Source organism: Bradyrhizobium sp. Kon56 (genome assembly GCF_055807635.1).
The window spans coordinates 56108-112273 of the sequence record NZ_JBVVOU010000002.1; the positions used below are offsets into that span (position 1 = coordinate 56108).

A 56166-nucleotide genomic window follows, 5' to 3' on the forward strand; every position below is an offset into this window, starting at 1 on the left:
TCCGCTGTAATCACGCTGGCGGATTCACATCCGCGTCCCTGCGTCCGAGATCGCGCTCACGCAGATAAATATAGAACCCGGCGGCGATGATGATGGCGGCGCCGACGATGGTGGCGATTTCGGGCACGTCGCCGAACACGACGAAGCCGAAGATCACCGCCCAGACGATCATCGAATATTGATAGGGCACGACGACGCTGGCCGGCGCGAGCTTGAGCGAGCGGTTGACGCAGAACAGCGCGGTGACCGAGACGCATCCCGCCAGCGCGAAGATCACGAGGCTGCCCGGTGTCGGCGGCACCCAGTGGAACGCCGACAGCACCGCACCCAGCAGGAACGTGCCGACGAATTGCGACGACGCCATCACGATATCGGGCGTCTTGCGCAGGCTGCGCGTGATCAACATCAGCGTTGCAAAGGAAAGACTGCCGCCAAGCGCGATCAGCGCCGGCAGGCTCACCGTCTGTGCCGAGGGCCGCAGCGCGATCAGCACGCCGCAGAAGCCGATCAGGATCGCCGTCCAGCGCCGCCAGCCGACGTTCTCGCCGAGAAAGATCGCCGACATCGCGGTGACGAAAATGGGCCCGGCGAGATAATAGGTGATGACGTCGGCGAGCGGCAGGTAGACCGTCGCAAGGAAGAAGGCCGCCACTTCCAGCGTCGACAGCACCACACGAAAGAGCTGGAGGCCCGGCCGCTCCAGCTGCAGGAACTGGTGACGCTGCCGCCAGACCAGCGGCGACAGCAGCAGCAGCGCCGCGCAGGCGCGCAGGAACAGCAGCTGCCCCACAGAATAAGTCCCGACCAGGAACTTGCCCATGGCATCGCCGAACGAGAACATGAAGATCGACAGCACCATGAGCGCAATCCCGGCGAGGCGCGCCGAGCGTTCGTCATAGGCCGAGAGATTTTTGAAAAGGGGCATTGAGCGCCGTTGTAATGACGCAGGCTGTCGGGACAAGCCCGCGTTGGACGAATTGAACGGATTGTCGCACTCTCCGCATCGCGGTAGCGATGGGCGACATCGAACGAAAGAGCCAGGAAAGAGCTTAGCCATGACCGACTTCGACCCGGCCCGGCATCGCATGATCCCCGCGCAACGCTGGTTTGAGGATTTCGTGGTCGGCGAGCGTTTCGTGCTGCCGAGCCGCACGCAGACGACGGCCGTGTTCGCGGCGTTCCAGACCGCGAGCGGCGACACTCATCCGGTGCATTACGATGTGGAGTATTGCCGCAGCCGCGGCATGCCGCATCTGCTCGCCCACGGTTTCCAGACGCTGATCCACACCGCACCCGGCGCGGGCCTGTTTCCGTTCATGGTCGAGGACTCCCTGGTCGGCTTCCTCGAGCAATCCAGCCGGTTCCTCAAGCCGGTGTTCGCCGACGACACAATCTATCCCGCGCTCGAGGTCATTGAGCTGGTGCCGGGACGCTCGACCGGCGCGGTGACGCTCAAAAGCACCGTGTTCAACCAGCGCAAGGAGCTGGTGCTGGAGGGCACGCAGAAATTCCTGATCCGGCGCCGGCCCAACTAACGTCGTCCCCGGGGTTAAGCACGCCCCAAAATCGCGGAAATTCGGCCGATTTGCGGGTCTATCCGGGTTGCCGCGCGGGACCGGCTGGCCTACCTATGGCCCATGAAATTCCTAGACGAAGCAAAGGTCTATATCCGCTCCGGCGACGGCGGAAACGGCTGCGTGGCGTTCCGCCGCGAAAAATTCATTGAATTCGGCGGCCCCTCCGGCGGCAATGGCGGCCGCGGCGGCAATGTCATCATCGAGGTCGCCGACGGCCTGAACACGCTGATCGACTATCGCTACCAGCAGCACTTCAAGGCCCAGAAGGGCGAGAACGGCTCGGGCTCGGACCGCCATGGCGCCAACGGCAAGTCGATCGTGCTGAAGGTCCCCCTGGGCACGCAGATCTTCGATGAAGATCGCGAGACCATGATCCACGATTTCACCACTGTCGGCGAAAAATTCGTGCTGGCCGAAGGCGGCAATGGCGGCTTCGGCAACGCGCATTTCAAAACCTCGACCAACCGCGCGCCGCGCAATGCCAATCCCGGCCAGCCCGGCGAGGAGCGCTGGATCTGGCTGCGGTTGAAGTTGATCGCGGATGCCGGCCTCGTCGGCCTGCCGAATGCCGGCAAGTCGACCTTCCTTGCCAAGGTCAGCGCGGCCAAGCCGAAGATCGCCGACTATCCCTTCACCACGCTGCATCCGCAGCTCGGCGTCGTGAATGCCGACGGCCGCGAATTCGTGCTGGCGGACATTCCGGGCCTGATCGAAGGCGCGCATGAAGGCGTCGGTCTCGGCGACCGCTTCCTCGCCCATGTCGAGCGCTGCCGCGTGCTGCTGCATCTGATCGATGCGACCTGCGAGCACGCCGGCAAGGCCTACAAGACGGTGCGAACCGAGCTGGACGCCTATGCCGGACAGCTCACCGACAAGATCGAGATCGTCGCGCTGAACAAGATCGACGCGGTCGAGCCGGACGAGTTGAAGAAGCAGAAGGAGCGGCTGAAGCGCGCCGCCAAGAAGACGCCGCTGCTGCTCTCCGCCGTCACCGGCGACGGCGTGCAGGAAGCGTTGCGCGCTCTTGCGGATGTGATCGGCGAGAGCCCGGTCTCTGCAAAAGCGAAGAGCGCGGCCGAAGCGGAGCCGTGGTCGGTTTGATTTTTCGTCGTCCCGGCGAAGGCCGGGACGACGCTGGAATGTACGGCCGCAGACGCGTGCATCGCTGATAGCTTGTCTTCGCGCCCTCGATAGCGCAGCATCCCACAATCAAGAAACGGCAGGGATCACGCATGGCGCGCGCGAAGAACGTTCTCTGGATCATGTGCGACCAGCTTCGCTATGACTATCTCGGCTGCACCGGCCATCCCACGCTGAAGACACCGAACATCGACGCCATGGCGAAGCGCGGCGTGCTCTTCAGCAAGGCCTATGTGCAGTCGCCGATCTGCGGCCCCTCGCGGATGTCGTTCTACACCGGGCGCTACATGCGCTCGCACGGCTCGCACTGGAACGGCTGGCCGTTGCGGGTCGGCGAGCCCACCCTCGGCGATCACCTCAAGAAGCTCGGCGTGCGCAACGTGCTGGTCGGCAAGACCCACATGGCGCCCGATCTCGAAGGCATGAAGGCGCTCGGCATCCCGCCGGAATCGATGATCGGCGTGCACGTCGCCGAATGCGGGTTCGAGCCCTATGAGCGTGACGACGGCCTGCATCCCACCGGGCGGCCGCGTCCGAAATACGACGAATATCTGCGCCAGCAGGGTTTTGATGCGCCCAATCCCTGGGAGCATTGGGCCAATTCAGGCGCGGCCGAGGACGGCTCGCTCCAGAACGGCTGGCTGCTCGTGCATGCCGACAAGGCCGCGCGCGTGCCGGACGAGCATTCCGAGACGCCCTACATGACGCGACGCGCCATGGATTTCATCGGCGAGGCCGAGACCGACGGCAGGCCGTGGTGCCTGCATCTGTCCTACATCAAGCCGCACTGGCCCTACATCGCGCCCGAACCCTACGCCAGCATGTATTCGACATCGGACATGATCCCGGTGATCCGCTCCGAGCGCGAGCGGCAGAACCCGCATCCGGTGTTCGGCGCCTATATGGACATGCGCTACTCCCGCAACATGGCGCGCGACGATGCCCGCGAGAAGGTGATCCCGACCTATATGGGCCTGATCACCCAGATCGACGACCAAATGGGCGTGCTGATGAAGTTCCTGGAGGAGCGCGACCTGCTGGACACCACCATGATCGTGTTCACCTCCGATCACGGCGACTATCTCGGCGATCACTGGATGGGCGAGAAGGATCTGTTCCACGAGCAGTCGGCGAAGATCCCGCTCATCATCATCGATCCCTCGAAGGAGGCGGATGCGACGCGTGGCACGCGCAACGATGCGCTGGTCGAAGCCATCGATCTCGCGCCGACCTTCGTCGACTATTTCGGCGGCAAGGTGCCGGGCCATATCCTCGAGGGACGCTCGCTGCTGCCGCTGCTGCGCGGCGAGAGTCGGCCGGATTGGCGCAAGGTGGCGTTCTCCGAATACGACTATGTCATGCAGGACGTGCGGCTGAAGCTGAATCAGCCGATCGAACGCTGTCGCCTGTTCATGGTGTTCGACGGCCGCTGGAAATACATCCACGCCTCAGGCTTCCGCCCGATGCTGTACGACCTCGAAACCGATCCGGAAGAGTTTCTGGATCGCGGCGACGATCCCGAGTGCGCCGGCGTCATCGCTCGACTGCAGGCCGAGCTGTTCGACTGGGCGCTGCATCCCAACGACCACATCACGACGCCGCGCGAGAAAATCGCCGCCTATGCCGACAACCAGCTCCAGGTGAAGGGCGGGATTTTGATCGGTGTTTGGGACGAAGCGGAGCTGGCGTCGATCAAGGACGGGATCGCGCAGCGCGCGAAGCTGTGAGTGAGCGGAAAGAGCCTCTCTCAGCTCGTCATGCCCGGGCTTGACCCGGGCATCCACGTCTTGCGTTAGGTGGCGGTGCACGTGGATGGCCGGGACAAGCCCGGCCATGACGGCGGAGAGCGGAGCGCAAACAGAAACTAATTCTCGATCTTGTACCCCGTCGCCTTCACGACCGGCTGCCAGAACGCGGTGTTGGCGGCGAGCTCCTTGGTCAGACCTTCCGCGCTGCTGCCCACCGGGATCAGACCGATCGCGGTGAGCTTCTCCTTCACCTCGGGCTTGGCGAGCGCGGCGCTTGCGGCCGCGCCGAGCTTGCTTGCGAATTCCGGCGAGCTGCCGGCGGGAAGCCACATGCCGTACCAGGCGTCGGCGACGAGATCGATGCCGCTCTCTTTCAAGGTCGGCACCTCTGAGGCAAAGGGCGAACGTTCCGCGCTGCTCACCGCGATGATCTTCACGCCCTTGGCGCGATGCTGCGCAAGCGCGTCGGCCAGCGTGGTGATCCCGAACGGAACATGGCCGCCGACGAGGTCGTTGAGGATAGCTGCGCTGCCGCGATAGGGCACGCGGCTCAAGGGAATGCCGAGGTCCTTCTCCAGCTTCGAGCCCATGAAATGCGGAATGGTGCCGCTGCTGGGTACGCCGAACGAGGTCCTGTCCGGATGTGCCTTCAGCCAGGCCGCGAACGACTTGAAATCCACAGCGTCGACCGCCGGGCTGATCACCAGCGCAAATTCAAAGCGCGCCAGCAGCGAGACCGGGACGAAATCCTTTGCAGCATCGAAGCTCGGAATCGTCTCGACCATCGGCAGCAGGTACATCGTGGGTCCGGTCGTCACCAGCACCATGCTGCCGTCGGGGCTGCCGCCCTTCACCGCCTTGATGCCGATCAGGCCGTCACCGCCGGTGCGGTTCTCGACCACCATGGTCCGCTGCAGCGCCGGCGCCATCTCCTGCGCGATCAGCCGGCACAGCGTGTCGCCGCCCGCGCCGGCCGCGAACGGGAAGATGATCTTGGTGAGCCCAGCCTGTGCGCGCGTCGCTCCCACCTGCGCCAGCAGCGGCAGGCTCAGACACCGGACCATGAATTTGCGGCGATCCATGGGTTTCCTCCACCGTTATGGTTGGCAGCATGAGAGCCGGACGGCCGCCCGGGGCAACCCGGCGTTCATCCTTTAGCATGCCGGCGCCTTGCGCGGGCCATCGTCCTGCTGCAAAAGCAGGGCCTTAGCGGCGCCGCTTGTTTGCTCCGCCGTTCCATAGCTTGAGCAATCCGCCACACGCGCCAGCACATAAAACACATGACCAGCCCCGAACTCAGTCAATTCCGCCGCATCGTCGTCAAGGTCGGCTCCGCGCTGCTGGTCGATTCCGACAAGGGCGAGGTGCGTGCGTCCTGGCTTGCCGCTCTCGCCGACGACATGGCCAAGCTGCATCGCGGGGGACGTGACGTGCTCGTCGTTTCCTCCGGCTCGATCGCCCTCGGCCGCAGCCGCCTGAAATTGCCGCGCGGCCCGCTGAAGCTGGAGGAGAGTCAGGCAGCCGCCGCCGTCGGTCAGATCGCGCTCGCCCGCATCTGGTCGGAGGTGCTTGGCGCCCACGGCATCGGCGCCGGCCAGATTCTGGTGACGCTGCAGGACACCGAGGAGCGCCGCCGCTATCTCAACGCGCGCTCCACTATCGGCAAGCTGCTGGAGTGGCGCGCGATCCCCGTGATCAACGAGAACGACACGGTCGCCACCAACGAGATCCGCTACGGCGACAACGACCGCCTCGCCGCGCGCGTCGCCACGATGGCGAGCGCCGACCTGCTGGTGCTGCTGTCCGACATCGACGGGCTCTACGACGCCCCGCCGAAGAACAACCCGAACGCCAAGCTCATTCCCGTCGTCGACAGCATCTCCTCCGAGATCGAGGCTGTGGCAGGCGACGCCGAGTCCGAGCTGTCGCGCGGCGGCATGCGCACCAAGGTCGAAGCCGCCAAGATCGCGACCACCGGCGGCACGCATATGCTGATCGCCTCGGGCAAGATCGAGCATCCGTTGCAGGCGATCGCCGATGGCGGCCGCTGCACCTGGTTCCTGACGCCGGCCAATCCCATCACCTCGCGAAAACGCTGGATCGCGGGCTCGCTTGAGCCGAAGGGTACGCTGACGATCGACGCCGGCGCGGTCGCGGCCCTGCGCGCCGGCGCCAGCCTGCTGCCGGCCGGCGTGATCAAGGTCGAGGGCCAGTTCGCCCGCGGCGACGCCGTGATCGTGCGCGGCCCCGACACCAGCGAGGTCGGCCGCGGCCTGATCGCCTACGACGCCGACGATGCCGAGCGGATCAAGGGCCGCTCCTCCCCGGATGTCATGGCCATCCTCGGCATCAGCGGGCGGTCCGAGATGATCCACCGGGATGATCTGGTGGTGGGCGGGTAAGGGCCGACAGACGCCCAAACCGTCATGCCCGGGCTTATCGCGGGCATCCACGTTCTTTCTTGCTGGCGGCAAGGTGTGGATGGCCGGGACAAGCCCGGCCACGACGTCGGAGCTGGGCCAGTGGCCGAGGTGGCACAACACCGGGAGACCAGCCATACCCGCCCCGCCCTTCGCAAAAGCGGGATTTCCGTGCTAGGACACTGCCTTAGCAGAAGGTTGAAACTCCCATGGCCGCCCCCCTCAAAGCCGTCGACGGCAATGCCGATCTTCAGGCGCTGATGACCGATCTCGGTACCCGTGCCCGCGCTGCCGCGCGCGTGCTGGCGCTGGCGCCGCCGGAGCAGAAGAACCGGGCGCTCGAGGCCATGGCGCGGGCGATCCGCAACAATTCAGCTGCGATCCTCGCCGCCAATGCCGAGGACGTCACCGAGGCCCGCGCCTCCGGCAACGCCACCTCGTCCTTCATCGACCGCCTGACGCTGACGCCGGCGCGGGTGGAGGGCATGGCCGAGGGCATCGGCATCGTGCGCGGCATTGCCGATCCCGTCGGCATCGTCACCGAGAGCTGGCAACGGCCGAACGGCATGACCATCGAGCGCGTGCGCGTGCCGCTCGGCGTCGTCGGCGTGATCTTCGAGAGCCGGCCGAACGTTGCGGCGGACGCCGGCGTGCTGTGCCTGAAGTCGGGCAATGCCGTGATCCTCCGCGGCGGCTCCGACAGTTTCCGCTCCTGCCGCGCGATCCATGACTGCCTGGTGCAGGGCCTGCGCGAAGCGGGCCTTCCCGAGGCTGCCATCACGCTGGTGCCGACGCGCGACCGCGCGGCGGTAGGCCAGATGCTGTCGGGATTGAATGGCGCCATCGACGTGATCGTGCCGCGCGGAGGCAAGAGCCTCGTCGCGCGCGTCGAGCAGGAAGCGCGCGTGCCGGTGTTCGCGCATCTCGAAGGCGTCAACCACATTTACGTCGACGGCAGCGCCGACCTCGCCATGGCGAAATCGATCGTGCTCAACGCCAAGATGCGCCGCACCGGCGTCTGCGGCGCCGCCGAGACGCTGCTGGTCGATCGCGCCGCAGCCGGTAAAAACCTCAAGCCGCTGGTTGAGATGCTAATCGAGGCCGGCTGCGAAGTGCGTGGCGACGACGCCGTGCAAAAGATCGATGCGCGCGTCAAACCCGCGAGCGCGGACGATTGGGACACCGAATATCTCGATGCGATCATCGCAGCGAAGGTGGTGGACGGCGTCGACGGCGCGATCGCGCATATCCAGAACCACGGCTCGCACCATACCGATGCGATCGTGAGCGCCGATGAGACCGCTGCGAAAAAATTCCTGAGCGAGGTCGATTCCGCGATCGTGCTGCACAACGCCTCGACGCAGTTCGCCGACGGCGGCGAGTTCGGCTTCGGCGCCGAGATCGGCATCGCCACCGGCAGATTCCATGCCCGCGGCCCGGTTGGCGCCGAGCAGCTGACGAGCTTCAAATATCGCGTTCACGGCACCGGGCAGACGCGGCCGTAGACGACGCAGGGCGCGGGGCATTGAGCAACAATTTCGTCGCGCCACGTTTCTTCGCGCAGGCCATACCGACCCATACCTCGGGCATGCGCATCGGCCTGCTCGGCGGCTCGTTCAACCCGCCGCACCAGGCCCATCGCGCGATCAGCCAGTTCGCGCTGAAACGACTCCAGCTCGATCGCGTGTGGTGGCTGGTGACGCCAGGCAATCCGCTGAAGGAGAACGGCGCACTGCATGAGCTCGGCGCGCGCATGCAGGCGGCGCGCGAAATGGCCGACGATCCCAGGATCGAGGTGAGCTGTCTCGAATCCGTCATTCGCACGCGCTATACCATCGATACGATCAACACCTTGCGCCGCCGCCTCTCGGGCTTGCGCTTTGTCTGGATCATGGGCGCCGACAACCTCGCTCAATTCCATCGTTGGCAGCACTGGCGGCGCATCGCCGACCAGGTGCCGATCGCGGTCATCGACCGTCCGCCGCAGAGTTTTCGCGCCCTCGCCTCTCCCGCCGCCCAGGCGCTCAGGCGCTATCGGATGCCGGAGAATGAGGCGCCATTGCTTGCGGATCGGGCCGCCCCGGCCTGGGTATTCCTGACCGGAATGAAGCTGAATCTCTCGTCGACCGGCTTACGGAACCCGGACGGAAGCTGGAAAGGTACGAAGTGAGTCAGATTGTGCGAACGCCATGCGGTCTTCGGGCTCTCTGGCATATTGAAACCCTTAACCCCACATGATGTAGTGTAACCAGTGGGCGCCGGATTCGGCGTTCGCGATACAGTGAAAGGAATGGTCCCTGACCACATCTGTATTGTCCAAGACAGCCTCACCCAAGACGGCTTCACCGAAGTCTGTTTTACCCAAGGTTGCCAAGCCGACGCGTAAAACATCGACCAAAGCTGCGGCCTTGAAGGCGCAACCCGACGCCGACAAGACGCTGAGCCTGATCCTCTCCCGCCTCGACGACATGAAGGCGGAAGAGACTGTGACCATCGACCTTCGCGGCAAATCGGCCTACTCCGACTACATGATCGTCACCACCGGCCGGGTGAACCGGCATGTCGGCGCGATCGCGGAGAACGTCGCCAAAGGCCTCAAGGAAAACGGCATCAAGAACATCCACGTCGAGGGCTTGCCCAATTGCGACTGGGTGCTGATCGATTCCGGCGATGTGATCGTGCACGTGTTCAGACCCGAGGTCCGCGAGTTCTACAGTCTCGAGAGATTGTACACGCAGGGCCCAGGGGCGGCGAAGGCGATCTGAGAGGCTGCTGGCCGATTTCGAATCGGCTGACGCGCATGCTAGCGTCGTGCGCGCGCAGATCGCGCGCGGTCCAGAAAACGCGACCCTGAACATATCATGCGCATAGCCGTCATTGCGGTGGGCCGGCTGAAGCAGGGCCCCGAACGGGAGCTTGCCGAGCGCTATTTCGAGCGGTTCGACGAGGCCGGCCGCAAGCTCGGATTCCGCGAGCTCGCCATCCACGAATTGCCCGAAAGCCGCGCGCGCGATACGGCGACGCGGATGGCCGAAGAGGCCGCGGCGATCTCCGCCCATATTCCCGAAAAGTCGGTCCTGGTGGCGCTGGACGAGCGCGGCCAGAATCTGGATTCGACCGTATTCGCACGGCATCTCGGGCGCTGGCGCGACGAGGGTGCCGGTCATACTATCTTCATGATCGGAGGGGCGGACGGACTTTCGCCCGAATTGCGCCGTAAGGCCAAGCTCGCGATCGCGTTCGGCTCTGCGACCTGGCCGCATCAAATGGTCCGCGTCATGCTTCTGGAACAGCTTTATCGGGCCGCCACCATTCTGGCGGGCCACCCCTATCACCGCGCGTGATCCGCGCCACAACGAGCACCTTTGCTTAAAGCGATGCGAGCGCCGATTTTCAACCTGCTGCTGATCGCCGGCGTTGCCGGCGCAAGCCTCGCGCAAGCTCAGACGCCTGCACCGCAGACTGCGGCCGTAGCGCCCGATGCGATCAAGCAGCGCGAGCAGGAGCTCGAAGCCGCGCGCGCCAGCAAGAAGAGCGCTGAGGAAGCGCAGGCCAAGCTCAAGGCGGAGATCACCTCGCTCGGCCAGGACCGCACCCAGCTCAATCAACAGTTGATCGACACCGCCGCCAATGTGCGCACCGTCGAGACCAAGATTGACGAGGCCGAAGCGCGGCTGCGATCGCTGAACGGCCGCGAACAGGCGATGCGCAGCTCGCTCGATTCACGCCGCGCCGACATCGTCGAGGTGCTGGCGGCCTTGCAGCGCGCCGGAAGGCGGACGCCGCCGGCACTTCTGGTACGGCCCGAGGATGCCCTGCAATCGCTGCGCACGGCGATGCTGCTCGGTGCCGTGGTGCCGGAGTTGCGCGGCCGTGCCGAGAAGATCGCGGGCGAGCTCGGCGAGCTCGTGGCCTTGCGCAAGACCATCGCGACCGAGCGCGACCAGCTTGCCTCCGACCGCGACAAGGTGCGCAACGACCAGACCCGGCTCGCGGCTCTGGTCGACGAACGGCAGCGTCAGCAGGCGTCGCGCGAAAAGGACCTCGACGCCGAGAACGCGCGCGCCGTCGCGCTCTCAAGGCAAGTCGGCGATCTCCAGGGGCTGATCGCCAAGATGGAGCAGGATCTGCAAAGCGCCGCCAAGGCGGCCGAGAAGGCAGCTGAGGCCGCCAAGCAGGCCGAGGCCAAGGCGGCTGCAAACGCGGCCGCCAGCGCCAAGACCGGCCCCGGCGCATTCAAGGATCGTTCCCGCACCACCCCTGCGATGGCCTTCGCCGCGGCCAAGGGCCTCCTGCCTCTTCCGGTTAACGGTAACAAGATCAGGGATTTCGGCGGTTCGGACGGGCTCGGCGGGGTCCAGAAGGGCATTTCGCTGGCGACGCGGCCCGGCTCCCAGGTCACGACGCCGTGTGATGGCTGGGTGGTCTATGCCGGCCCGTTCCGCAGCTATGGACAACTCTTGATCCTCAATGCCGGGGGCGGGTATCATGTGCTGATCGCCGGGATGGAGCGCATTTCGGTCAACATCGGACAATTCGTGCTCACGGGGGAGCCTGTCGCGACCATGGGGTCGACCTCTCAAGTCGCCTCCATTCTCGCCACGAACGCGAGTCAACCTGTGCTCTATGTCGAGTTCCGCAAAGACGGCACTCCAATCGATCCAGGCCCATGGTGGGCCGCAAATGAAGGCGAGAAGGTTCGCGGATGATGCGCAAGACTTCAGTTATCCTCCTCAGCGCGGCCACCGGTGCGGCGCTGACGCTGTTCGTGACGCAACCGCGCGCGGTCTTCATGGGCTCCAGCGCGCGAGCCGCCACTGCGGACACCTATCGCCAGCTCAATTTGTTCGGCGACGTGTTCGAGCGCGTGCGCTCGGACTATGTCGAGAAGCCCGACGACACCAAGCTGATCGAATCCGCGATCAGCGGCATGCTTACCGGTCTCGATCCGCATTCGAGCTACATGGACGCCAAGAGCTTCCGCGACATGCAGGTGCAGACCCGCGGTGAGTTCGGCGGCCTCGGCATCGAAGTCACGATGGAAGACGGCCTGATCAAGGTGGTCTCGCCGATCGACGACACCCCGGCCTCGCGCGCCGGTGTCATGGCCAACGACATCATCACCAATCTCGACGACGAGGCGGTGCAGGGCCTGACCCTGAACCAGGCGGTCGAGAAGATGCGCGGCCCGGTCAACACAAAGATCAAGCTGAAGATCATCCGCAAGGGCCAGGACAATCCGATCGACGTCACGCTGGTGCGCGACAACATCCGCGTCCGTTCGGTGCGCGCCCGCGTCGAGGCCGACGACATCGCCTATATCCGCATCACCACCTTCAACGAGCAAACCACCGAAGGCCTGAAGCGCGAGGTCGCCAACCTCTCGAATCAGATCGGCGACAAGCTGAAGGGCTACGTCATCGACCTCCGCAACAACCCGGGCGGCCTGCTCGAGGAAGCGGTCACCGTCTCCGACTCCTTCCTGGAGAAGGGCGAGATCGTCTCGACCCGCGGCCGCAATGCCGAGGAGACCCAGCGCCGTACCGCGCATACGGGCGACCTCACCAAGGGCAAGCCGGTCATCGTGCTGGTCAACGGCGGCTCGGCTTCGGCGTCGGAGATCGTCGCCGGCGCGCTGCAGGACCACAAGCGTGCGACCATCGTCGGCACACGCTCGTTCGGCAAGGGCTCGGTGCAGACCATCATTCCGCTCGGCTCCGGCAACGGCGCGCTGCGTCTGACCACGGCGCGCTATTACACGCCGTCGGGCAAGTCGATCCAGGCCAAGGGCATCGTGCCCGACATCGAAGTGCTGCAGGACGTGCCGGACGAGCTGAAGTCGCGTACCGACACCAAGGGCGAAGCTTCGCTGCGCGGCCATCTCAAGAACGACGGCGACGAGAAGACCGGCTCGCAGTCCTACGTTCCGCCGGACGCCAAGGACGACAAGGCGCTCAAGCTCGCCGACGATCTGCTCCACGGCATCAAGAACAGCGCGTCCGCGGCGCCCACGCCGGGCGGCGACAAGGCCACGACCGACAAGCCCAAAGCGGCGAACTAGGTCGGCGCATCGCGATCTGACGAAAAGGGCGGCTCCCGGAGCCGCCCTTTTTGCTTGAAACTCCTGATATCCCCGGCCTATCCCGGCCTGCCGCCGCTTGACCCCGGCGTGGTATCGTCATTGCTGAGTGATTCGGGATCGCGCATGACTGAAACGGCCGATGATCTGAGCGCCCCGCTCGGACGGGACAAGCCGCGTCGGAAACGCCTGCTGCGGCTGCCGTTCACGGCCATGCAGCTGCTCGCGGTCCTGCTCGGACTGTTCCTGGTCACCTTTGCCGGCTTCGCCATCTTCAACAAGGATCCGCTCGGCGGCGAGCCAATGACGCGGCTCGCGATCCGCGAACCCAATGCCGCAGACAAGGCTGGCGACGACAAGCCGGCCGCGGCCGGCCATGGCCAGGACAGCAAGCAGGAAAGCAAGCAAGAGACCAAGGACGCACCGAAGCAGGCGGGCGAGCAGAAGACCGTCACCATGATCGACGGTTCCACCGGCATGCGCCACGACGTGGTGATCGGCGGCGATGCCGCCGGCAAAAGCGAGACGGCGGCGGCCTCCGCACCGCCGCCCGTCATGGCCGGGATCGACCCAAAACTTCTTGAGAAATCGCGCTATGGCATGATCCCCGCGGTTTCCGGGGATATGAAGCCGTTCAACGTCTATGCGGCGGATGCCGACCGCGCCAAGGCCGCCAAGATGCCGGTGGTCGCGATCCTGATCGGCGGCCTCGGCGTCGGCGCCGCCAAGACCACCGATGCCATCATGCGGTTGCCAGCGGCGGTGACGCTGGCCTTCACGCCCTATGGGTCCGATCCAGGAAAACTCGCCGAGCGCGCCCGCGCCCAGCGCCACGAGATCTTCCTCCAGATCCCGATGGAGCCCTATGACTTCCCCGACAACGATCCGGGACCGCAGACGCTGCTGACCTCGCTGAGTGCCGACCAGAACATGGACCGCCTGTACTGGCATCTGAGCCGGATGCAGGGCTATGCCGGCCTCACCAATTTCATGGGCGCCCGCTTCATCGCAACGGAGCCGGCGATGCAGCCGATCATCCGCGAGGCGGCCAAGCGCGGCCTCGGCTTCTTCGACGACGGCTCCTCGCCCCGCAGCATCGCGCCGCAAGCGGCCGGCAGCCAGGCGATGCCGTTCGGCAAGGGCGATATCGCGATTGACGCGGTGCCGACCCCGGCCGAGATCGACCGCGCCCTGACCAAGCTCGAAGCGGCGGCGCGCGAGCGCGGCGTGGCCGTGGGCACCGCCTCCGCCCTCCCGGTCTCGATCGAGCGCATCGGCGCCTGGACCAAGACATTGGGCGACCGAGGTATCCTTTTGGTGCCATTGACAACCGCGATGCTGAAATCAAAATCCAGCTAAATCAACGGATTGGTATGGTACAGGCCCGCGGGGCCTGCTTAAGCCTTACCGACAGCATGCGAGAGGTCTGGCGGAATGGCGCGTTACGAGGATCTGCCCTACCGGACCTGCGTCGGCGTGATGTTGCTCAACAAGGACGGACTGGTGTTCATCGGCCGCCGCGCCGGCGGCATCGAGCATGTCGACGACACCCATGTCTGGCAGATGCCGCAGGGCGGCGTCGATCCCGGCGAGGACAATTGGGAGGCCGCCAAGCGCGAGCTCTATGAGGAGACCAGCGTGCGTTCGGTTGAGCGGCTCGGCGAAGTTCCGGACTGGCTCACTTACGACATTCCGCGCACGGTCGCCGGGCGCACCTGGAAGGGCCGCTACCGCGGTCAGCGCCAGAAATGGTTCGCGGTCCGCTTCACCGGCAAGGATAGCGAGATCAACGTCGAAAAGCCCGGCGGCGGTCACAAGGCCGAGTTCGTGAGCTGGCGCTGGGAGCCGATGAAGAACCTGACCGGGCTGATCGTCCCGTTCAAGCGCCCGGTCTACGAGCGCGTGGTGAAGGAATTTTCCGCGCTGGCGCAGGATTAGTTCAAGTCGCCATTCCAGGTTGATGCTAGAGCCAGTTCCGTTCCGATAGAATCGGGACGGGGCTCTAGTTTTTTATTTTGACGCGTTTTCTTGACGCGAACCGGTATCCACTTCGCTCGAAAACGCTCTAATGCACAGCCTGAAATGACGACGAGAGATCCACGCGTGAGCACTGAAAAACCCTACCGTCCCAATGTCGGAATCGCGCTGTTCAATGCCGATGGCCGCGTGCTGATCGGGCACCGCTTCAAGGGCGACGGACCCGAGATCATCCTGCCGGGTCTGGACTGGCAGATGCCGCAGGGCGGCGTCGACGAGGGCGAGGATTTGCGCGATGCCGCGCTGCGCGAGCTCTGGGAAGAGACCAGCGTCAAGAGCGCAACTTATCTCGGCGAAACCGACTGGCTGACTTACGAATTCCCGCCTTATGACGGGCCGCAGACGCATCGGCTGGCGAAATTCCGCGGCCAGCGCCAGAAATGGTTCGCGTTACGCTTCACCGGCAAGGATGACGAGATCGATCCGCTGACGCCGCGCAACGGGCAGCCCGCCGAGTTCGACGCCTGGCGCTGGGAGCGGCTCGACCGCGTCCCCGATGTCGTGGTGCCGTTCCGCCGCCACGTCTACAGCGCAGTGGCGCAGCAGTTTGCGCCGTTCGCGACCTAAAACGCGAAAACAACCCCATGCACAGTAGAACTGGGTTGAAATCATTAGAGAACTTTGCCCGGAAATTTGCGTGAACCTAATTGATCGGTCCCACCGTGAACGGGCCGATTGCGATGATGTGGCAATCGCTGTCGCGCTTGGCGCAGTCGGCGAGCGCGGAATTGACGGCGGTCTGCTCGTCCGCGGCCTTGAGGCCGAGGCCCGGCCGGCCCGCGGTGCCGACCGCGACGGCGTTCCAGCCCATGCCGTCGGCGAGCTTGCGCACGACCTCGTCGCGCGCATCTGCGACGATCGAGGCGTTCGACGCCGCATGGAAGAATCCGGTGATCCTCAGCAGGGTTGGGATCGGCACGACGAAATTCTCGTCGACGGCAACGACCAGGCAGGCGACGCCGGCGATCGCGCCGCACGATTCCAGTGAACGCCGCGCGGCATCGTCGGCGGACGATGCGCCCATCACCATGAAATATTGGCCGCCGGGGCCGAGCGCGACCGCGCGGGATTTTGCCGCGGGCACGAACATGTTCTCGAGCCGGACCTTGGCGGGATCGCGCACCATCGGAAAGTCTTTCGAGGCGAAGGCGCGCTCGGTCATGGCATCATGCCGGACGAACGGTTGCGGCGGCATCGGCGGTTTGCCGTGCGTGTAGACCACATTGTTGCCGACTGCATAGAGCTCGCAACGCCGCGGCGACTGCGCGGCATCGGCGCGCTTCTGGCACTGATCGAGTGCGGCGTTGCGCGCGGCTTCCTCGTTCGGCTGATTCAACGACGCGCCGGTGAACCCGCCGACATTGAGTGCGAACGCCTTGTAGTCGCCGGCAGCGGAATAGTCGCCGGCCAGGTAGTTGCGGATGCGCTCGTTGATGAAGGGGACGCTGTCGGCAGGAAACTTGCCGGCCATCGGTGAAGCCGATGGTGCCGGCATGGGCATCGGCGCTTTCGCCGCCATGGTGGATGACGGGCTTGGCGCTGCTGCCGCAGCCGCGTTGGGCATCGGACTTGATGCTGGGCTTGGCGCGGCCACTGCAACCGCCGGCGCCCTGGTCGTCTCGAGCTTGGTGAAATAGAGGAAGCCGCCGACGCCGATGGCGACGACGGAGACGACACCGACCACCAGCGGCCACATCCAGTTCGGCGCGGCCTCAGCCTTCGTCACCTTCTTGATCTGCGGCGTCGCGTAGCTACCGTCCCCGCGCCGCATCGCCACCATATAGGCGTGCACCGGCGTCGGGATGTTCTTGACCTCCTGCGCGCCGATATCGGCGAACTGCACCGACAGCTTGTTGGCGACCTGCTCGTGCACGGCGCGGGAGACGCAGATGCCCCCGACCTCGGCGAGGCCCTCGAGCCGGGCGGCGATATTGACGCCGTCACCGAGCAGATCGCCGTCGCGCTCGACCACGTCGCCGATGGTGATGCCGATGCGGAACGACATCTGCCGGCTCGGCGGATAGGCCATGTTGCGGGTTCGCAGGGATTCCTGAATGTCGATCGCGCAGCGCACCGCATCGACCGCGCTTGGAAATTCCGCAAGCACGGCATCGCCCGCGGTGTTGAAGATGCGTCCGCCCGCCCTGGCAATGAAATCATCGACGACCTCGCGATAGGCGGCGAGACGCCGCAGCGTCTCCTCTTCGTCTTCCGCAACCAGTCGCGAGTAACCGGCAATATCGGCCGCGAAAATCGCTGCGATCTTGCGTTTCATCTGCGGTCGGCCCCCGGAACAAAGTTCGCGGGCGCAGAATGGCGCTATCGGCGGCGCCGTGCAACAAAGTTTCAGCGCCCGCCACTCCCGTGACGAGCGCTGAACTTATTCAGGAATTTTCAGTTCGGGCCCCGGCGCAGTGCACCGGGGCTTAGTGCATCGCCGTGCTGCTGAGCTGCTGCTGGATGCTCTTGAAGTGGTCGAGCCGGGCGATGGCTTGATCGAGCTCGTTGCCTTCGTGCTCCTTCAAGCCCTCTTCCATCTCCGAGATGGTCGCGGCGAACTGCGCGCGGTCGAGCTCGGCCAGCGAGGTCGCGACGTCGGCGAGTACGGTCAGGCCCTTCTCGGAGACTTCGGCGATACCGCCGAGCACGATGATCTTCTCGTGCTTGCCGCCGGTGGTCACGGTGAGAATGCCGGGCCGGATCGCGGCCACGACCGGCGCGTGTCCCGCCAGCACGCCGAAGTCACCTTCGACGCCGGGGATATCGACCTGGTCGACCTCGCCCGAGAAGGCGAGCTTTTCCGGCGAGACGAGATCGAAGTGGAAGGTGGCCATTGGAAACCTGCGAATGGTGAGTAGCGAATTGCGAATGGAGCGGGAGCGGCGCGACTATTCGCTACTCCCTGCTCGCCCTTCGCAGCTTAGGCCGCCTCGGCCGCCAGCTTCTTGCCCTTCTCGATCGCCTCTTCGATGGTGCCGACCATGTAGAAGGCGGCTTCCGGCAGGTGGTCGTACTTGCCTTCGCAGAGGCCGCGGAAGCCCTTGATGGTGTCCGCGAGGTCGACGAACTTGCCGGGCGAGCCGGTGAAGATTTCGGCGACGTGGAACGGCTGCGACAGGAAGCGCTCAATCTTGCGGGCGCGGGCCACCGTCAGCTTGTCCTCTTCCGAAAGCTCGTCCATGCCGAGAATGGCGATGATGTCCTGCAGCGACTTGTAGCGCTGCAGCACCTGCTGGACCTGACGCGCGGTGTCGTAGTGCTCCTGGCCGACGACGAGCGGCGAGAGCATGCGCGAGGTCGAGTCGAGCGGGTCCACCGCCGGATAGATGCCCTTTTCCGAGATCGCGCGGTTCAACACCGTGGTGGCGTCCAAATGCGCGAACGAGGTCGCGGGCGCCGGGTCGGTCAAGTCGTCGGCCGGAACGTAAATGGCCTGCACCGAGGTGATCGAACCCTTCTGCGTGGTGGTGATGCGCTCCTGCAGCGCGCCCATGTCGGTGGCGAGCGTCGGCTGGTAACCCACGGCGCTCGGGATACGACCGAGCAGCGCCGACACTTCAGAGCCGGCCTGGGTGAAGCGGAAGATGTTGTCGACGAAGAACAGCACGTCCTGGCCCTGGTCGCGGAAGTGCTCGGCGACGGTCAGACCGGTGAGGCCGACGCGGGCGCGAGCGCCGGGCGGCTCGTTCATCTGGCCGAACACCAGCGCGCACTTCGACTTGACGCTCGGATCCGGATTATGCGGATCGGCGTTGACCTTGGACTCGATGAACTCGTGATAGAGGTCGTTGCCCTCGCGGGTACGCTCGCCGACGCCGGCGAACACGGAGTAACCACCGTGCGCCTTCGCGACGTTGTTGATCAGCTCCTGAATCAGCACGGTCTTGCCGACGCCGGCGCCGCCGAACAGGCCGATCTTGCCGCCCTTGGCGTAGGGCGCGAGCAAGTCGACGACCTTGATGCCGGTGACAAGAATTTCAGCTTCGGTCGACTGGTCGGTGTAGCTCGGCGCTTCCTGGTGGATGGCGCGCATGCCTTCGGACTGGATGGGACCGGCTTCGTCGATCGGCTCGCCGATCACGTTCATGATGCGCCCGAGCGTGCCTGCACCCACCGGAACCGAGATCGGCTGACCGGTGTCGGTCACTTCCTGGCCGCGGACCAGACCTTCGGTCACGTCCATCGCGATCGTGCGCACGGTGGACTCACCGAGATGCTGCGCAACTTCCAGCACGAGGCGGATGTTGCCGTTCCTGGTTTCCAACGAATTCAGAATGGCCGGCAGATGGCCTTCGAACTGAACGTCGACGACGGCGCCCATGACCTGGGTGACACGACCGACCTGGGTAGCTGCTGTAGCCATGAAGCTCTCCTTCGAAATTCTTTACTTGAACGACCGTCGTTTGGTTCGTGCGTCAGACCGCCTCGGCGCCGGAGATGATCTCGATCAGCTCCTTGGTGATCTGGGCTTGACGGGTTCGGTTGTAGATCTGGGTTTGCTTGCGGATCATTTCGCCGGCGTTGCGGGTGGCGTTGTCCATGGAGCTCATCTGCGCGCCATAGAACGAGGCGTTGTTTTCCAGCAGCGCACGGAAAATCTGCACCGCGATATTCCGCGGCAACAGGCCGGAGAGGAGTTCGTCTTCCTCCGGCTCATAGTCGTAGGACGTCGACGGCGCGGTCGCCGCCTTTTCTTCCACGGTCAGCGGAATGATCTGCTGCGCGGTCGGGACCTGGGCAATCACCGACTTGAACTGCGCGTAGAACAGCGTGCAGACGTCGAATTCGCCGTTGTCGAAGCGGGCCAGAACCTTCTTGGCGATGTCGTCCGCGTTGACGAAGCCGAGCTGACGAACGCCGCGCAGGTCGAGATGCTCGACGATCTGCTTGTCGTACAGGCGGCGGAGCTGCTCGTAGCCCTTGCGGCCGACGCAGAAGAATTTGACTTCCTTGCCCTGCGCCATCAGCGACTGGGCGCGCTCGCGCGCGAGGCGCACGATCGAGGAGTTGAACGCGCCGGACAGGCCGCGCTCGCCGGTGCAGACCAGCAGCAGGTGAACCTGATCCTTGCCGGTGCCGGCCAGCAGCACCGGGGCGCCGGGCGAACCGGCGGCAGCGCTGGCGATGTTGGAGATCACCGCGCTCATCTTGTCGGCATAGGGCCGCGCCGCCTCGGCCGCTTGCTGCGCGCGGCGCAACCGGGACGCCGCGACCATTTGCATGGCCTTGGTGATCTTCTGCGTCGCCTTGGTGGAGGCGATGCGGACGCGCATGTCTTTAAGTGACGCCATTCTTCGTTCACCCCGGCGGTTCGATCCCTTGGATCAAGCCGCTAGCCTATCCCAGTCGTCATGCCCGGGCGTGTCCCGGGCATCTACGTCTTCGTCTCCATGCAGTGAGGCACGGAAGGCCGGGACAAGAAGCCCGGCCATGCGACCGTTCTTATGCGAAGCTCTTGGCGAAACCTTCGACCACCGACTTCAGCTTGGCGGCGGTGTCGTCGGAGAGATCGCGGCTGTCGCGGATCGCGTTGAGGATCTCGACGTTCTTGCCGCGGAGCAGCGACAACAGACCGTCCTCGAACGCGCGCACCTTGTTAACCGGCAGCGGGTCGAGATAGCCGTTGGTGCCGGCCCAGATCACGCAGACCTGCTCTTCCATCTTCAGCGGCGCGAACTGCGGCTGCTTCAGGAGCTCGGTCAGACGCGAGCCGCGATTGAGCAGGCGCTGGGTCGAGGCGTCGAGGTCGGAGCCGAACTGCGCGAACGCCGCCATTTCGCGGTACTGCGCGAGCTCGCCCTTGATCTTGCCGGCGACCTTCTTGGTGGCCTTCGTCTGTGCCGAGGAGCCGACGCGCGACACCGACAGACCGACGTTCACCGCGGGGCGAATGCCCTGGAAGAACAGGTCGGTTTCCAGGAAGATCTGGCCGTCGGTGATCGAGATGACGTTGGTCGGAATGTAGGCCGACACGTCGTTGGCCTGGGTTTCGATGACCGGCAGCGCCGTCAGCGAGCCCGAACCCTGGTCCTTGTTCAGCTTCGCCGCGCGCTCGAGCAGGCGGGAATGCAGATAGAACACGTCGCCCGGATAGGCTTCGCGGCCCGGCGGGCGGCGCAGCAGCAGCGACATCTGGCGGTAGGCGACGGCCTGCTTGGACAAATCGTCATAGATGATGACGGCGTGCATGCCGTTGTCGCGGAAGTACTCGCCCATGGTGCAGCCGGTGAACGGCGCGATGTACTGCATCGGTGCCGGATCCGACGCGGTGGCGGCGACGATGATCGAATATTCGAGCGCGCCCTGCTCTTCCAGCACCTTCACGAACTGGGCAACCGTCGAGCGCTTCTGGCCGATCGCGACGTAGACGCAATACAGCTTGATGTTCTCGTCCGGCTGCGCGTTGAGCGGCTTCTGGTTGAGGATGGTGTCGAGCGCGATCGCGGTCTTGCCGGTCTGACGGTCGCCGATGATCAGCTCGCGCTGGCCCCGGCCGATCGGGATCAGGGCGTCGATCGCCTTGAGGCCGGTCGCCATCGGCTCGTTCACCGACTTGCGCGGAATGATGCCGGGCGCCTTGACGTCGACGCGCATGCGCTTGTCGGCCTGGATCGGGCCCTTGCCGTCGATGGGGTTGCCGAGCGCGTCGACGACGCGGCCGAGCAGGCCCTTGCCGACCGGCGCGTCCACGATGGCGCGGGTGCGCTTGACGGTCTGACCTTCCTTGATCTCGCGGTCAGCGCCGAAAATGACGATACCGACGTTGTCGGTTTCGAGGTTCAGCGCCATGCCGCGGGTGCCGTTCTCGAATTCGACCATTTCACCGGCCTGGACGTTATCCAGACCGAAAACGCGGGCGATACCGTCGCCGACGGACAGCACCTGTCCGACTTCGGAGACTTCAGCTTCCTGGCCGAAATTCTTGATCTGGTCCTTGAGGATCGCGGAAATTTCCGCGGCGCGGATGTCCATCAGCCTGCCTCTTTCATCGCGTGCTTGATCGAATTGAGTTTGGTGCGAAGCGAGCTATCGATCATTCGGCTGCCAAGCTTGACCACGAGGCCACCGATGATCGAGGGATCGACCTTCACGTTGAGCGCGACGTCCTTGCCGGTCACCGACTTCAGGGCAACCTTGAGGGCGTCGAGATTCTTGTCCGAGAGCGCCTCCGCCACGGTGACGTCGGCCGTGGCCTCGCCCTTGAACTTGGCGACCAGGGTGCGATAGGCGCGGATGACGTCAGCCACCGCGAACAGGCGGCGGTTGGCGGTCAGCACTTTCAGGAAATTGGCGGAGATGCCGGCGATGCCGGCCTTGTCCAGCACGGCCGAGAGGGCTCTGGACTGGGCATCGGCCGCGAACACGGGGCTCCGGACGAGGCGCTTCAAATCGGCGCTCTCGTTCAGCATGCCCTCGAATTTCTCGAGATCGGCCTTGACCTCGTCGACCACTTTCTGGTCGCGGGCCAGTTCAAACAAGGCCGTTGCATAACGGCCCGACACACCGGAAACGGACGTATCTTCTGCAGCCACAGACGTGCTCTTTTTGCTGTCAAACTCGCAAGGGAAAAACCGTCGCCACGAAGCGGCGCCTAGCGATCCAAGCCCTTGGAATTCAAGCGGGACTTCGATTTTCGACCCCGCACGGAAGTGCCGGGCTCGTTAAAATCGCGGCTTTGCTAACATAGCAGGCGCGCACGTGCAACATGACGCCAAATTAAAGGCATGACGTTCTGTCGCCAGTTCGTCGCACTCCACGACGACGCGACGACGACCTTGCATGCCGCGGAATTGCCACAGCGCTTAAGCCCACCCCTGAGCCGAGGCCGGCGATTGGTTCCTGCCCTCAGCGCATAGCGGCCATGAACACGGATCGCTGAGGCGTGATTCCGGCCCTCCCGGCTCCACTCGCCGAATACTTTCTGAATTCTAAATGCGGAAATCGATGACTTCGTTTTACAGTATTCGTAAGTAATATAGAGGTTAACAAATCGTTAAATTCCAATATTACGGAATGTCGGCCGAATATCCCTGCCGGTAACAAGATATTACAGGGCGACACAGAACGGATTTACTGCCCAATTCATGCCTCATTAGGAATCGAAACGCGATCCCGCTCGCAAACTTACGGGGGCTCCACTTGCCACATATGTGGCAATACTAGTTAGGGACCAATATATGCTTTGTTTGAAGACGCTGGGCTCAGTGACCCGGCCGCGTACGGCGATCGCCTTCGTTGCCGCAACTCTTCTCATCGGGGGAACTGCCACCGAAGCTTCCGCCAAATCCCGCCATCACCATCGCTATTCCCACCATCATCACCGCCACCACGCCCAGACCGATGCCAACACGACCTCCGATTGGCGTAACGCCAATGCATCGATGACGCCGTCGCAGGGCACCGGACGTTCCTTCTCCGGCATGGCTTCCTTTTACGGGAACGAGTCCGGCAGCAGGACCGCCTCGGGCCAGCGCTTCAACCAGAACGCCATGACCGCGGCGCACCGTTCACTGCCGTTCGGCACCAAGCTGCGTGTCACCCATGGCGGCTCGAGCGTCATCGTCACCATCAACGACCGTGGCCCGTTTATCCGCGGCCGTGTCCTCGACCTCTCCACGGGCGCTGCCCGTGCCATCGGCCTCACCGGCGCCGGCGTCGGCCGCGTCACCGCGGAAGTCGTCTCCTAAGACGCGCGACGCGTGAAACAAGCCCGCCGTCTTGGGGGACGGCGGGCTTTTTGTTTGTTCCTCCGCCGTCATTGCGAGGAGCGCAATGACGGGGAGAGAGCGGGGGGCCTACAAAAAGCTCTGCGGATCGACGTCGACTTCGAGCTTTTGATTGCCCTTCGGCTTCGGGCATACGGCAAGCCAGTTGCGCAAATAATCCGACAGGTCGAAGCCGCGCGCGGATTTCACCAGAATGCGGAAGCGGTAACGGCCCTTGATGACCGCGAGCGGGGCTTCCGCCGGGCCCAGCACCACCACGCGCTCGTCGCGCGGCGCGAGCGCGACGAGGTGGCGGCCAAAGCCTTCGGCGCTCGGCCGGTCGCCGGCGGAAATGATCAGGCTCGCGAGCCGCCCGAACGGCGGATAGAGCGTGCGTTCGCGCAAATCGATCTCGCTGTCGTAGAATGCTTCGCGGTCGCAGGCGATCAGCGCCTTCATCACCGGATGATCGGGCTGATGGGTCTGGAGATAGCCGACGCCGCGGCCCTGCTCGCGGCCGGCGCGGCCGATCACCTGGTTGAGCAATTGCCAGGTGCGTTCCGAGGCGCGCGGATCGCCATTGGACAGGCCGAGATCCGCATCGACCACGCCGACCAGATTGAGCCGCGGGAAATTGTGGCCCTTGGCGACGAGCTGGGTGCCGATGATGACGTCGACGCGGCCCTCCGCGATGTCATTCAGCTCGGAGCGCATCGTCTCGATCGAGGTGATGAGATCGCTCGACAGCACCATGGTGCGCGCCTCCGGGAAGAGCGCCGCCGCCTCCTCCTGCAAGCGCTCGACGCCGGGCCCGACCGCGACCAGCGATTCCTCCGCCGCGCAATGCGGACAGGTTTGCGGGCGCGGCATCGAGAAGCCGCAATGGTGACAGACGAGGCGCTGGCGGAAGCGGTGATCGACCAGCCAGGCATCGCAGATGGTGCAGGCGAAGCGATGGCCGCAGGCGCGGCACAGCGTCAACGGTGCATAACCGCGGCGATTGAGGAACAGTAGCGCCTGCTCGCGCCGCTCGATCGCGGTCCTGATCTCGGACGCCAGCCGCGGCGAGATGAAGCGGCCGCGCGCCGGCGGCTCGCGGCGCATGTCAATGGCCTCGATATGTGGCATGTGCTGGCCGCCGAAGCGCGACGGCAGAGCGATGCGCTGATAGCGGTTCTTGCGCGCATTGACCTCGGATTCGACCGACGGCGTCGCCGACGCCAGCACGATCGGAACCTTTGCGATATGCGCGCGCACCACCGCCATGTCACGGGCGTGATAATGCACGCCCTCGTCCTGCTTGTAGGCTTGGTCGTGCTCTTCATCGACCACGATGAGGCCGAGATTGGCGTAGGGCAGAAAGAGCGCTGAGCGCGCGCCGACCACAACCGGCGCGCTGCCCTCGGAGATCGCCGCCCAATTGCGCGCGCGGGTGCGCGGCGTCAGTTCGGAATGCCATTCCAGAGGGCGCACGCCAAAGCGCTGCGCGAAGCGATCGAGGAACTGGCCGGTGAGCGCGATCTCCGGCATCAGGATGAGCGACTGTTTTCCGCGGCGGATCGCCTCGGCGACGGCTTCGAAGTAAACCTCGGTCTTGCCCGAGCCGGTGACACCGTCGAGCAGCGCGACGTGAAAGCTGCCGTTGGCGGCGAGTGCGCGCATGGCATCGACCCCGGCGCGCTGAAGCGGCGAAAAATCCGGCCGGCTGAAATCCGGATCTGGGGCCGGCGGCGGCGGCGGCGGGGGCATCGGCTCGACCGAGAGCGTTCCTTCGTCGACGAGGCCGTCGATCACGCCGGCCGAAACCCCGGCCTCTCTGGCCGCCTCGGACTTGCCGTGCAGCAGCCGGTCCGACAGCACCTCGATCAGGCGCTGCCGCGCCGGCGTCAGACGTTTTGGCGGATCGCCGACCAGGCGCACGCCGGCGCGCACCCGCTCGGGGCCGAGGTTGTCGCCCATCCGCAGGCACATGCGCAGCACCATGCCGCGCGGGCTCAACGTGTAATTGGCGATCCAGTCCACGACCGCACGCAGCTCGGGCTTCAGCGGCGGGATGTCGAGCTTTTCGCTGACCTCCTTAAGGCGGTTGTGCAGGCGCGGATCAGGATTGGCGTTTTCGGCCCAGACCACCGCGAGCACCTCGCGCGGGCCGAGCGGCACGCCAATAATGTCGCCCGCCTTCAGCTCCATCCCGCGCGGCACCTTGTAGGAATAGGTCTGGTCGAGCGCGACCGGCACCAGCACGTCGACCATGCGGGTCGCGTTGGCGGAGACGGCGTTGCTGCGCGACGTGTGATCCATGGAGGGGAATCGGAACCCGAGGGCTTCAAGGCTAGCGCCCTGAGGCGGCCTTAGCGAACGATAAACGAGTGTGATGCGATATACTGAGTGGAATCACCACGTCCAGAGCGCATGAGCAAAGCGGCCGCCCCACAAATCGACCTCGCCAGCGCCGATCCTGATATCGCGCAGGAGATGACGCGCTGGCTGTCGCATCTCGGCGCGGAGCGGCGGCTGTCGCCGAAGACGCTGGAAGCCTATGCCCGCGATTTGCGGCAATGCCTGAATTTCCTCTGCGGCCATTGGGGCGAGCGAGTGACGCTAAAGCGTTTCGGCGCGCTGGAGGCCACCGATATCAGAGCCTTCATGGCGATGCGCCGCGCCGACGATATTGCCGGCCGCTCGCTGATGCGCGCGCTCGCGGGCCTGCGCTCGTTCGGCCGCTTCCTCGAGCGCGAAGGCAAGGGCAAGGTCGGGGCGCTCTCGGCGATCCGCGCGCCGAAAGTCGCAAAGAGCCTGCCCAAGCCGCTGCCGATGGCGTCGGCCAAACGTCTTGCGGACGCCGACGAGCGCGCCGGCGAGGACCGCGAGACCTGGATTCTTGCGCGCGACGCCGCCGTGATGGCTCTCCTCTACGGCTCGGGCCTGCGCATCTCCGAAGCGCTGGGGCTGACGCGCCGCGAGGTCCCGCGTCCCGGTGAAGGCGACGTGCTGATCGTGACGGGCAAAGGCAACAAGACCCGCATGGTGCCGGTGCTCCAGAACGTGCTCGCACTGGTGCAAGAATACGCTTCCATGTGCCCGTATCCGCTGCCGGCGGAGGGGCCGATCTTCGTCGGCGCACGCGGCGGGCCCTTGAGCCCGCGCATCATCCAGCTCGCGATGGAGCGGCTGCGCGGCGCGCTCGGCCTGCCCGACAGCGCCACGCCGCACGCCCTCCGGCATTCCTTCGCCACGCACCTGTTGTCACGCGGCGGCGATTTGCGCGCGATCCAGGAATTGCTCGGCCATGCCTCGCTCTCGACCACGCAGATCTATACCGGCATCGATGCCGAGCGGCTGCTGGAAGTCTATGCCAGCGCGCATCCGCGCCGATAGCGGCTCAGTTGGCGAGATACTCGATATCGTAGACGTAGTTCGAGCCGCGCCCGACCTCGACGCGGACCATCGGCCTGAACGTCTCCAGCCGCTCGTACAGCGGCGCCGTGACCTTCACCGGTTGGCCCGCGACGCGAACGAGATAGTCCGCTTTGCGGCGGCTACCTGACCTCCACGCACGATCGACACGGCCTTCGATCACAAGGCGGGACGTCAGGTGATCGAGAAACAGCATTCGTCCGGCATACCATGCAAGACCGCTGCCGAGCAGCACGATCAGGATCATCGAGGCGAACGCCTTCGCCTGGTCACGCCATGAGCCGTACAGCGGAGGTTGTCGCAGCTGCGAGCCGACGATAATCAGGCCCAGAACAACGAGGCCGACATGGACGTCGTTGACTGCGATGATCGAGCTCTTGTCATAAAACCGCAACAGGCCGATGTAGGTCAGGCCAAGCGCGAGGACAATCTTGCCGACGAACGGAAAGGCCGCGGTGTTGCGGGCCTTCAGCAGCGCAAACGCGGAGACGAGGATGGAAGGCCAGACGCAGGCTGCGATGAATTCCGCTGTGGTCATGGGACAGGACTAGATCAGCCCCGACGCGAAACCCTTAATTGCAACGGCCATCGCGGCTTGCCACTTGCGCCCGTCGCGCAGTTCGGTCAATCGTTGGTAAACAGGCAGGAGGGATTTATGAGCGCACATGAAAGCATGGAGCATGCCGAGCACGCCGAACACGCGTCCGGCTCGAACAAGAAGATCGCGCTCCTGATCGCGGTTCTGGCGCTGTTCCTGGCGATCTCCGAGACGCTCGGCAAGGGCGCCCAGACCGAATCGATCAGCAAGAACGTCGAGGCCTCCAACCTCTGGGCGTTCTTCCAGGCCAAGAGCATCCGCCGCACCGTGGTGCAGACCATGGCCGACCAGGGCAAGCTCATCCTCGGCGCGGCGAGCGACGAGGCCAACAAGGTGGCCGTGCAGAAGCAGATCGAGGACTGGCAGAAGACCGCGCAGCGCTACCGCTCCGAGCCGGAGACCGGCGAAGGCACCGAGCAGCTGGCCGAAAAGGCCAAGCACGCCGAGCATGAGCGCGACGAGGCGACTGCGAAATATCATCACTTCGAGCTGGCGTCCGCCGCCTTCCAGATCGGCATCGTGCTGGCCTCAGCCACCATCATCACCGGCATGCTGCCGCTCGCCTGGATCGCGGGCCTGCTGTCGCTTGCCGGACTTGGGATGACCATGCTCGGCGCATGGTCGCCGCATCTGCTGCATCTGCATTGAGGCGTTGACGCTACATACTCCGCTGTCATGCTCCGCGAAGGCGGGGCATCCAGTACGCCGCGGCCTCTCGATTCTAGCCTCACTGTCTCTGGAATACTGGATCGCCCGCCTTCGCGGGCAATGACACTGAACAAGTGGCGACGCTCAACGCGCTTCGTGCACGCTCTTGCGAAAGCGCTGGATCAGGCGGAGCGTGCGGGAGGACCAGCCTTCGCCGTTGCCGGCGATCAGCTCCTTGATGCGTCGCTTGATCGGATCGACCAGCTCGGCGGCCTTGGCACGCAGCTTCAGCACCAGATCATAGAGCCGCTCGAACCACGCCATCTCCATCAGCTTGTCGCGCGTCACGTCGAACACGAAGGCGGTGACGCCGACCCCGAGCAGCTTTGCGAACACGATGGTGAAGACCGCGCTGGTCCAGTATTCGTGCGTGAGCAGCCACAGGCCAACCAGCTTGAGCGGAAACAGCGGGACGATCGGTACAGCGAACACGATCAGCGTCATCGCCGGCGACAGCGCATCGACGCGGTCCGACAGCCATTGCTTGAACCGCGCAAGCGGGACGATTGCGACAACCCGCGCGACGATCGGTTCGAGATGGTCCCACAGCCAGGCTTCGATCAGGAAGATGATCGCAAGCAGGACCCAGACCGGTTGAAGCAGGCGGCGTAGCATGTGTTTCCCGCCCGATTCGGCGCTGGGCGCGACCTACATATGGATGGCCCGCTTGCCGACTGCAAGCGCGGCTTCCTTGATGGCCTCCGAGCGCGTCGGGTGCGCGTGGCAGGTGCGCGCGAGATCCTCCGCGCTGCCGCCAAACTCCATGAGAACGGCCGCCTCATGGATCATTTCGCCGGCTTCGCGGCCGATAATGTGCACGCCGAGCACGCGATCGGTCTTCGCATCTGCGAGAATCTTCACAAAGCCGTCGGTGGTCTGGTTGACCTTGGAACGGCCGTTGGCGGTAAAGGGAAACTTTCCGACCGTATAAGCCACGCCCGCCTGCTTCAGCTCCTCCTCGGTCTTGCCGACGGAGGATACTTCCGGCGTGGTATACACGACGCCTGGGATAACATCGTAGTTCACGTGGCCGGCCTGCCCGGCGATGATCTCGGCAACCGCGACGCCTTCATCCTCGGCCTTGTGCGCGAGCATCGGGCCCGCGACGACGTCGCCGATGGCATAGACGCCCTTCACGCTGGTCGCGAAATGCGGATCGATCTGCACGCGGCCGCGATTGTCGAGCGCAACGCCGGCTTCCTTCAGGCCAAGCCCCTCCGTGTACGGCACACGGCCGATACAGACGAGAACGACGTCGGCTTCCAGCGTCTCGGCAGCGCCGCCGCCGGCGGGCTCGACCGTCGCCTTCAGCGTCTTGCCGGACGTGTCCACGCCCGTCACCTTGGCACCCAGCTTGAACGCAAACCCCTGCTTCTCCAGGATGCGCTGGAATTGCTTGGCGATCTCGCCGTCCATGCCGGGCAGGATGCGGTCGAGGAATTCGACGACGACCACTTCGGCGCCGAGACGGTGCCAGACCGAGCCGAGCTCGAGGCCGATCACGCCGGCGCCGACGATCAGCAACTTGCCGGGGACCTTGTCCAGCGACAGCGCACCGGTCGACGACACGATGCGGGTCTCGTCGATCTCGATGCCCTTGAGCCGCGCGATGTCCGAGCCGGTGGCGATCACGATGCTCTTGGTTTCGACGACCTGCGACTTGCCGTCGGCGGAGATCTCGACCTTGCCGGTGCCGAGAATCTTGCCGGCGCCCTTGAGCACGTCGATCTTGTTCTTCTTCATCAGGAACTCGACGCCCTTGACGTTGCCGTCGATGCCCTGCTGCTTGAAGTTCATCATCGCAGGCAAATCGAGCTTCGGCGCGGAGACGCTGACGCCCATCTTGGCGAAGGAATGCCCGGCCTCCTCGAACATTTCGGAGGCATGCAGCAGCGCCTTCGACGGCATGCAGCCGACATTGAGGCAGGTGCCGCCGAGCGTCGCGTTCTTTTCCACCACGGCGACTTTCATGCCGAGCTGCGCTGCACGCACCGCGCAGACATAACCGCCCGGTCCGGTGCCGATGACGACGAGATCGTAGGTAGCCATGAGAGAAAGTCCCGTAAGTTTAGCGTTGAAGGATGTGTCAGCGTCCGCGCGGCGCGTCAGCGTCCGCCGGACACATCGAGAATGGCTGAGGTAACGTAGGAGGCATCGTCCGACATCAGCCAGACGATGGCATTGGCGACTTCATCGGCCGTACCGACGCGCTTCATCGGCACCATATGGGCCAAGCGATGGGCGCGGTCGGGCTCACCGCCGGCAGCGTGGATTTCGGTGTCGATCAGGCCGGGGCGGATGCCCGCGACGCGAATGCCCTCGCCGGCAACCTCATAGCCGAGGCCGATGGTGAAGGAATCGATCGCGCCCTTGGACGCGGCATAGTCGACATAGGTGTTCGGCGCGCCGAGCTTGGCCGCAACCGACGACAGATTGACGATGACGCCGCCCTGGCCGCCATGCCTGGTCGACATCCGCTTCACGGCTTCGCGCGCGCAGAGGATGGAGCCGGTGACGTTGACCGCCATCACACGCTGGATGCGCTCGGCCGACATCTCGTCGACGCGCACGCCGCTGGTCCCGACAATACCGCCATTGTTGACGAGCGCGCCGAGCGTGCCGAACGCGTCCGCGGCCTTGAACAGCGCCAGGATGTCGCTTTCCTCGGCGACGTCGCATTTCACCGCGATGGCCTTGCCGTTGCTGGCCGCGATCTCGGCGACCACCTCATCGGCGGCCGTCTTGTTGCTGGCATAGCCGACAACGATCCGGAAGCCGCGTGCCGCGGCGGCAATTGCGGTCGCACGGCCGATGCCGCGGCTGCCGCCGGTGATGACAACGACTTTATCCGTCACGCGCGCCTCCATAGTTCGACACGCGCCGTCGCGAAAGGCGACGGCGCTCGCAGAGCATCAGCGATCAGAGATCGAGCACCAGGCGCGCCGGATCTTCCAGGCTCTCCTTGACGCGGACAAGGAAGGTCACGGCTTCCTTGCCGTCGATGACGCGGTGATCGTAGGACAGCGCCAGATACATCATCGGGCGGACCTCGATCTTGCCGCCGACGACCATCGGCCGCTCCTGGATCTTGTGCATGCCGAGGATGCCGGACTGCGGCGCATTCAGGATCGGGGTCGACATCAGCGAGCCGTAGATGCCGCCATTGGTGATGGTGAAGGTGCCGCCCTGCATCTCGTCGATCTTGAGCTGGCCGTCGCGGGCGCGGCGGCCGAAATCGGCGATGCCCTTCTCGATGTCGGCGATCGACTTGTTGTCGCAGTCGCGCACCACGGGCACGACGAGGCCCTTGTCAGTGCCGACGGCGACGCCGATGTGATAGTAGTTCTTGTAGATCAGATCGGTGCCGTCGATCTCGGCGTTGACGGCCGGGATGTCCTTCAACCCCTGGACGACGGCCTTGGTGAAGAAGCCCATGAAGCCGAGCTTCGAGCCATGCTTCTTCTCGAACGCATCCTTGTAGTGAGCACGCAGCGCCATGACGTTGGTCATGTCGACCTCGTTGAAGGTCGTGAGCATCGCGGCGGTGTTCTGCACGTCCTTGAGGCGGCGCGCGATGGTCTGGCGCAGCCGGGTCATCTTGACGCGCTCTTCGCGGGCGGCGTCATCGGCCGGCGACGGTGCGCGGACCTGAACCGCTGCGGCCGGCTGGTTGACGGGGGTCGGCGCCGAGGCCGCACGCTCGATCGCGGCGAGCATGTCGCCCTTGGTGACGCGCCCGTCCTTGCCGGAGCCGGGAACGGTCGAGGCGTCGACGCCGGTCTCGGCCGAGAGCTTTCGCACGGAGGGAGCGAGCGGCGCATCGGCCGGTGGCGCCTTCGCCGCGGCGGGAGCAGCAGCGGCCGCAGGAGCGGCAGCCGCGGGCTTCGCGGGCGCAGCTGCCGGCTTGGCAGCGCCGGCGGCACCTTCAGTAATCTGGCCGAGCAGCGCGCCGACGGCGACGGTGGCACCATCGGCGGCGATGATCTCGCTCAGCGTGCCGGCGGAGGGCGCCGGGACTTCGATGGTGACCTTGTCGGTCTCGAGCTCCACCAAGGGCTCGTCGACGGCAACGGGATCGCCGGCCTTCTTGAACCAGCGGCCGATGGTGGCCTCGGTGACGGATTCGCCGAGGGTCGGCACACGAATTTCAGTCATGGTCTTTTCCTTAAGGAGATCGCCAATGCGGACATAAGTGCAGATGTCATCGCCCGCGGATGCGGACAATCCAGTACGCCGTGACAGTCGTGATGGAGACGGGCGGCGCGGAATACTGGATCCCCCGCCCCGGTGCGCAATCGCGCACAAGGCGGGGCATGACGAGGTGTAAAACTCTCAGCTCAATGCTTCGTCCAGGAACGCCTTCAGCTGCGCCTGATGCTTCGACATCAGACCCGTGGCGGTCGCGGCGGAGGCGGCGCGGCCGACATAACGCGGACGCCGGCTCGCACCGTTCACCTGGTTCAGCACCCACTCCAGATAGGGCTCGATGAAGTGCCAGGCACCCATGTTGCGCGGCTCTTCCTGGCACCACACCACTTCGGCCTTCTTGAAGCGCGACAGTTCGGCCACCAGCGCCTTGAGCGGCACCGGATAGAGCTGCTCGACGCGCATCAGATAGATGTCGTCCATGCCGCGCTTCTCGCGCTCCTCGTAGAGGTCGTAATAGACCTTGCCCGAGCAGAGCACGATGCGGCGGATCTTCTCGTCGGGAACGAGCTTGATCGCTTCGCTCGGCAGCATCTGGGCGTCGTCATAGAGGATGCGGTGGAAGGTCGTTCCCTTCGCGAGCTCCTCGAGACGCGACACCGCCCGCTTGTGACGCAGCAGGGACTTCGGCGTCATCACGATCAGCGGCTTGCGGATCTCGCGATGAAGCTGCCGGCGCAGCACGTGGAAGTAGTTCGCCGGCGTGGTCGGATAGACCACCTGCATGTTGTCTTCCGCGCACATCTGCAGATAGCGCTCCAGACGCGCCGAGGAGTGCTCCGGTCCCTGGCCTTCATAGCCGTGCGGCAGGAGGCAGACGAGGCCGGACATGCGCAGCCATTTGCGCTCACCCGAGGAGATGAACTGGTCGAACACGACCTGCGCGCCGTTGGCGAAGTCGCCGAACTGCGCTTCCCACAGGGTGAGCGTGTTCGGCTCGGCGAGCGAATAGCCGTATTCGAAGCCGAGCACGGCTTCTTCCGACAGCAGCGAGTTGATGACCTCGTAATGGCCCTGCTCGTGACCGAGATGGTTGAACGGCGTGTAGCGGCTCTCGTCTTCCTGGTCGATCAGGACCGAGTGGCGCTGCGAGAAGGTGCCGCGCTCCGAATCCTGCCCGGACAGGCGGACATGGTGGTTCTCGTTGAGCAGCGTGCAGAATGCCAGCGCCTCGCCGGTGGCCCAGTCGATGCCCGTGCCGCCATCGATCGCTTTGGCGCGGTTTTCGAGGAAGCGCTGAATGGTGCGGTGGACGCGGAAACCGTCCGGCACCTTGGTGATCTTGCGACCTATGTCCTTCAGGGCGGCGATGTCGACGCCGGTGACGCCACGCCGCGCATCTTCTTCCTGATCGGCGATCTTGAAGCCGGCCCATTTGCCGTCGAGCCAGTCGGCCTTGTTGGGCTTGTAGCCGGAGCCGGCTTCGAGCTCGGCATCGAGCCGCGCGCGCCAGTCGGCCTTGGCCTTCTCGACCTCGCCCTCGGTCAGCACGCCTTCGCTGATGAGGCGGCGGGCGTAGAGCTCGAGCGTCGACGGATGGGCCGCGATCTTCTTGTACATCACCGGCTGCGTGAAAGCCGGCTCGTCGCCCTCGTTATGGCCATGCCTGCGGTAGCAGAACATGTCGATGACGACGGGCTTATGGAATTTCTGCCGGAACTCGGTCGCGACCTTGGCCGCGAACACGACGGCTTCCGGATCGTCGCCGTTGACGTGGAAGATCGGCGCGTCGATCATCTTCGCCACGTCGGACGGGTAAGGCGACGAACGGGAATAACGCGGATAGGTGGTGAAGCCGATCTGGTTGTTGACGATGAAGTGCACGGAGCCGCCGGTGCGGTAGCCCTTCAGGTCCGACAGGCCGAAACATTCCGCGACCACGCCCTGGCCGGCGAACGCGGCGTCGCCGTGCATCAGGAGCGGCATCACCGAGATGCGCATATCCGGCGGATCGCCGTGCTGATCCTGCTTGGCGCGGACTTTTCCGAGCACCACGGGATCGACGATCTCGAGATGCGAGGGGTTGGCGGTCAGCGACAGATGGATGCGGTTGCCGTCGAACTCGCGATCCGAAGACGCGCCGAGGTGATATTTGACGTCGCCCGAGCCTTCGACCGCATCAGGATTGGCCGAACCGCCCTTGAACTCGTGGAACAGCGCGCGATGCGGCTTGCCCATCACCTGGGTCAGGACGTTGAGGCGGCCGCGGTGCGGCATGCCCAGCACGACCTCCTTCACGCCGAGATTGCCGCCGCGCTTGATGATCTGCTCGAGCGCGGGGATCAGCGATTCAGCACCGTCCAGGCCGAAGCGCTTGGTGCCGGTGAACTTGGTGTCGCAGAATTTCTCGAAACCTTCGGCTTCGACCAACTTCATCAGGATGGCACGGCGACCTTCGCGGGTGAACGAGATTTCCTTGTCCGGCCCCTCGATCCGCTCCTGGATCCACGCCTTCTGCGCCGCGTTGGTGATGTGCATGAACTCGACGCCGAGCGTCTGGCAGTAGGTGCGCTCGCAGATCGCGGTGATTTCGCGCAAGCTGGCGTATTCGAGACCGAGCACATGGTCGAGGAAGATCTTGCGGTCGAAATCGGCTTCGCTGAAGCCGTAGGTCCGCGGGTCGAGCTCTTCGCGATTGCGCTGGGCTTCGATGCCGAGCGGATCGAGCTTGGCGTGGAAGTGACCGCGCATGCGGTAGGACCGGATCAGCATCAGGGCCCGGACCGAGTCGCGGGTGGCCTGGAGAAGGTCGGCGGAGGAGAGGCCGCCGCTCTTATCGCCGGCCTTGGCCTGCGCCTTGGCCGCGATCTTGGCTCCGACCGTCTTCTCGACTTCCGCCCAATTGCCGTCGAGCGCGGAGGTCAGATCATCCTGCGGGGTCAGCGGCCAGTTGGCGCGCTCCCAGGACGGGCCTTGGGCGTTCTTGCTGATGTCACCCGGCTGGTCGTTGAGGCTCTTGAAGAAGTCCTGCCACTCGGCATCCACCGAGGACGGGTCCTTCTCGTAGCGGGCGTAGATTTCGTCGATGTAGGTGGCGTTGGTGCCCTGCAAAAAGGAGGAGAGGGCAAAGGCTGCGTTCGCGTCTTGGCGAGACATACTTGAGTTCCTGGCGATTTCGGTTCGCGCATAACAAACGGCGCTGGCGCTGGGCTCCCCGGCAGAGGACCAGCGCGACAGGCACCATTTACCCTATTTGCTGCGAAACTTCGCCCGGAAAATTACGAAGGTGTGAATCAAGCTTTCAATTTTTCGGCAAGCGTGTGGCCGAGGCGCGCGGGAGATGGCGACACTGTAATTCCAGCCGATTTCATCGCGTCGGTCTTGGAACCGGCGTCGCCCTTGCCGCCCGAAATGATCGCACCGGCGTGGCCCATGCGACGGCCGGGAGGGGCCGTGACACCGGCGATGAAACCGACCATCGGCTTCTTGCGGCCGCGCTTGGCCTCGTCCTTGAGGAACTGGGCGGCGTCCTCCTCGGCGGAACCGCCGATCTCGCCGATCATGATGATCGACTCGGTCTTGGGGTCGCCGAGCAGCATTTCCAGCACGTCGATAAACTCGGTTCCCTTGACCGGGTCGCCGCCGATGCCGACCGCGGTGGTCTGGCCGAGGCCTTCCTGGGTGGTCTGGAACACGGCTTCGTAGGTCAGCGTGCCGGAGCGGGAGACGATGCCGACGCTGCCGGTCTTGAAAATGTTGGCCGGCATGATGCCGATCTTGCACTCGCCGGCGGTCATGACGCCCGGGCAGTTCGGCCCGATCAGGCGCGACTTGGAGCCGGCCAGCGAACGCTTCACCCTGACCATGTCGATGACCGGGATACCTTCCGTGATGCAGACGATCAGCGGGATCTCGGCGTCGATGGCTTCGCAGATCGCATCGGCCGCGCCCGGCGGCGGCACATAGATCACCGATGCATCGGCACCGGTCTTCTCACGCGCCTCGCGCACGGTGTCGAACACCGGCAGCCCCAGATGCGTCGCGCCGCCTTTGCCCGGCGAGGTGCCGCCGACCATTTTGGTGCCATAGGCAATCGCGGCCTCCGAATGGAAGGTGCCGTTCTTGCCGGTAAAGCCCTGGCAGATGACCTTGGTGTTCTTGTCGATCAGGATGGACATGAGGTCTGCTTTCGCGAAACTAACGAGTGAGAGGTCAGTGGATGCGGCGGTAGACGCCGGTGAGCACGTCGGCCCAGCCTTCTGCGTCCGGCGAGAACTGGATCTTCAACGAATAGGAATCGTCGTCGATGATTTCATAGACGTGGCGCGCATTGCCGCGGAGCGAGCCGCGCACCAGCGTCAGCGTCTTGCCGACCCACCCGCCGGAGGCGGGCGAAGGCGGCGTGTAGCCGAGCGAGTCGTACCAGAACAATTTGTAGGTCCGGTCTTCGCGGTCGAAGGTGAAGATGCCGTGGGTGGCGAAGCTCTGCTTGCCGTCGCGGGTCTGGACGGAGCCCTGGATCAGATAGAAGCCGTTCAGGTCCATGTGCGCGACGACGTGAGAGGTTGCCGTCCCGCCCTCCGTCCAGCGCGACGGAAAGACCACCTCTTCGCCATTCCATTCACCGGCGAACGCGGCAAGACGCGCGTGCTCCGGCAGCGGGGATGATGCAGCGAGATGGTCCTGAGTCATGGCCTCAGCCTCCCTTGACGGCCTTCACGATCTTCTGCGCGGCGTCGTCGAGATTGTCGGCCGGCACCACGTTCAGGCCGGATTCACGAATGATCTTTTTGCCCAGCTCGACATTGGTGCCTTCGAGGCGAACCACCAGCGGCACGCTGAGGCCGACTTCACGCACGGCGGCCGTGACGCCCTCGGCGATCACGTCGCACTTCATGATGCCACCGAAGATGTTGACCAGGATGCCCTTCACGTTGGGATCCGCGGTGATGATCTTGAAGGCGGCCGCGACCTTTTCCTTGCTGGCGCTGCCGCCGACGTCGAGGAAGTTCGCCGGCGCCATGCCGTAGAGCTTGATGATGTCCATCGTCGCCATCGCGAGACCGGCGCCGTTGACCATGCAGCCGATATTGCCGTCGAGGGTGACGTAGTTGAGGTCGTATTTGGACGCCTCGATTTCCTTGGCGTCTTCCTCGGTCTCGTCGCGCAGCGCGAGCACCTCGGGGTGACGAAACAGGGCGTTGTCGTCGAACGACACCTTGGCGTCGAGCACGCGGAGCTGGCCCTGCTTGGTCACGACGAGCGGGTTGATCTCCAGCATCGACATGTCCTTCGCGACGAAGGCCGCGTAGAGCTGCGCGGTGAGCTTCTCGGCCTGCTTGGCGAGATCGCCGGAGAGTTTCAGCGCGTTCGCGACGGTGCGGCCGTGATGGCCCATGATGCCGGTCGCGGGATCGATCGAGAAGGTCACGATCTTCTCAGGCGTGTTGTGCGCGACGTCCTCGATGTTGACGCCGCCCTCAGTCGACACCACGAAGGAGACGCGGGAGGTCTCGCGGTCGACCAGGATCGAGAGGTAGAATTCCTTGTCGATGTCTGAGCCGTCCTCGATGTAGAGGCGGTTGACCTGCTTGCCGGCGGGTCCGGTCTGGATGGTGACGAGCGTTGCGCCGAGCATCTGCTTGGCGAATTCGGAAACTTCCGCGGCCGACTTGGCGATGCGGACGCCGCCCTTGTCGCCGGCCGACGCTTCCTTGAACTTGCCCTTGCCGCGGCCGCCGGCGTGGATCTGGCTCTTCACGACCCAGACCGGGCCCGGGAGTGCCTTTGCCGCCGCGTCCGCATCGGTTGCCTTCAGGACCGGAACGCCCTTGGAGATCGCGACACCGAACTCGTTCAGCAGCGCTTTGGCCTGATATTCATGGATATTCATTTAGTCGCTCCCTGAACCCGCGGGCGGTGACCTCGTAGGCCCACCTCAGTCTTGTGGCTGGCATACCATATACCACAGGAACTGCAACCCGGATTCTCTGACATCGATCTCTGGACTGCCGATCCGGAGCCCGCCCCGTCCTCTACAAGAGTTGCAGCGGGGGCCCGGAAGTGAAACCGCCGAAGACCGGTTTTTCGATCTTCGGCGGGGAATGTTGGGTTTAGCGGCCCAGAAGATCGGGCGCGATCTTCTTGCAGGCGTCAACCAGACCCTGCACTGCGCCGACCGACTTGTCGAAGGCTTCGCGGTCCTTGCCGACGAGCTCGATCTCGACGACGCGCTCGACTCCCTTGGAGCCGATCACGACGGGCACGCCGACATACATGTCCTTCACGCCGTATTCGCCGTTCAGGTAGGCGGCCGAGGCCAGCACGCGCTTCTTGTCACGCAGATAGCTCTCGGCCATCGCGATCGCGGAAGCCGCCGGAGCATAGAAGGCCGAGCCGGTCTTGAGCAGATTGACGATCTCGGCGCCGCCGTTGCGGGTGCGGTCGACGATCTCGTCGAGGCGCGCCTGCGAGGTCCAGCCCATCTTGACGAGATCGGGCAACGGGATGCCGGCGACGGTGGAGTATTTTACCAGCGGCACCATGGTGTCGCCATGGCCGCCCAGCACGAAGGCGGTGACGTCTTCGACCGAAACGTTGAACTCGTCGGCCAGGAAGTAGCGGAAGCGCGACGAATCCAGCACGCCGGCCATGCCGACGACCTTCTTGTGCGGCAGGCCGCTGGCCTTCTGCAGGGCCCAGACCATCGCGTCGAGCGGGTTGGTGATGCAGATGACGAAGGCGTCGGGAGCGTACTTCTTGATGCCGGCGCCGACCTGTTCCATGACCTTGAGGTTGATGGAGAGGAGGTCGTCGCGGCTCATGCCGGGCTTGCGCGGCACGCCGGCGGTGACGATGCAGACCTTTGCGTTGTCGAGCGCCTCGTAGGAGTTCGCGCCGGTGTAGTGCGCGTCAAAGCCGTCGACCGGCGAGGACTGCGCGATGTCGAGCGCCTTGCCCTGCGGCACGCCCTCGGCGATGTCGAACATCACCACGTCGCCCAGCTCTTTCAGGCCGATGAGATGAGCCAGCGTTCCGCCGATCTGACCGGAGCCAATCAAAGCAATCTTGTCGCGCGCCATGTGAGCCTGTCCTTTAGACACGTAAGGAGGGGAAAACTGAGACGGGTGGTTATCCCTTTCGCCTCCCCCGTTCAAGTCACGGGTTGCCCAATTGTCGGGCTTGCCGCGTATTCAAGCGCAACCTTGTCATTCCGGGGCTTGGGGAAGCGCCGAGTCCGGAATGACAGCGCTGGCAAATAGGACTTAAGTCTCGACCAAGCCCTTGGTCGAGCCGCTGGCGGTGGAATCCTTGCGGCCGTGAGGCAGCGCCAGATAGGATTCCGAGCTCATTTCGATCAGGCGCGACGCGGTGCGCTTGAACTCGTTGGCCTCGTTGCCCTCATTGGCAAGATAGAGCGAGATCGGGTTGGCATCGGCGGAGGCCATCAGCTTCACGGCATTGTCATACAGCGTGTCGATCAACGTAATGAAACGCTTGGCGGCGTTGCGCTGGGAGAAATCCATCACTGGAATATGGTCGACCAGGATGGTGTGATAGTCGTGCGCCAGCCTGAGATAGTCGGATGCCCCGAGCGGCTTGTCGCAGAGATCGGCGAACGTGAAGCGCGCCACGCCGTGGGCCGAGCACGGCACGTGCAGGATGCGGCCCTTGATCGAAATATCGCGCGACTTGCATTTGGCGCCGCCTGACATCTTCGACCAGGCGCGGTCGAGCGCGGCGTCCGCCTCGGTGTCTGCCGGCGTCAGCCACATCGGTACGCCCTGAAGTTTTTCCAGCCGGAAGTCGGTGCGCGCGTCGAGCCGCAGCACGTCCATGTGGTCGGTGATCTGCCTGATGAAGGGCAGAAACAGCGAACGGTTTAGGCCGCCCTTGTAGAGGTCGTCAGGCGCGACGTTGGAGGTCGCGACCACCACGGTGCCGAGCTCCAGCAGCTTTGCGAACAGGCGGCCCAAGATCATCGCGTCCGCGATGTCGGTGACGTGGAATTCGTCGAAACAGAGCAGCCAGCTCTCCTCGAAAATCGCATGCGCGGTCAGCGCGATGACGTCGCCGTCGCCAATCTCGCCGCGCGCGATGCCCTGGCGATAATCGTAGATGCGCTCGTGCACCTCGGCCATGAATTCGTGGAAATGGGCGCGCCTCTTGTGCTCGACTGTCGAGTGCTGGAAGAACAGATCCATCAGCATGGTCTTGCCGCGGCCGACCTCGCCATGGACGTAGAGCCCGTGCGGCGCCTCGTCCTTGTCGCTGCTGAACAGGCGGCTGAGCAGGCCCTGCTTGCGCGGCGGCTTGTAATCGGCGAGCCGCTGGTCGAGCGCGGCATAGGCGTCGGCGATTTCAGCCTGCGCAGCGTCGGGCTCGATCGCGCCGGACGCGATCTGGGCCTGATAGGCCTCGCGGAATGAGGAACTGGGGGTCGAGAGCATGCTCTTTACCGCCAGAGATGAGCGGAAATTGCAAGCCGTGAATTGGGGCGGGGCGCTATGCATTCCGTGTCCCGGACGCGCTGCGGCACGCAGTGACGCTGCGCAGAGCCGGGACCGACTGTTTCGTACAGGACCGTTCGTCTATCGCCGCGTAATGGGCCCCGGCTCTGCAGCGCACCGCTTCGCGCTGCGCAGCGTCCGGGGCACGAGAGCTTCGCTACTCACACAGCTCGTAGGCGTCCTCGACCACATACGGGCCGCCGCCGGTTGAGGCGCGGGACGAGAACAAAACAAAACGTTCGGCCGTGAATGCCTTGCTGGGAAAATAGCCACGCAGCGAGAGATAATCGGCGACGTCACGGTCGGTGGCGTCGTGCAGCCGGGCCAGCGTGACATGCGGGATGAACTTGCGGCCTTCCGGGTCGAGGCCGATCCGCTGCATCAGGCGCTCGAGCTCGGCCTGCAATTCCATCAGCGGCTTGCTCGGCACGATGGTGGCGACCACCGCGCGCGGCTTGCGTCCGCCGAAACTCTGCAAACCCTGCACCTTCACCTCGAACGGCTTACGGTCGACGCGAAACAGCATCGAGGCGATTTCGTTGGCGGACATGCCATCGATATTGCCGATGAAGCGGAGGGTGACATGGTAATTTTCGGGATCGATCCAGCGGGCGCCGGGAAGGCCGCCCCGCAAATTGGAAAGCGACTGGCCAATCTCGGCCGGAATTTCCAGACCAGTGAACAAACGCGGCATCGTTTCGCACTCCCGATGCTTGGGCATGATCCCAGGGCAAGATCATATCCAAATTTTAGAGCCGGCGACGAATCACCGGTACCCTAATTCCTATCGCAGTTGTGTGACCCTGCGAAGCATCGCGCGCCTTACTCCGGTAAAACCCTGGGAATTACGGTTAGCGCTGCCTGCTTTTCAACGCCGTTGCTCAGCTATGGTGCCAAGAAATGCCTCAACCGTGGGCAAGATATTCCTGACGATGATGTCAACGCCGGCCGCGGTCGGATGAATGCCGTCGGCCTGGTTGAGCTTGGCATCGGCCGCGACACCCTCAAGCAAAAACGGATAGAGCGGCACGTCGAATTTTTTCGCCAGATCCGGATAAATCGAATTGAAGCGCGCAGCATAATCCGCGCCGTAATTCGGCGGCGCCAGCATGCCGCACAGCATCACCGCGATCTTGCGCGCCTTGAGGCGCTGGACGATCTCGGTCAGCGCGGTGCGGGTCAAATCGGGATCGATGCCGCGCAACGCATCATTGGCGCCGAGCTCGATGATCACACCGTCGGTTCCGTCGGGGACCGACCAGTCGAGCCGGTCACGGCCCCCCGAGGAGGTGTCGCCGGATACCCCGGCATTGGTCATGCCGACCTCTATGCCTTTGTCTTGTAGAGCTTTTTGAAGCTTTGTGGGGAACGCTTCCTGGGCCGGGAGGCCAAGACCCGCGCTCAGGGAATCGCCGAGAACCACCAGCTTGATCGGTTTCGCCGCCTCAGCCCATGCCGGATTTGCGACGGTCATCAAAGCGAACATCAACACGGCTATGTGCATGAACAATCCGTAACGCCTCTCGACCGCGCGGGCGGAGTTGCCATATGACCGGACCATGGACACTCGCATCTCTTCCTCTTCGCTCGCCGACAGTTCGGCCGACACCATCGCCATCTCCAACGTCAATCTGTCATTGGGTACGGGCGCGGCACGCGTTCACATCCTCAAGGATATCAGCTTGCGCGTGGGCCGGAGCGAGACAATCGGCCTGATCGGCCCGTCAGGTTCGGGCAAATCCACGCTGCTGATGGTGATGGCGGGGCTGGAGCGTCCTGATAGCGGAGAGGTGGTGGTCAACGGCACGCCTTTCAATGCCCTCGACGAGGACGCGCTGGCCCGCTTCCGCGGCCGCCAGGTCGGCATCGTCTTCCAGTCCTTCCATTTGATCCCGACCATGACCGCGCTGGAGAATGTCGCGGTGCCGCTCGAGCTTGCGGGCAATCCCGACGCCGCAAAGCGCGCGGCGCAGGAGCTGCAATCGGTCGGGCTCGGCGACCGTCTGCATCATTATCCGACCCAACTCTCCGGCGGCGAGCAGCAGCGCGTGGCGCTGGCCCGCGCACTGGCACCCGATCCAGCGATCCTCGTCGCCGACGAGCCGACCGGCAACCTCGACGAAGCCACGGGACAACAGATCGTCGACCTCCTGTTCAGCAAGCATGCCGAGCGCGGCATGACGCTGGTGCTGGTCACGCACGATTCTTCGCTCGCGCAGCGCTGCGATCGCGTGATCCGCCTCCGTTCGGGGCGCATCGACACGCAGTCGGCGCCGGCATGAGTGCTGCTGCCGCACCGTTTGCGAAGCCCAACGGCGTCGCGCTGTCGCTGCGTTACGCGCTGCGCGAATTGCGCGGCGGCCTGCGCGGCTTCTACGTCTTCATTGCCTGCATCGCGCTCGGCGTGATGGCCATCGCTGGCGTCGGCTCGGTCTCGGCGAGCCTGAGCGACGGCCTCGCCCGCGAAGGCCGTACGCTGCTCGGCGGCGACGTGTCGTTCGTCCTGTTTCAGCGCGAGGCGAAGCCGGAGGAAGTCGCCTTCCTGCGTTCGCGCGGCACCGTCTCGAGCGCCGCCACACTGCGCGGCATGGCGCGCTCGGCCGAGGGCAAGCTGGCCCTGGTCGAGATGAAGGCGGTCGACGACACCTATCCGATGCTGGGCCAGCTGACGCTGGCGCCGCCGCTGCCGATGTCCGAGTTGCTCGCGGAGCGCGACGGCGCGTTCGGCGCGGCCGCCGATCCGACACTGCTGGCGCGGCTGTCGCTCAAGACCGGCGATCGCGTCACCGTCGGGGCTGCGACGTTCCAGATCCGCAGCGCCGTCGAAGCCGAGCCCGACAAGCTCGCAGGCGGCATCGGCTTCGGCCCGCGCTTCCTGATCAGCGAAGCGGGCCTGCGCGCGACAGGGCTCGTCCAACCCGGCAGCCTGGTGCGCTGGGTCTATCGTGTGAAGCTGCCGGAGATCGCCAACAACGAGCGCGCCACCGACGCCTTCATCGCGGACGCCCGCAACGCCGCGCCGCAGGCCGGCTGGGAGGTCCGCAGCCGCTCCAATGCCTCGCCGCAGCTCGAGCGCAACATCAACCGCTTCACGCAGTTCCTGACGCTGGTCGGCCTCGCCGCGCTGCTGGTCGGCGGCGTCGGCGTTGCCAATGCCGTCAAGGCCCATATCGACCACAAGCTCGAGGTGATCGCGGCCTTCAAGGCCGTCGGCGCCACCGGGCGCGACGTGTTCGGCATCTATCTCGCCCAGGTTCTCCTGCTCGCCGCGATCGGCTCAGTGATCGGCCTCGCACTAGGCGCCGCCATGCCGTTCGCGATCGTCGGCCTATTCGGCAAGCTGCTGCCCCTGCCGGTGGTGCCGGCGGTGCATGCCGACGAGCTCGCGCTGTCGTTCGTCTACGGGCTGCTCACGGCGCTTGCCTTCGGCCTGTGGCCGCTCGGGCGAGTGCACGACGTGCCGGTGGCGGCGCTGTTCCGCGACACCATCAGCTCCGAATGGCATCGGCCACGCTGGAGCTATCTCGTCTTCATGGCCGTCGTGATCGCGCTGCTCATCGCGGTCGTGATCGGGCTGTCCTTCGACAAGCGCATCGCCGCGGTGTTCGTGGCCTCCTCCGTGGTCGTGTTCGCGCTGCTCCGCGGCATTGCCGCCCTGCTGATGACGATCGCACGGCGGCTGCCGCGCACGCGATGGCCGATGCTGCGACTTGCGATTGCCAACATCCACCGGCCGGGCGCGCTGACGCCCTCGGTCGTGCTGTCGCTCGGGCTCGGGCTCGCCGTGCTCGTCACCATCACCCAGATCGACGGCAATCTGCGCCGGCAGTTCCTGGCGGCGCTGCCCGAGCACGCGCCATCGTTCTTCTTCATCGACATTCCGAGCACGCAGGCCGAGCAGTTCGACACATACCTGCGCCAGATCGCCCCTGGCGCGAAAGTCGACGACGTGCCGATGCTGCGCGGACGGATCGTCGGAGCCCGTGGTGTCCGCGCCGAGGAGCTCAAGCCCAGCACCGATTCCGAGTGGGTGCTGCAGAGCGACCGCGGCCTGACCTATACCGCCGAGCTGCCGAAGGGCTCCAAGGTGGTCGAGGGCGAGTGGTGGAGCGCCGATTATTCCGGCCCGCCGCTGGTTTCGATGGAGAAGAAGATCGCGGACGGACTCGGCCTCAAGGTCGGCGACGAGGTCGTGGTCAATATCCTCGGCCGCGACATCCCCGCGAAGATCAGCAATCTGCGCAGCATCGACTGGCAGGGCCTCGGCATCAATTTCGTCCTCGTGTTCTCGCCGAACGCATTCAAGGGCGCGCCGCACACCCACATCGCGACGCTGACGGAAGCCGGCGGCGATGCGGCCGGCGACGGCAAGATCATCAAGGAGGTCGCTGACGCCTATCCGATGGTGACGAGCGTGCGCGTGCGCGAGGTGATGGAGACGGTCGGCTCGGTCGTGACCAACCTGGCGCTGGCGATCCGCGGCGCCAGCGCGGTGACCCTGATCTCGGCGATCCTGGTGCTCGGCGGCGCGCTCGCCGCCGGCCATCGCCACCGGGTCTACGATGCGGTGATCCTCAAGACCCTGGGCGCGACCCGGCTGCGGCTGCTCGGCGCCTATGCGCTCGAATACCTCCTGATCGGGCTTGCCACCGCGGTCTTCGGCGTTTTCGCCGGCAGCGTCGCGGCCTGGATGATCGTGACCCGGCTGATGACCCTCACTTTCGTCTGGCAGGGCGGCAGCGCAGCCGGCGTGGTCGCGGCTGCCTTGGTCGTCACGGTCGGCCTCGGGCTCGCCGGCACCCTGCTGGCGTTGAACAAAAAGCCCGCCACGGTGTTGCGGAATTTGTGACAAATGGTAGCGGGCGGCGGCACGGGAGCGAAATCGCACGATTCCAGCGATTAACCACGTCCGCTCGTCTGGATTGCAGGTAAGGGCGACATTCAGCCGCGCGTGGACGGTTGCAGCGAATGTGTTAGTTTCCCACATATCGAATGGGTTCGGAGCCCCGATTGTTAGCCAAAATTTAGTCGGCAGACATCGGTATCCGAGATAGAATTTGACGAACCGGCGGCATGGCGACCCTCATGCCGGACCGGACCAACCAACGGGAATTCGACCATGTCGGACCTAGACCGCAATTACGCTTCTCCTTTCGGCAGGGCCGCCGGGCGTGTTGACGCCGCGACGGTCGATGCCGGCCTGCGCGCCTACATGCTGCGCATCTACAACTACATGAGCATCGGCCTGGCCATCACCGGCCTTGCCGCCCTCGGCGTCTACATGGCCGCCGTGACGGACGTTCCGACCCCGGAAGCCGTGCGGGTCGGCAAGCTGTTCCTGACGCCGTTCGGCTACGCGATGTTCGTCAGCCCCCTGAAGTGGCTGTTCATGCTCGCGCCGCTCGCCATGGTGTTCGTGATCTCGGCAGGCATCAACCGGCTCGCTCCTTCGACCGCCCAGATCCTGTTCTGGGTGTTCGCGGCACTGATGGGCGTCTCGCTGTCCTCGATCTTCCTGGTGTTCACGCACACCTCGATCGTCCGGGTGTTCTTCATCACCGCGGCGACTTTCGGCGCGCTCAGCCTCTACGGTTACACCACCAAGCGTGACATGAGCGGAATGGGTTCGTTCCTGTTCATGGGCCTGATCGGCATCGTCATCGCGAGCCTGGTGAACCTGTTCCTGGCGAGCTCGGTGCTGCAGTTCGTCGTGTCGGTGGTCGGCGTGCTGGTGTTCGCGGGCCTCACCGCCTGGGATACCCAGCGGCTGAAGAACGACTACATCTACGGTTACGCTTCGGCCGGCGGTGACATCGCAGAGCGTGCGGCCATCACCGGCGCGCTGTCGCTGTACCTGAACTTCATCAATTTGTTCACGCTGCTCCTGCAGCTCCTCGGCCAGCGCGACTAAGCGCCAGCCCAGAGTGGACGACAGCAACCCCCGGCCGAGAGGCGGGGGTTTTTGTTTGGGGCGAGCCTCTCAACACCCACCGTCATTGCGAGCGCAGCGAAGCAATCCAGAGTCCCTCCGCTGGTGCATTTCTGGATTGCTTCGTCGCAAGGGCTCCTCGCAAGGACGGAGTATGAGGAAGCACGGTTGCCTCTTCCAGCCGCCCCGGGAAGGCTCTAATCTTGCGGCATGTCCGCACCCGATATCAGGCCCACCACCGAGGCCGACCTCCCCGCCATCACGGCCATCTATCGGCAGGCTGTCCGCGAGGGCACCGCGACGTTCGAGCTGGAGCCGCCCGACCTTGCCGAGATGACGCGCCGCTACCGCACGCTGATCGATGGCGGCTACCCCTATTTCGTCGCCATCCTCGACGGGCGCGTCGCCGGCTACGCCTATGCCGGTGCCTACCGGCCCCGCCCGGCCTACCGCTTCACGGTCGAGAACTCGATCTATCTCGATCCATCCTTCCACCGCCGCGGCATCGGGGCGCTCCTGCTGGAGCGGCTGATCGTCGAATGCGAGGCACGCGGCTTCCGTCAGATGATCGCGGTAATTGGGGATTCCACCAATGCCGGCTCGATCGGCGTGCACACCAGGGCCGGCTTCAGAATGATCGGCACGCATCCCAGCGTCGGGCTGAAATTCGGCCGCTGGCTGGACACGGTAATGATGCAGCGGAGCCTCGGCGAGGGCGCCAAGAGCGTGCCGGGGAAGTAAGGCCCGTAGCCCGGGTGAGCGAAGCGATACCCGGGAACGCTGCAAGCAAAGACCCGGATGTCGCTACGCTCATCCGGGCTACTGGATCCCTGCTACACCACCGCCAATTTGCGATCGATCACCAGGAGCACACGCTCCAGCTCGTGGCCGCGGCGCAGGATCAAGCCCGTCGCCGAGATCACGCTGTACATGCCCTGCTTGCGCGCGAGGCGCGGATCCTTCTCGATACGATAGATCGGCACTTCCGAGGCGCGGCGAAAGACCGAGAACACAGCGCGATCCCTGAGGAAGTCGATGGCATAGTCGCGCCACTCGCCTTCGGCAACCATCCGGCCGTAGAGATTGAGAATACGGTGCAGCTCGAGCCGGTTGAACGTCACGCGGCTCAGTTGCGCATTCGAAGCGGCGGGGCGCGCTGCCGCACGCTGTTCGCTCGGATCGGTATCCTCCGACAGACTCATAGGCCGCCTCCTGTCGCATCAGCATGACCGCGTCCGCGAAGACCGTCCCTCGACCGCGGATCATGACGGTTGCATGATTGCGCCAACTGTTCCCCACCGCAAGGGCCCTTAGAAGGACCTTGGAATCCAAGCCAATCCGCCCACACGCAGCAGTGGAACTCTGTCGCGGCAAACCGTCACGGGATCGTTAGCAGGAATCATAGTGTCGCCGCTTTTCCGCCAAGCGACTGCCGCCCTGCGTTGCGAAAAGACCTATGTGCGTTGACCCGGTCCTTTCGGTTCCGGATTCCTCAGCCCCCAGCCCCCCGGGGCCGTCAGGATCGGGTCTGTTCGCACGACAAGGAGGGCCAACGCGAGTTGGTCCTTTTTTGTTTGAGTCGATTTGTTTGGGTCGGGATGTTTCTGCCTCGACGGATATCTCAGCATCTCAGCAAAACCTCTTCCCCTCATCCTGAGGAGCCGCGAAGCAGCGTCTCGAAGAATCGAGGCCGAGCTGCCTCAGCAGGGCCTGCATGGTTCGAGACGGCGCTGACGCGCCTCCTCACGATGAGAATTGAGAGTGTGCTTGAGTCGGAAGATTCGAAGTGCGCGTCAGTGCAGCGACGTATACGCCGCGCCCAGCATCGGGCCCGGTCTCTCCCGGCTGCCGTCCTGGACATAGACCACGGCACCGTCGACGCCGTCACGCGTGAGGTTCTCGATCGGCACCGTCCAGCTTTCCGGGCGGCCGGTCCAGTCGCCGACCTTCAGCAGGTTGCGCACCACGTTGTGATAGATCACTTGCTGTCCGCGATTTTCGCCGCGGCTGATCGCGATCGGCACCGACTTCGCAATCGAGCAGATCCAGACCTCGCCGTGGGACGCCGTCGGCTCCTTGCTCGCGGCCACCGAGACGTTGATCTGCTTGCCCGCGAGCGACATCGTCACCGGCACGCTCATCACACCAGTGCCCGCCTCGGTTTTGCCGATGGCGGTTTCGATGCCGGTGCGGTCGCTGCCGACGACATGCGTGGAGCCGTTGACCACGACCTGCGGCGTGTAGACTTCGCGGTCGCCGCGCATGCGCGAATAGGCACGCTGCCGTGCAGAGAAGCGCGAATCGGCCAATGTGTCCTTCCAGCCGAGATAGTCCCAATAGTCGATCGGCATGCTCAGCGCGATGATCGAGGGATCGCGGGCGAGGTCGCCGATGATCTTGTCGGCCGGCGGGCAGGAGGAGCAGCCCTGCGAGGTAAACAATTCGACAACGGCGCGGGGATCAGCCTCGGCAGGGCGGATGACGGCGACGATTGCACAGAGACCAAGAGCTCCCGACCAGAGGGCACCGGACCAGCGTGAAACCAGATGAGAAGCCGTCATTGTTGTCATGTCGAACGCCGCACACCATTGCTCGTGAGGGGAAATCTTACCGCCGGATGGTCACCGTAATCTTACGGGCCTCACACATTTGTTGTCCGTCCAAGAACCGTACAAGGGGAGGTTCTGTGCCGGGCGGGCCCATCTGAAGCCTGCCGCAAACGCGTGAAGGCGGCCTTGTGATAGGCCGCCTTCGTGTAACCTACTACTCACTTCGCAGTGAGCCACCGTTCACAAATCCGCGCTTACGCCGCGAGCTTGCGTAGCACGTAGTGCAGGATGCCGCCGTTGCGGTAGTATTCGAGTTCGTCCAGCGTATCGATGCGGCAGAGCAGCGAAACGCGCTGCAGCGAACCGTCGCCGGAGACGATCTCCGCGGTCAGCTTCTGGCGCGGCTTGAGGTCGCCAACGAGGCCGCGCAGCGTGACCTTCTCGTCGCCCTTCAGACCGAGCGACGACCAGGAGGTGCCGTCCTCGAAGGTCAGCGGCAGCACGCCCATACCGACCAAATTGGAGCGGTGGATGCGCTCGAAGCTCTGGCAGATCACGGCGCGCACGCCGAGCAGACGGGTGCCCTTCGCGGCCCAGTCGCGCGAGGAGCCGTTGCCGTATTCGGCGCCGGCGAACACCACCAGCGGCACCTGCTCCTGCTGGTACTTCATCGCGGCGTCGTAGATCGACATCTGCTCGCCGTCGGGCCAGTGCTTGGTGAGACCGCCTTCCGGAATATTGCCGTCGGCGCCCTTCAGCATGAAGTTCTTGATGCGGATATTGGCGAAGGTGCCGCGCATCATGACTTCGTGGTTGCCGCGCCGCGTGCCGTACTGGTTGAAGTCGGCCGGACGCACCTGGTGCTCGCTGAGATATTTGCCGGCGGGCGAGGTGAGCTTGATCGAACCGGCCGGCGAGATGTGGTCGGTGGTGATCTTGTCGCCGAACATGGCGAGGATGCGGGCCTCGACGATGTCGGTGACCGGCTCCGGCTCCTTCTTCATGCCTTCGAAATAGGGCGGGTTCTGCACATAGGTCGAACTCATGTTCCAGCGATAGGTTTCGCTCTCGACCGTCTTGATCTTGCGCCAGTTGGTGTCGCCCTTGAACACGTCGGCATACTTCTTCTTGAAGATCGACGCGGTCACGAACTTCTTCATGAAGGCGTTGATCTCCTTGGTCGTCGGCCAGATGTCCTTGAGGTAGACCGGCTTGCCGTCCTTGCCTTCACCGAGCGGCTCGACGGCGAGGTTCTTGGTGACGGTGCCCGCGAGCGCGTGGGCGACCACGAGCGGCGGCGAAGCCAGATAGTTCGCCTGCACGTCCGGTGAGACGCGGCCTTCGAAGTTGCGATTGCCGGAGAGCACCGCAGCCGCGACGATGCCGTTGTCGTTGATCGACTTCGAGATCTCCTCGGGCAGCGGACCTGAATTACCGATGCAGGTGGTGCAGCCGAAACCGACCAGGTTGAAGCCGACCTTGTCGAGATCGGCCTGGAGACCGGAATCGGCAAGATAGGCCGCCACCACCTGGCTGCCCGGGGCGAGCGAGGTCTTCACCCACGGCTTTGCCTTGAGGCCCTTCGCGGCGGCGTTGCGCGCCAGAAGACCGGCGCCGATCAGCACGCTCGGGTTCGAGGTGTTGGTGCAGGAGGTGATCGCGGCGATCACGACGTCGCCATGGCCGATGTCGAAGTTCTTGCCGTCGACGGCGAAGCGCTTCCCCGGCTCCTCGGCCTTCTTGTATTCGCTGGCGAGCGCGAGCGAAAAGCCCTCGGCCACGGACGGCAGCGCAATGCGGCCTTCGGGGCGCTTCGGGCCGGCCATCGAGGGCACGACATCACCGAGGTCGAGCGTCAGCGTTTCCGTGAACACCGGATCGGGCGACTTGGCGGTACGGAACAGCCCTTGCGCCTTCGCATAGGCCTGCACCAGCGCGACGCGCGCCGAGGCGCGGCCGGAGGTCTTGAGATAATCCAGTGCGGCGGCATCGACCGGGAAGAAGCCGCAGGTCGCGCCATATTCGGGCGCCATGTTGGCGATGGTTGCCTTGTCTGCGACCGAGAGATGGTCGAGGCCGGGGCCGAAGAACTCCACGAACTTGCCGACGACGCCGAGCTTGCGCAGCATCTGCGTCACCGTCAGCACCAGGTCGGTCGCGGTGACGCCTTCCTTCATCGCGCCCTTCAGCTTGAAGCCGACGACGTTGGGCAGCAGCATCGACAGCGGCTGGCCGAGCATGCAGGCTTCCGCCTCGATGCCGCCGACACCCCAGCCGAGCACGGCAAGGCCGTTGACCATGGTGGTGTGGGAATCGGTGCCAACCAGCGAGTCGGGATACGCGACCTCGAAGGTGCCGGTCTTCTTGCCGACCGCCATCTTCTCCTTCTTGGTCCACACCGTCTGGGAGAGATATTCGAGATTGACCTGGTGGCAGATGCCGGTGCCGGGCGGCACGACGGAGAAGTTCGAGAACGCCTTCTGGCCCCATTTCAGGAACTCGTAGCGCTCCTGGTTCTGCTTGTATTCCTCGGTGACGTTCTTGCCGAAGGCCTTGTTGTCCCCGAAGAAGTTCACGATCACGGAGTGGTCGATGACGAGATCGACCGGCACCAGCGGATTGATCTTCTCGGCGTCGCCCCCGAGCTTCTGCATCGCGTTGCGCATCGCGGCGAGATCGACCACGGCGGGCACGCCGGTGAAGTCCTGCATCAGCACGCGCGCCGGGCGGAAGGCGATCTCATGCTCCAGCGACTTCTTGCGCAGCCACTTCGACACCGCGACGATGTCTTCCTTCTTGACCGAGCGGCCGTCCTCGTTGCGGAGCAGGTTCTCGAGCAAAACCTTCATCGAGTAGGGGAGTTTCGAAATTCCCTTCAGACCATTCTTCTCGGCCGTGGGCAGGCTGTAATAGACATAGGTCTTGGCGCCGACCTTGAGGGTCTTTTTGCATTTGAAGCTGTCGAGCGAGGTCATGTAGGAAATCCCAATTGTCAGTTATACCCGGCAGGGTATTTTAACACCGTCAGCGTAGGCAGGCTGAGTCACTTGCAGGGGCAGGTTGAGTTGCCGCATCAAGTAGTTCCGGGCTTATAGAAGCTTTCTAACCGCGCCGCCACAGCCACAATCGTGCCGCGGCAATCCGCGAGCCAAAAATTCCCATACGCTACCCCAAGTTTTCCTGAGGCCTGGCTTTGAGCGGATCGATACGAGGCAAGATGCAGCTTTCCGGACGCGGGGTCAGTTGCGTGCGGGGCGGGCGCGAGGTGTTTTCCGCGCTCGATTTCGAGGCCGGCTCCGGCGAAGCCGTGGCGGTCGTCGGCCGCAACGGATCGGGCAAGACCTCGCTGCTGAGGCTGATCGCGGGCCTGCTCATTCCGGCGAGCGGCACGATCGCGCTGGACGGGGGTGACGCCGAGCTGACGTTGCCGGAGCAATGCCACTATCTGGGTCATCGCGACGCCCTGAAGCCAGCCCTGAGCGTGGCGGAGAATCTGACGTTCTGGGCCAATTTTCTCGGCGGCGAGCGTTTCGACACCGGCAAGGGACTCGCCACCGTCGGGCTCGACCATGCCGCCGATCTGCCCGCCGCCTTCCTGTCCGCCGGCCAGCGCCGCCGGCTGTCGCTGGCCCGCCTGCTCACCGTCCGCCGCCCCGTCTGGCTGTTGGACGAGCCGACCACGGCGCTCGATGTCGCGGGACAGGACATGTTTTCCGGATTGATGCGCGGGCACTTGGCGCGCGGCGGCCTGATCGTCGCCGCCACCCATGCCCCGCTCGGGATCGATTCGCGGGAGCTGCGGATCGGGGGTGCGGCGTGATTCGGGTCGACCCTCAGGTTTCCAAGCGGCCGAACTCCGCCCTCTCCGTTCCCTCCCCCCTTGTGGGGGAGGGTCAGGGAGGGGGGTGCCACACGGCGCACTCTCTCGGTTCTCGCGTTCGGCAGGCGGGCGCTCCGTTGCTAGCAGCCCGCACCCAAGAACCATCTTCCTCGGGGCTACCCCCCTCCCCCGCCCTCCCCCACAAGGGGGGAGGGAGCGCAGCTCGCCCGGGGCAACCGGCCGACGCTGCCTCCTCACCTCTGGGAGCAGTGGCATGACCGCCCTGTCTGCCCTCATCCGCCGGGATATCCGGATCGCGCTCCGCGTCGGGGGCGGGGCGTTGATTGGCGTGCTGTTCTTTCTGACCGTGGTGGTGCTGATGCCGTTTGCTGTGGGGCCGGACCTGGCACTGCTGTCGCGGCTCGGACCCGCCATCCTGTGGCTGGGGGCGCTGCTGGCGAGCCTGCTGACCCTGGACCGGCTGTTCATGGCCGACCACGAGGACGGCTCGCTCGACCTGATCACGATGAGCCGGACCCCGCTGGAACTCGCCTGCGCGGCGAAGGCGCTGGCGCATTGGCTGGCCGCCGGCCTGCCGCTGATCGTCGCAACCCCCGTGCTCGGCCTGCTGCTCAACCTCGACATGGTCGCAACCGGTGCTGTGGCGCTGACACTGCTCGCTGGCACCCCGGCGCTGACGTTTACGGGAATGATCGGTGCGGCGCTGGCGGTGACGCTGCATCGTGGCGGCTTGCTGATGGCCGTCCTGGTGCTGCCGCTGTCGATACCGGTGCTGATCTTCGGCGTCGCGGCCTCACAGGCGGCGATCGTCGGACCCATGACGTTCGGCGCGCCGTTCTCGATCCTGTGCGCGCTATCGCTGGTCAGTCTCGTGATCGGCCCGTTCGCGGCTGCGGCGAGCCTGAAGCATGGATTGGATTGACCTTGACCCCGATCAACTTTCGCTGCGGACTTTCGTGCTGATTGCGTGAGCGCTTACCTGTGATTATCAGGATACCATGACGCTGATCGACCTCGCCAACCCCACACGGTTCCTCGCGCTGACGGCGCGGCTGCTGCCATGGCTTGCGGCCGCGACCATCATCCTGCTCGCGATCGGGCTCTATCAGTCTGCCACCGCACCCGACGACTATCAGCAGGGCGCGACGGTAAAGATCATGTTCATCCACGTGCCTAATGCCTGGCTGTCGATGTTCGTATGGGGCGTGATGAGCATTGCCTCGCTCGGCACGCTGGTGTGGCGGCATCCGCTTGCCGACGTCGCCGCCAAAGCGGCCGCCCCGATCGGCGCCAGCTTCACCTTCCTTGCGCTGCTCACGGGCTCGCTGTGGGGCCGGCCGATGTGGGGCACCTATTGGGAATGGGACGCGCGGCTGACCTCGGTGCTGATCCTGTTCCTGATGTATCTCGGCCTGATGGCGCTGTGGCGCGCGGTCGACGAGCCCTCCCGCGCGGCGCGCGCCGCCGCCGTGCTGACGCTGGTCGGCGCGCTCAACCTGCCGATCATCAAGTTCTCGGTCGATTGGTGGAACACGCTGCACCAGCCGGCCTCGGTGATGCGGATGGGCGGCTCGTCGCTCGACAAATCCTTTTTGATTCCGCTGCTGGTGATGGCGGTCGCGTTCACCCTGCTGTTCGTCACGCTGCATATCGCGGCGATGCGCAACGAGATTTTGCGTCGGCGCGTGCGGTCCCTGCAGATGATGCAGGCGAGCCGTGTGGCGTTTGCAGAAGTCGGCACGTCAAAGGAAGTTGGGGCTGCATGATCATGTCGCTCGGTCCCTACGCGTCCTTCATCGTGACGTCCTATGCCGCGGCCGCCCTTGTGGTCGTGATCCTGATCGGCTGGATCGTGCTCGATCATCGGAGCCAGACACAGCGCCTGCGCGAGCTCGAGCGCAGCGGCGTGACCCGCCGCTCCGGCCGCAGCGCGACGGATCGGCCATGAGAGATCGAGCATGAGAGATCAATCATGAGCGAGCAATCGACGTCCGCTCCGCCGCAGCGCCGCACCTTCCTGATGGTGCTGCCGCTGATCGCCTTCATCGGCTTGGCGTTGCTGTTCTGGTTCCGGCTCGGCAGCGGCGATCCCTCGCGAATCCCTTCCGCGCTGATCGGACGCCCCGCGCCGCAGACCACGCTGCCGCCGCTCGAGGGATTGCAGGCCGACAACGCGCAGATCCCCGGCCTTGATCCCGCTGCGTTCAAGGGCAAGGTCAGCCTCGTCAATGTCTGGGCGTCCTGGTGCGTGCCGTGCCACGACGAGGCGCCGCTCCTGACCGAATTGGCAAAAGACAAACGCTTCCAGCTCGTCGGCATCAACTACAAGGATGCCGCCGACAATGCGCGGCGCTTCCTGGGGCGCTACGGCAACCCGTTCGGCCACGTCGGCGTCGATGCCAACGGCCGCGCCTCGATCGAATGGGGCGTCTATGGCGTGCCGGAGACCTTTGTCGTCGGTCGCGAAGGCACCATCGTCTACAAGCTGGTGGGACCGATCACGCCGGAGAATTTGCGGACGGAGCTGTTGCCGCAGATGGAGAAGGCGTTGAAGGCGGCGGGGAGCTAGCTCTGTCGTCAGTGTGAGCGAAGGACCCAACCCCAAACACCGCTGTCATGCCCCGGCTTGACCGGGGCATCCAGTACGCCGCGGCCTCTCCGTATCTCACAACCGTCTCTGGAATACTGGATCGCCCGGTCAAGCCGGGCGATGACAGTTGAGTGTGTGGCTGCAACCAGCAATGATGAGTTGAGAGCTCAAC

51 protein-coding genes (1 of these 51 running past the window's edge) are annotated in these 56166 nt (G+C 64.7%); 25 read left to right on the forward strand and 26 right to left on the reverse strand.

From position 1 onward, the window contains the following. Positions 1–10: 10 nt before the first annotated feature. The gene (locus AC0L3B_RS03350) at positions 11–925 is read right to left on the reverse strand and encodes a DMT family transporter (protein WP_473380018.1); all 915 of its coding nucleotides are present in this window, start codon (positions 923–925) and stop codon (positions 11–13) included. A 130-nt stretch (positions 926–1055) separates the two neighbouring features. On the opposite strand from AC0L3B_RS03350, the gene AC0L3B_RS03355 reads away from it, so the two are divergent. The 3 genes from AC0L3B_RS03355 to AC0L3B_RS03365 all read left to right on the forward strand — a co-directional run bounded on the left by AC0L3B_RS03355 (position 1056) and on the right by AC0L3B_RS03365 (position 4444). Continuing rightward, on the forward strand, positions 1056–1535 hold the full coding sequence (locus AC0L3B_RS03355; protein WP_275174164.1) for a MaoC family dehydratase: 480 nt from the start codon (positions 1056–1058) through the stop codon (positions 1533–1535). Between the two features lie 102 nt (positions 1536–1637). After that, positions 1638–2678, forward strand: a complete 1041-nt coding sequence (gene obgE, locus AC0L3B_RS03360) for a GTPase ObgE (RefSeq protein WP_027566428.1) — start codon at positions 1638–1640, stop codon at positions 2676–2678. Between the two features lie 131 nt (positions 2679–2809). Continuing rightward, positions 2810–4444, forward strand: coding sequence for an alkaline phosphatase family protein (locus tag AC0L3B_RS03365; RefSeq protein WP_456653091.1), 1635 nt, complete (start codon positions 2810–2812; stop codon positions 4442–4444). Positions 4445–4581: 137 nt separating this feature from the next. Here AC0L3B_RS03365 and AC0L3B_RS03370 read toward each other — a convergent pair whose 3' ends face one another. Further along, a complete protein-coding gene (locus AC0L3B_RS03370) occupies positions 4582–5547 on the reverse strand; it encodes a Bug family tripartite tricarboxylate transporter substrate binding protein (protein WP_473380019.1) in 966 nt (321 codons plus the stop codon). Between the two features lie 198 nt (positions 5548–5745). Here AC0L3B_RS03370 and proB point away from each other — a divergent pair, with 198 nt between their 5' ends. The 10 genes from proB to AC0L3B_RS03420 all read left to right on the forward strand — a co-directional run bounded on the left by proB (position 5746) and on the right by AC0L3B_RS03420 (position 15568). Beyond that, positions 5746–6867, forward strand: a complete 1122-nt coding sequence (gene proB, locus AC0L3B_RS03375) for a glutamate 5-kinase (RefSeq protein WP_377787028.1) — start codon at positions 5746–5748, stop codon at positions 6865–6867. 227 nt (positions 6868–7094) lie between these two features. After that, entirely contained in the window at positions 7095–8390 is a 1296-nt protein-coding gene (locus AC0L3B_RS03380) for a glutamate-5-semialdehyde dehydrogenase (protein ID WP_085348679.1), read from the forward strand. A gap of 20 nt (positions 8391–8410) precedes the next feature. Continuing rightward, positions 8411–9055 (forward strand): nicotinate-nucleotide adenylyltransferase, encoded by a 645-nt coding sequence (locus AC0L3B_RS03385; protein ID WP_085348680.1) that lies wholly within the window; start codon positions 8411–8413, stop codon positions 9053–9055. A gap of 238 nt (positions 9056–9293) precedes the next feature. Next, the gene (rsfS, locus tag AC0L3B_RS03390) at positions 9294–9650 is read left to right on the forward strand and encodes a ribosome silencing factor (protein WP_007598906.1); all 357 of its coding nucleotides are present in this window, start codon (positions 9294–9296) and stop codon (positions 9648–9650) included. A 96-nt stretch (positions 9651–9746) separates the two neighbouring features. Then, positions 9747–10229, forward strand: coding sequence for a 23S rRNA (pseudouridine(1915)-N(3))-methyltransferase RlmH (gene rlmH, locus AC0L3B_RS03395; protein WP_085348681.1), 483 nt, complete (start codon positions 9747–9749; stop codon positions 10227–10229). A 33-nt stretch (positions 10230–10262) separates the two neighbouring features. Then, on the forward strand, positions 10263–11594 hold the full coding sequence (locus AC0L3B_RS03400) for a murein hydrolase activator EnvC family protein (protein WP_085358283.1): 1332 nt from the start codon (positions 10263–10265) through the stop codon (positions 11592–11594). After that, positions 11591–12946 carry a S41 family peptidase gene (locus tag AC0L3B_RS03405; RefSeq protein WP_018459850.1) on the forward strand — a complete coding sequence of 452 codons (1356 nt, stop codon included), beginning with the start codon at positions 11591–11593 and terminating at the stop codon, positions 12944–12946. Before AC0L3B_RS03400 ends, AC0L3B_RS03405 begins: the two co-directional genes overlap by 4 nt. A gap of 144 nt (positions 12947–13090) precedes the next feature. Continuing rightward, entirely contained in the window at positions 13091–14323 is a 1233-nt protein-coding gene (locus tag AC0L3B_RS03410; protein ID WP_473380020.1) for a divergent polysaccharide deacetylase family protein, read from the forward strand. A gap of 75 nt (positions 14324–14398) precedes the next feature. Then, positions 14399–14902: an RNA pyrophosphohydrolase gene (locus AC0L3B_RS03415; RefSeq protein ID WP_018459848.1), complete on the forward strand. Its 504-nt coding sequence runs from the start codon at positions 14399–14401 to the stop codon at positions 14900–14902. A 165-nt stretch (positions 14903–15067) separates the two neighbouring features. Beyond that, positions 15068–15568, forward strand: coding sequence for an RNA pyrophosphohydrolase (locus AC0L3B_RS03420; protein ID WP_473380021.1), 501 nt, complete (start codon positions 15068–15070; stop codon positions 15566–15568). A gap of 76 nt (positions 15569–15644) precedes the next feature. On the opposite strand, the gene AC0L3B_RS03425 is transcribed toward AC0L3B_RS03420, so the two are convergent. The 6 genes from AC0L3B_RS03425 to AC0L3B_RS03450 all read right to left on the reverse strand — a co-directional run bounded on the left by AC0L3B_RS03425 (position 15645) and on the right by AC0L3B_RS03450 (position 22533). Then, entirely contained in the window at positions 15645–17276 is a 1632-nt protein-coding gene (locus AC0L3B_RS03425; RefSeq protein ID WP_473380022.1) for an adenylate/guanylate cyclase domain-containing protein, read from the reverse strand. A 151-nt stretch (positions 17277–17427) separates the two neighbouring features. Next, on the reverse strand, positions 17428–17835 hold the full coding sequence (locus AC0L3B_RS03430) for a F0F1 ATP synthase subunit epsilon (RefSeq protein ID WP_018459845.1): 408 nt from the start codon (positions 17833–17835) through the stop codon (positions 17428–17430). An 86-nt stretch (positions 17836–17921) separates the two neighbouring features. Further along, complete coding sequence (gene atpD, locus AC0L3B_RS03435; protein ID WP_007598896.1) at positions 17922–19364, reverse strand: F0F1 ATP synthase subunit beta; 1443 nt, start codon at positions 19362–19364, stop codon at positions 17922–17924. Between the two features lie 52 nt (positions 19365–19416). Then, complete coding sequence (locus AC0L3B_RS03440; protein ID WP_377787038.1) at positions 19417–20292, reverse strand: F0F1 ATP synthase subunit gamma; 876 nt, start codon at positions 20290–20292, stop codon at positions 19417–19419. Between the two features lie 151 nt (positions 20293–20443). Beyond that, complete coding sequence (gene atpA / locus AC0L3B_RS03445) at positions 20444–21973, reverse strand: F0F1 ATP synthase subunit alpha (RefSeq protein ID WP_018459843.1); 1530 nt, start codon at positions 21971–21973, stop codon at positions 20444–20446. After that, complete coding sequence (locus AC0L3B_RS03450; RefSeq protein WP_473380023.1) at positions 21973–22533, reverse strand: F0F1 ATP synthase subunit delta; 561 nt, start codon at positions 22531–22533, stop codon at positions 21973–21975. The genes atpA and AC0L3B_RS03450 overlap by 1 nt, the downstream gene beginning before the upstream one ends. A gap of 645 nt (positions 22534–23178) precedes the next feature. Between AC0L3B_RS03450 and AC0L3B_RS03455 the strand changes: the two genes are divergently transcribed. Then, positions 23179–23688, forward strand: coding sequence for a septal ring lytic transglycosylase RlpA family protein (locus tag AC0L3B_RS03455; protein ID WP_085348687.1), 510 nt, complete (start codon positions 23179–23181; stop codon positions 23686–23688). Between the two features lie 108 nt (positions 23689–23796). On the opposite strand, the gene AC0L3B_RS03460 is transcribed toward AC0L3B_RS03455, so the two are convergent. Then, positions 23797–26007, reverse strand: coding sequence for a primosomal protein N' (locus tag AC0L3B_RS03460; RefSeq protein ID WP_085358289.1), 2211 nt, complete (start codon positions 26005–26007; stop codon positions 23797–23799). 111 nt (positions 26008–26118) lie between these two features. On the opposite strand from AC0L3B_RS03460, the gene AC0L3B_RS03465 reads away from it, so the two are divergent. Continuing rightward, positions 26119–27084, forward strand: coding sequence for a tyrosine recombinase XerC (locus tag AC0L3B_RS03465; protein WP_085383877.1), 966 nt, complete (start codon positions 26119–26121; stop codon positions 27082–27084). Positions 27085–27088: 4 nt separating this feature from the next. Here AC0L3B_RS03465 and AC0L3B_RS03470 read toward each other — a convergent pair whose 3' ends face one another. Further along, a complete protein-coding gene (locus AC0L3B_RS03470) occupies positions 27089–27661 on the reverse strand; it encodes a hypothetical protein (RefSeq protein WP_473380024.1) in 573 nt (190 codons plus the stop codon). A gap of 117 nt (positions 27662–27778) precedes the next feature. On the opposite strand from AC0L3B_RS03470, the gene AC0L3B_RS03475 reads away from it, so the two are divergent. After that, the gene (locus AC0L3B_RS03475; protein ID WP_026233888.1) at positions 27779–28369 is read left to right on the forward strand and encodes a DUF4337 domain-containing protein; all 591 of its coding nucleotides are present in this window, start codon (positions 27779–27781) and stop codon (positions 28367–28369) included. A gap of 144 nt (positions 28370–28513) precedes the next feature. Here AC0L3B_RS03475 and AC0L3B_RS03480 read toward each other — a convergent pair whose 3' ends face one another. From AC0L3B_RS03480 to AC0L3B_RS03535, 12 genes are all read right to left on the reverse strand, one after another. Next, positions 28514–29044 carry a hypothetical protein gene (locus AC0L3B_RS03480; RefSeq protein ID WP_085348691.1) on the reverse strand — a complete coding sequence of 177 codons (531 nt, stop codon included), beginning with the start codon at positions 29042–29044 and terminating at the stop codon, positions 28514–28516. A gap of 33 nt (positions 29045–29077) precedes the next feature. Beyond that, positions 29078–30478 carry a dihydrolipoyl dehydrogenase gene (gene lpdA, locus AC0L3B_RS03485; protein WP_368506851.1) on the reverse strand — a complete coding sequence of 467 codons (1401 nt, stop codon included), beginning with the start codon at positions 30476–30478 and terminating at the stop codon, positions 29078–29080. 56 nt (positions 30479–30534) lie between these two features. Continuing rightward, the gene (locus AC0L3B_RS03490; protein WP_018459834.1) at positions 30535–31296 is read right to left on the reverse strand and encodes an SDR family oxidoreductase; all 762 of its coding nucleotides are present in this window, start codon (positions 31294–31296) and stop codon (positions 30535–30537) included. A 52-nt stretch (positions 31297–31348) separates the two neighbouring features. After that, positions 31349–32584, reverse strand: a complete 1236-nt coding sequence (gene odhB / locus AC0L3B_RS03495; RefSeq protein ID WP_026233886.1) for a 2-oxoglutarate dehydrogenase complex dihydrolipoyllysine-residue succinyltransferase — start codon at positions 32582–32584, stop codon at positions 31349–31351. 177 nt (positions 32585–32761) lie between these two features. After that, on the reverse strand, positions 32762–35731 hold the full coding sequence (locus tag AC0L3B_RS03500; RefSeq protein ID WP_473380025.1) for a 2-oxoglutarate dehydrogenase E1 component: 2970 nt from the start codon (positions 35729–35731) through the stop codon (positions 32762–32764). A gap of 137 nt (positions 35732–35868) precedes the next feature. After that, on the reverse strand, positions 35869–36753 hold the full coding sequence (gene sucD, locus AC0L3B_RS03505) for a succinate--CoA ligase subunit alpha (protein ID WP_007604325.1): 885 nt from the start codon (positions 36751–36753) through the stop codon (positions 35869–35871). Between the two features lie 34 nt (positions 36754–36787). Beyond that, positions 36788–37267, reverse strand: coding sequence for a DUF1579 family protein (locus AC0L3B_RS03510; RefSeq protein WP_473380026.1), 480 nt, complete (start codon positions 37265–37267; stop codon positions 36788–36790). Positions 37268–37271: 4 nt separating this feature from the next. After that, positions 37272–38468, reverse strand: coding sequence for an ADP-forming succinate--CoA ligase subunit beta (gene sucC / locus AC0L3B_RS03515; RefSeq protein WP_018459829.1), 1197 nt, complete (start codon positions 38466–38468; stop codon positions 37272–37274). Between the two features lie 220 nt (positions 38469–38688). Beyond that, on the reverse strand, positions 38689–39657 hold the full coding sequence (gene mdh, locus AC0L3B_RS03520; RefSeq protein ID WP_007598869.1) for a malate dehydrogenase: 969 nt from the start codon (positions 39655–39657) through the stop codon (positions 38689–38691). Positions 39658–39840: 183 nt separating this feature from the next. Continuing rightward, the gene (gene zapE, locus AC0L3B_RS03525; protein ID WP_085348694.1) at positions 39841–41025 is read right to left on the reverse strand and encodes a cell division protein ZapE; all 1185 of its coding nucleotides are present in this window, start codon (positions 41023–41025) and stop codon (positions 39841–39843) included. A gap of 217 nt (positions 41026–41242) precedes the next feature. Next, complete coding sequence (gene thpR, locus AC0L3B_RS03530; protein WP_007598862.1) at positions 41243–41779, reverse strand: RNA 2',3'-cyclic phosphodiesterase; 537 nt, start codon at positions 41777–41779, stop codon at positions 41243–41245. A gap of 174 nt (positions 41780–41953) precedes the next feature. Further along, the gene (locus AC0L3B_RS03535) at positions 41954–42589 is read right to left on the reverse strand and encodes an arylesterase (RefSeq protein WP_473380131.1); all 636 of its coding nucleotides are present in this window, start codon (positions 42587–42589) and stop codon (positions 41954–41956) included. A 55-nt stretch (positions 42590–42644) separates the two neighbouring features. Here AC0L3B_RS03535 and AC0L3B_RS03540 point away from each other — a divergent pair, with 55 nt between their 5' ends. The 4 genes from AC0L3B_RS03540 (at position 42645) to AC0L3B_RS03555 (ending at position 47755) form a co-directional block, all read left to right on the forward strand. Further along, positions 42645–43367: an ABC transporter ATP-binding protein gene (locus tag AC0L3B_RS03540; RefSeq protein WP_018459825.1), complete on the forward strand. Its 723-nt coding sequence runs from the start codon at positions 42645–42647 to the stop codon at positions 43365–43367. Beyond that, the gene (locus AC0L3B_RS03545; protein ID WP_018459824.1) at positions 43364–45934 is read left to right on the forward strand and encodes an ABC transporter permease; all 2571 of its coding nucleotides are present in this window, start codon (positions 43364–43366) and stop codon (positions 45932–45934) included. Before AC0L3B_RS03540 ends, AC0L3B_RS03545 begins: the two co-directional genes overlap by 4 nt. Before the next feature lie 270 nt (positions 45935–46204). Beyond that, positions 46205–46996 carry a Bax inhibitor-1/YccA family protein gene (locus tag AC0L3B_RS03550; RefSeq protein WP_007598855.1) on the forward strand — a complete coding sequence of 264 codons (792 nt, stop codon included), beginning with the start codon at positions 46205–46207 and terminating at the stop codon, positions 46994–46996. 228 nt (positions 46997–47224) lie between these two features. Continuing rightward, complete coding sequence (locus tag AC0L3B_RS03555) at positions 47225–47755, forward strand: GNAT family N-acetyltransferase (protein WP_473380027.1); 531 nt, start codon at positions 47225–47227, stop codon at positions 47753–47755. A gap of 92 nt (positions 47756–47847) precedes the next feature. On the opposite strand, the gene AC0L3B_RS03560 is transcribed toward AC0L3B_RS03555, so the two are convergent. From AC0L3B_RS03560 to acnA, 3 genes are all read right to left on the reverse strand, one after another. Then, positions 47848–48216, reverse strand: a complete 369-nt coding sequence (locus AC0L3B_RS03560) for a DUF2794 domain-containing protein (protein ID WP_018459822.1) — start codon at positions 48214–48216, stop codon at positions 47848–47850. Positions 48217–48807: 591 nt separating this feature from the next. Next, positions 48808–49584: a DUF1223 domain-containing protein gene (locus tag AC0L3B_RS03565; protein ID WP_473380028.1), complete on the reverse strand. Its 777-nt coding sequence runs from the start codon at positions 49582–49584 to the stop codon at positions 48808–48810. A 233-nt stretch (positions 49585–49817) separates the two neighbouring features. Then, on the reverse strand, positions 49818–52538 hold the full coding sequence (gene acnA / locus AC0L3B_RS03570) for an aconitate hydratase AcnA (protein WP_473380029.1): 2721 nt from the start codon (positions 52536–52538) through the stop codon (positions 49818–49820). Between the two features lie 242 nt (positions 52539–52780). On the opposite strand from acnA, the gene ccmA reads away from it, so the two are divergent. From ccmA to AC0L3B_RS03595, 5 genes are all read left to right on the forward strand, one after another. Next, complete coding sequence (gene ccmA / locus AC0L3B_RS03575) at positions 52781–53383, forward strand: heme ABC exporter ATP-binding protein CcmA (protein ID WP_473380030.1); 603 nt, start codon at positions 52781–52783, stop codon at positions 53381–53383. Between the two features lie 274 nt (positions 53384–53657). Next, a complete protein-coding gene (gene ccmB, locus AC0L3B_RS03580) occupies positions 53658–54326 on the forward strand; it encodes a heme exporter protein CcmB (protein ID WP_106945554.1) in 669 nt (222 codons plus the stop codon). Between the two features lie 76 nt (positions 54327–54402). Continuing rightward, positions 54403–55170 carry a heme ABC transporter permease gene (locus AC0L3B_RS03585; RefSeq protein ID WP_473380031.1) on the forward strand — a complete coding sequence of 256 codons (768 nt, stop codon included), beginning with the start codon at positions 54403–54405 and terminating at the stop codon, positions 55168–55170. After that, positions 55167–55352: a heme exporter protein CcmD gene (gene ccmD / locus AC0L3B_RS03590; RefSeq protein ID WP_018459816.1), complete on the forward strand. Its 186-nt coding sequence runs from the start codon at positions 55167–55169 to the stop codon at positions 55350–55352. The genes AC0L3B_RS03585 and ccmD overlap by 4 nt, the downstream gene beginning before the upstream one ends. 24 nt (positions 55353–55376) lie before the next feature. Further along, entirely contained in the window at positions 55377–55973 is a 597-nt protein-coding gene (locus AC0L3B_RS03595) for a DsbE family thiol:disulfide interchange protein (protein ID WP_473298133.1), read from the forward strand. A gap of 188 nt (positions 55974–56161) precedes the next feature. Here AC0L3B_RS03595 and AC0L3B_RS03600 read toward each other — a convergent pair whose 3' ends face one another. Next, a protein-coding gene (locus tag AC0L3B_RS03600; protein WP_007598838.1) for a septation protein A crosses the window boundary here: on the reverse strand, positions 56162–56166 show its end. It continues 598 nt past the right edge of the window; only the last 5 of its 603 coding nucleotides appear in the window; its start codon lies off the right edge, out of view; the stop codon is at positions 56162–56164.

Excerpts from the sequence above, each read along its gene's own strand:
- AC0L3B_RS03350 (WP_473380018.1), bottom strand. The coding sequence starts at position 925 with ATGCCCCTTTTCAAAAATCTCTCGGCCTATGACGAACGCTCGGCGCGC.
- AC0L3B_RS03355 (WP_275174164.1), top strand. The coding sequence starts at position 1,056 with ATGACCGACTTCGACCCGGCCCGGCATCGCATGATCCCCGCGCAACGC.
- obgE (WP_027566428.1), top strand. The coding sequence starts at position 1,638 with ATGAAATTCCTAGACGAAGCAAAGGTCTATATCCGCTCCGGCGACGGC.
- AC0L3B_RS03365 (WP_456653091.1), top strand. The coding sequence starts at position 2,810 with ATGGCGCGCGCGAAGAACGTTCTCTGGATCATGTGCGACCAGCTTCGC.
- AC0L3B_RS03370 (WP_473380019.1), bottom strand. The coding sequence starts at position 5,547 with ATGGATCGCCGCAAATTCATGGTCCGGTGTCTGAGCCTGCCGCTGCTG.
- proB (WP_377787028.1), top strand. The coding sequence starts at position 5,746 with ATGACCAGCCCCGAACTCAGTCAATTCCGCCGCATCGTCGTCAAGGTC.
- AC0L3B_RS03380 (WP_085348679.1), top strand. The coding sequence starts at position 7,095 with ATGGCCGCCCCCCTCAAAGCCGTCGACGGCAATGCCGATCTTCAGGCG.
- rlmH (WP_085348681.1), top strand. The coding sequence starts at position 9,747 with ATGCGCATAGCCGTCATTGCGGTGGGCCGGCTGAAGCAGGGCCCCGAA.
- AC0L3B_RS03400 (WP_085358283.1), top strand. The coding sequence starts at position 10,263 with ATGCGAGCGCCGATTTTCAACCTGCTGCTGATCGCCGGCGTTGCCGGC.
- AC0L3B_RS03405 (WP_018459850.1), top strand. The coding sequence starts at position 11,591 with ATGATGCGCAAGACTTCAGTTATCCTCCTCAGCGCGGCCACCGGTGCG.
- AC0L3B_RS03410 (WP_473380020.1), top strand. The coding sequence starts at position 13,091 with ATGACTGAAACGGCCGATGATCTGAGCGCCCCGCTCGGACGGGACAAG.
- AC0L3B_RS03415 (WP_018459848.1), top strand. The coding sequence starts at position 14,399 with ATGGCGCGTTACGAGGATCTGCCCTACCGGACCTGCGTCGGCGTGATG.
- AC0L3B_RS03425 (WP_473380022.1), bottom strand. The coding sequence starts at position 17,276 with ATGAAACGCAAGATCGCAGCGATTTTCGCGGCCGATATTGCCGGTTAC.
- AC0L3B_RS03430 (WP_018459845.1), bottom strand. The coding sequence starts at position 17,835 with ATGGCCACCTTCCACTTCGATCTCGTCTCGCCGGAAAAGCTCGCCTTC.
- atpD (WP_007598896.1), bottom strand. The coding sequence starts at position 19,364 with ATGGCTACAGCAGCTACCCAGGTCGGTCGTGTCACCCAGGTCATGGGC.
- AC0L3B_RS03440 (WP_377787038.1), bottom strand. The coding sequence starts at position 20,292 with ATGGCGTCACTTAAAGACATGCGCGTCCGCATCGCCTCCACCAAGGCG.
- atpA (WP_018459843.1), bottom strand. The coding sequence starts at position 21,973 with ATGGACATCCGCGCCGCGGAAATTTCCGCGATCCTCAAGGACCAGATC.
- AC0L3B_RS03455 (WP_085348687.1), top strand. The coding sequence starts at position 23,179 with ATGCTTTGTTTGAAGACGCTGGGCTCAGTGACCCGGCCGCGTACGGCG.
- AC0L3B_RS03460 (WP_085358289.1), bottom strand. The coding sequence starts at position 26,007 with ATGGATCACACGTCGCGCAGCAACGCCGTCTCCGCCAACGCGACCCGC.
- AC0L3B_RS03465 (WP_085383877.1), top strand. The coding sequence starts at position 26,119 with ATGAGCAAAGCGGCCGCCCCACAAATCGACCTCGCCAGCGCCGATCCT.
- AC0L3B_RS03470 (WP_473380024.1), bottom strand. The coding sequence starts at position 27,661 with ATGACCACAGCGGAATTCATCGCAGCCTGCGTCTGGCCTTCCATCCTC.
- AC0L3B_RS03475 (WP_026233888.1), top strand. The coding sequence starts at position 27,779 with ATGAGCGCACATGAAAGCATGGAGCATGCCGAGCACGCCGAACACGCG.
- AC0L3B_RS03480 (WP_085348691.1), bottom strand. The coding sequence starts at position 29,044 with ATGCTACGCCGCCTGCTTCAACCGGTCTGGGTCCTGCTTGCGATCATC.
- lpdA (WP_368506851.1), bottom strand. The coding sequence starts at position 30,478 with ATGGCTACCTACGATCTCGTCGTCATCGGCACCGGACCGGGCGGTTAT.
- AC0L3B_RS03490 (WP_018459834.1), bottom strand. The coding sequence starts at position 31,296 with ATGGAGGCGCGCGTGACGGATAAAGTCGTTGTCATCACCGGCGGCAGC.
- odhB (WP_026233886.1), bottom strand. The coding sequence starts at position 32,584 with ATGACTGAAATTCGTGTGCCGACCCTCGGCGAATCCGTCACCGAGGCC.
- AC0L3B_RS03500 (WP_473380025.1), bottom strand. The coding sequence starts at position 35,731 with ATGTCTCGCCAAGACGCGAACGCAGCCTTTGCCCTCTCCTCCTTTTTG.
- sucD (WP_007604325.1), bottom strand. The coding sequence starts at position 36,753 with ATGTCCATCCTGATCGACAAGAACACCAAGGTCATCTGCCAGGGCTTT.
- AC0L3B_RS03510 (WP_473380026.1), bottom strand. The coding sequence starts at position 37,267 with ATGACTCAGGACCATCTCGCTGCATCATCCCCGCTGCCGGAGCACGCG.
- sucC (WP_018459829.1), bottom strand. The coding sequence starts at position 38,468 with ATGAATATCCATGAATATCAGGCCAAAGCGCTGCTGAACGAGTTCGGT.
- mdh (WP_007598869.1), bottom strand. The coding sequence starts at position 39,657 with ATGGCGCGCGACAAGATTGCTTTGATTGGCTCCGGTCAGATCGGCGGA.
- zapE (WP_085348694.1), bottom strand. The coding sequence starts at position 41,025 with ATGCTCTCGACCCCCAGTTCCTCATTCCGCGAGGCCTATCAGGCCCAG.
- thpR (WP_007598862.1), bottom strand. The coding sequence starts at position 41,779 with ATGCCGCGTTTGTTCACTGGTCTGGAAATTCCGGCCGAGATTGGCCAG.
- AC0L3B_RS03535 (WP_473380131.1), bottom strand. The coding sequence starts at position 42,589 with ATGCACATAGCCGTGTTGATGTTCGCTTTGATGACCGTCGCAAATCCG.
- AC0L3B_RS03540 (WP_018459825.1), top strand. The coding sequence starts at position 42,645 with ATGGACACTCGCATCTCTTCCTCTTCGCTCGCCGACAGTTCGGCCGAC.
- AC0L3B_RS03545 (WP_018459824.1), top strand. The coding sequence starts at position 43,364 with ATGAGTGCTGCTGCCGCACCGTTTGCGAAGCCCAACGGCGTCGCGCTG.
- AC0L3B_RS03550 (WP_007598855.1), top strand. The coding sequence starts at position 46,205 with ATGTCGGACCTAGACCGCAATTACGCTTCTCCTTTCGGCAGGGCCGCC.
- AC0L3B_RS03555 (WP_473380027.1), top strand. The coding sequence starts at position 47,225 with ATGTCCGCACCCGATATCAGGCCCACCACCGAGGCCGACCTCCCCGCC.
- AC0L3B_RS03560 (WP_018459822.1), bottom strand. The coding sequence starts at position 48,216 with ATGAGTCTGTCGGAGGATACCGATCCGAGCGAACAGCGTGCGGCAGCG.
- AC0L3B_RS03565 (WP_473380028.1), bottom strand. The coding sequence starts at position 49,584 with ATGACAACAATGACGGCTTCTCATCTGGTTTCACGCTGGTCCGGTGCC.
- acnA (WP_473380029.1), bottom strand. The coding sequence starts at position 52,538 with ATGACCTCGCTCGACAGCTTCAAATGCAAAAAGACCCTCAAGGTCGGC.
- ccmA (WP_473380030.1), top strand. The coding sequence starts at position 52,781 with ATGCAGCTTTCCGGACGCGGGGTCAGTTGCGTGCGGGGCGGGCGCGAG.
- ccmB (WP_106945554.1), top strand. The coding sequence starts at position 53,658 with ATGACCGCCCTGTCTGCCCTCATCCGCCGGGATATCCGGATCGCGCTC.
- AC0L3B_RS03585 (WP_473380031.1), top strand. The coding sequence starts at position 54,403 with ATGACGCTGATCGACCTCGCCAACCCCACACGGTTCCTCGCGCTGACG.
- ccmD (WP_018459816.1), top strand. The coding sequence starts at position 55,167 with ATGATCATGTCGCTCGGTCCCTACGCGTCCTTCATCGTGACGTCCTAT.
- AC0L3B_RS03595 (WP_473298133.1), top strand. The coding sequence starts at position 55,377 with ATGAGCGAGCAATCGACGTCCGCTCCGCCGCAGCGCCGCACCTTCCTG.